The sequence below is a fragment of the Affinirhizobium straminoryzae genome (assembly GCF_007004135.1).
Lineage (GTDB): Bacteria > Pseudomonadota > Alphaproteobacteria > Rhizobiales > Rhizobiaceae > Neorhizobium > Neorhizobium straminoryzae.
The window spans coordinates 1-46430 of record NZ_VJMG01000019.1; the positions used below are offsets into that span (position 1 = coordinate 1).

Genomic DNA, 46430 nt, shown 5'->3' on the forward strand with positions numbered 1-46430 from the left:
CCGAGGACATTCCAGGGGAGCAGGTCAGGAGTCGCGTAGCGCTTCAGTTTCCCGGTTGACGGATCCAGTTTCCTGATCACGAACCGGTTGCCGTGAAGCTCATTCGTGACATTCATGTGGCGCTTCAGAAAACGGATCAGACCGTTTTCTTCGATTTTGTGTTCCTTGTCGGCCATGAACAACATTTTGATGCCGGTCAGGATCAGGAACACTGCAAAGATGTAGAGCACCCAATTGTACTGCTCCACGATCGTTGCACCCAGGCCGATCATGATGCCGCGAAGAATGATGACGCCAAGGATGCCCCAGAACAGGACGCGGTGCTGGTACTCGCGCGGAATGGAAAAGAAGGCGAAAATCATGGCGATGAGGAAGATGTTATCCATCGCCAACGTCTTTTCCACCACGAAGGCGGTCAGGTACTGTGCAGTCGCTTCAGTATCCATCTGCCAGTAGATGAAGCCGGCAAACAGAAAACCGAGAGACAGGTACATGACTGAAAGCTTCAGGCTCTCGGCAACACCGATCTCGTGGTCATCCTTATGCAGAACACCGAGATCGAATGCGAGCAGAGCCACAACCAGGCCCATGAAGACGAGCCACATCCAGAGCGGCTTTCCAAGGAAGAGGAAAAACAGAATTTCCAATTACGCGACTCCAGCTGTGTCCAATATATACGACCCCTATCTAGTTGTATCACTGAATACACCTAGCAATGGTTATGCATATGACTGCAACTTATTTAACGCCTTCGCCACACGCCGCAATTATTAAGCTGAATCGAATAAACATATCGCGTAATATTTTAGTTGATACAAGGGGCTGAATTCCGATTGGCGTTCGACTGTATGAAAATTCAGACAAACACTTGACTCGATTGGCTGATTGTTCGCTTTCCTCGCATTGGGGACAAAAGAGCCGCTGAAACGCCATCGTCTGTTTGTCGGGGAGGGAGCCTGCCTTGGCTATCTCTTTATCGATCATGCGCAAGGGCCCCTTTCATCGGAGCATCACCCGACCCAGCCGCCTTTGCCTGTTCGACAGAAAGCAGCCAGAGCAGCAGGCAGGGCAGGAGTGTCAGCGTCAGCACGGTGGCTGCTGCCAGTCCGCCGATGATGGCATAGGCCATCGGGCCCCAGAAGATCTGGACTGCAATCGGGATCATGCCGAGGATGGCGGCCAGTGCCGTCAGCAGGATCGGCCGCGACCTATGGACAGCGGCATGCACAATTGCCTCACGGATCGGCTCACCTTTGGCAACATTCTGATCCACTTCCTGAATGAGGATGACGGCGTTGCGGATGATCATGCCAGAGAGCGCGATCACGCCGAGCTGCGCGACAAAGCCCATTGGCGTGCCGGTCGGCAGCATGGCGGCCACCACGCCGATTAGGCCGAAGGGTGCCATGGCGATCGCAAGTCCCATGCGCGAGAAGCTCTGCAGCTGGACCATCAGCAGCGCGACGATGACGATCAGCATGATCGGAAGTACTGCGAAGACCGAGGCATTGCCCTTGGCCGCTTCTTCGGTGATGCCTCCCGACTGGATCGCATAGCCGATCGGCAGGGTTTCCCTGAGCGCGTCGAGCGAGGCATTGACCTCGGCCGCAACGGTTGCCGGCTGCAGGCCCTTGGCGACGTCGGCCTGGACGACAATCATCGGACGGCCCTGACGGTGCCAGATGACCGGTTCTTCCAGGCCGTATTCGATCGTCGCGACCTGACGCAGCGGCACCGAACGGCCATTGCTGCCACGCAGGTTGATGTTGCCGATCGTCGCGATCGACGTGCGATCGGTCTCGATACCCTTGACCACGACATTGACCAGCCGGTCGCCGTCCCGGACGCTGGTGATGGTCGAGCCGGCGAAGATGGCAGAGATTTCGCTCGCCACCGACTCCGAGCTCATGCCCAGCGCCCGCGCCTCGATCTGGTTGACGACGACGGTCACGCGCCGCTGCGGTTCGCCAGCCGTCAGGTTGACGTCGCGGGTATTGGCATTTTCGCCGACAATGTTGGCCACCTTCAGCGCCAGTTCGCGCACCGTCTTGTAGTCTTCGCCGGTGACACGGTATTTCAGCGGCCAGCCGACCGGGGGACCCAGTTCGAGCGGCGAGACACGGGTGGTGACGTCGGTGAAGTCTTTCCGCATTGCCTCCTCGAGGCGGGCGCGCACGGCGTCGCGTTCGTCAATGCCCTTGGTGACGACGACGGTCTCGCTGACATTGTCGTTTTCCAGCAGCAGATCCATCGGCAGGTAGAAGCGGACCGAACCCGAGCCGACATAGGTGGTGAAGTTGGCGACGTCGCCGTCCGCCTTCAGCAGGTCCTCGAGCTTGCGGGCCCGCTCCTCGGTCGCCTCGCGGGAGGCGTTCTGTGGCAGGGTCAGGCTGACGAGCAGTTCGGGGCGGTCGGAGGCCGGGAAGAACTGTTCCTCAAGCTTGGTCGCGCCAAAGCCGGAAAGGACGAGCAGCGCGACCGCCGTTCCCAAGGTCAGCCAGCGATGGCTGAGTGACCAGTTCAACACCCGCTTGTAGGCGGCCATCACGCGTCCGTCCTGTTCGGTATGGCGCGGCATGGTCGTGGGCAGGATCCAGGTGCCGAGCAGCGGCGAGAAGAGCACCGCGACGATCCAGGACGCGAGAAGCGAGATCAAGACAACCATGAACAGCGAGAAGGTGTATTCACCTGCGCTCGACGCTGCGAAACCGACCGGGATGAAGCCAGCGATCATGACCAGCGTGCCCGTCAGCATCGGGAAGGCAGTGGTCTCGTAGGCATGGCTTGCCGCGACCGCCCGGTCCACGCCATTCTCGAGGCTGGAAACCATGCTTTCCACAGTGATCATGGCATCGTCGACGAGAAGGCCAAGCGCGATGATCAGGGCGCCCAGCGAAATACGCTGCAGACCGATGCCGGCGAGGTCCATGCCGAAGAAGGTCATGGCCAGTACGAGCGGGATCGAGGCGGTGATGACGAGGCCGGCCCGGGTTCCGAGCGAGACGAAGGAGACGGCGAGCACGATGACAATCGCCTCGATTAGCACCTTGACGAAGCCGCCGACGGCCTCCTTGACGACAGTGGTCTGGTCGGCCACCTGGATCATCTCGATGCCATGCGGCAGTTCGGCGGCGATCTCGGCCATGCGGGTCTTGAGGGTATCGCCGAAGGCAAGCAGGTTGCCGCCTTCGGACATGGAAATGGCGAGACCGATGGCCGGCTCACCGTTGACCCGGAAGGCCGGCGCCGGCGGATCGACGAGGCGGCGGTCGATGCTGGCGACGTCTTCGAGCCGAATGAAGCGGTCGCCGACGCGGAAGGTCAGATCGTGCAGGCTCTTTTCGGAGGCAAAGGCACCACTGACGCGCAGCGAGATTTTTTCGCTTTCGGTGCGCACCGAACCCGTGGGCGTGATCGAGTTCTGTGCCCGGATCGCTTCCATGGCAGCGGCAGGATCGACGCCAAGGCTCGCGAGTTTGGCCGAGGAGAATTCGATGACGATCTCTTCTTCCTGGACGCCGAGCACATTCACCTTGCCGATATCCTTGATCGACAAGAGCTCCGCCCGCACGGTTTCGACGCGGTCACGCAGTTCGCGCTTGGAGAAGCCCTCCGCCTGGAAGGCGTAGATGCTGCCGAAGGTGTCGCCGAATTCGTCGTCGAAGAAGGGACCCTGCACGCCCTGGGGCAGGGTGGGTGCGAGATCGGAGATCTTCTTGCGGACCTGGTACCAGACGTCGGAGACCTCGGCGGGCGGGGCATCGTCCCGCAGGTTGACGAAAATCACCGACTGTCCCGCACGGGAATAGCTTTGGGTATGGTCGAGATAGGGTGTTTCCGAGAGCTTCTTTTCCAGCTTCTCGGTCAAAAGATTGACCGTATCTGAGGTGCTGGCACCCGGCCAGAGTGCCGAGACCACCATGGTCTTGATGGTAAACGGCGGGTCCTCGTTGCGGGACAGGCGCTGATAGCTCCAGACGCCGGCAATCATGGTCATGATCATCAGGAAGATGACCAGTGACTGGTGCTGCAGGGCCCAGGTCGACAAATTGAACTTTTTGCCATGCGGCTGCGATGTCTTGCCCATCACTGACCCTCCCGTGCCTCGAGCTTGACCACTTCGCCGTCACGCAGCTTGCTGACACCGGCTGTGGCGACGATGTCGCCCGTGTTGAGGCCGGAGGCGACATAGATGTTCTGGTCGTCGTATCGGTCGATTTGAACAGTCCGATAAGAGAGCTTGCTCGATGTCTTGTCGAAAACGAAGACGGCCGTGGCGCCGTTTTTGTTGGTGAGTGCCGAGGCGGGGAGCTCAACCAGCTCCTTCGGCGACAGTACGATGGTGCCGAGCACGGCGGCGCCGAACGGCATGCGCTGGCCCTTGTCGTCGAGCGACACCTTCACCCGGAAGGTCCGTGTGACGGGATCGGCGGAGGGCGTCACCTCGCGGATGGTGCCAGTTGCCGTGGCGGCCGGGTTGGAAATCAGACTGACCTTTACCTCGGTCGTCCCTGCGCCGTCGTTGAGGAGTCGCTCGGGTACATCGAAAACGGCGTCGCGATCCTGATTGGAAATGATGGTAACCACCTGCTGCCCGGCTTGCACGATCTGGCCGACATTGGCGCCGACGGCCGAGACTATGCCGTCGCGCGGCGCCTTGATCTCGGTATAGGTCAGCGTCTCCTCTGCCGTCGATAAAGCCGTCGTAGCGCCTGCGAAACGCGCTTGCGCTGTCTGAAGGTTGGCTTCCGCCTCCTGCAGCTGTGCTCTCGAAATGACGTTCTTGGAGAAGAGTTCACGGTTACGCTCGGCGGTCAGCCGGGCAAACTCCAGCGCCGACTGAGCGGTGGCCAGTTCGGCGCGTGCGGTCAGCACGTTATTCTGCGAGGGCACCTTGTCGATGCTGGCGAGCAATTCTCCGGCCTTGACCTCGACGCCGTTCTCGACGCGGAAGGTCAACTGACCATTGAGACGAAAACTCAGCGGCGTCTCGTAGCGTGGACGGGTCTCGCCGGTCTGGCTGACGGTCTCGCCAATCGAACGGATCTCGGCGACGACCGACTTGATCGGCCGTGGTGCCTTGGCTTCCGGCGCGGCCTCGCTGCACCCGACAAGCAGTCCGAGGGCGCCGAAGAGAGCAACGTATTTCGAGATGCTGGTCTTCATTGTGCGGCTCCTTGCGAGCGCAGCCCACGGATAAGCAGTTCGATCGTCTCGTCGACGAGCTGATCGACATTGCCGAAATCGAAATCATTGAAGGTGGAAGCGAGGGTCACAATGCCATGGACGCTGGCCCAGATAGTCTGCGTCGATCGTTCGCTGTCAGCCGTAACAATAAGGCCCGCGGCAGCAGCCTTGGCGACCTGCTCGACAAGCTGGCGATACGGCAGCATCGTTTCCTCGTCTTCCATCAAAGGCGAGGTCAGGCCCTGGTCATTTTCCAGGAAAAGCATCCGAAAACGATCACGGTCCTCAAGGCCAAAACGGGCATAGGCCGTCATCATCGAACGAATGGCAGACAGCGGATCTTCCGTGGTCCGATGAATTTCGCCGAAGCGATTTCTGAGGTCGGTGATCGCGTCGCGGCAGAAGTCGATGATCAGGTCCTGCTTGCTCGGATAGTAGCGATAGAGCGCAGCTGCCGTCATGCCGAGGCTATCTGCCAGCCCGCGCATCGACAATCGGGCGAGACCTTCCCGGCCCACGATCTTTGCTGCCGCCGCCAGGATTGTCCTGCGAAAGCTGCGGATTTCCTCTTCCGTCAACGCGGGTCTGGGCATGAGTCTTTCCTTGATTCATAAATCTTACGCGTTAAATAAACGCGTTAAATAAACAAGTCAAGCGAGAGGACGATCTCTTTCTATGCGGATTGAGGGGCGCTCATTGTTTCACGATGATCATGCGGGTCGGCGAGCGCCCCAAAGCAACGTTATGTCAGGTAGTCGACGCCAACCTGACAACCGTGTTTCAAGAAATCGCAGGCAGAGAAGAAACGAGGCGTGCTGATTGGTTCAGCGGATTGAGTATGGCTCTTTTGTTCCATAATTTGGATTACGCGGCTGGCGCATGTACCGGGGGCAGATTCCATTTTCAAATGCAACGAAGACAATAATGGCCATGGTTTCAGGAGGATGGAATGGCCCGCTCTTTTGTGCAGTTGAGTTTGGATGAACGTCGTATCATCGCACGGATGCATGAGAAGAAGATCAGTCAGGCTGAGATCGCGCGCGCCCTTCGCCGCCACCGCTCAACGATCTGCCGAGAGCTGCGACGGAATTTCTGGCATGATCGTGACGTTCCGATTGCGGAAGGATACTGGCACATCACAGCGCATGAGATGGCGTGCGACCGGCGTCGCAAATATCGTAAGCTGTTGCACAACCCCAGTCTGTGCGCCGCCGTTGTCGATCGGCTCAAAGACGGTTGGTCACCGGAACAGATTTCTGGCCGGCTGCGGCTTGCCAGTGGCGCAACCACCCGTCTGAGCCATGAGACAATCTACCAGTATGTTTATTCTCAGGAAGGCCAGGATCAGCAACTGGCGCGTCACCTGCCTGAACGACGTCGTAGGCGGCGACCGCGATATGCACGCAAACCCAAAAGCCTTGTCTTTCCAATGGAATGCGCCATTCGCAACAGGGCTGAAGTCATCAACTCCCGTAGTGAATTCGGTCACTGGGAAGCGGATTTGATGATCTTCAGAAAGGAGCATGGCGCTGCAAACATCGCCACCGTCGTGGAGCGCAAGAGCCGGTATACCCTGCTGTTTCGCAACAATGACCGGCGCTCGAAGCCGATCATGAACCAGTTGATCCAGCATCTGGCACCCCTGCCCGTCCAAGCCAGGCAAAGTCTGACATTCGATCGGGGACTGGAGTTCGTCTCATGGCGCGCGTTAGAGCACGGTATGGGAACGACCGCCTGGTTCTGCGACCCCCAAGCTCCATGGCAGAAAGGCACGGTCGAGAACACAAACAAGCGTGTTCGACGATACCTGCCGCCGGAAACGATTGTGCTGGATGTCAGCAATCAGGAGATCCGCTCCCTATGTGACAGGCTGAATGACACGCCGCGCAAGTGCTTGGGGTTTCAGACGCCCAAGGAGATGTTCAGCCGACATCTGTTGTCTCTCGAACGGCAATGCCTATAGGTTTAAGGGCCGTGTTGCATTCAATCTGGAACCAGCATTGATTTTGCTTAACACTCTCGCGCGCGCGGCCGGAAGTCCGGCATTGCTTTCAACGTTCGCAGATGAAGAAATGCCGTGGACAGGCTCGGGTCGGAGTGCGCGGCGATGCCGGGCTTGATCGAAAGCGGCTCATCGCCGAACAATATCGGCTGTTCAGGGATCATTCTGATCAATATCACTGGCAAATGTACATTTGTGGCGCTGCGCGCAACAGGTCATCGGGAGGGGCTTAGATCGAATGGCTGCTGTGGTTTTGGAACTCGATGAGGACGGCGCGCGGTTTCGGCATGGTGCCGAGGAGCGAGAGGCTGACGGTCAGCTCGACACTCTTCTCGATCAGCGCGCTAGCGGAAGCCTGTCGGAGAAGAAGTTCCATCTGGCATTGGCTGACCTGGTCGAGCACTATCCGAATTATATTGATGGTCATGCGCATCTCGGCTTCGTGATGCTTGAGCAAGGCAAAGCCAAACAGGCTCTCGACGCCTGCGAACGAGGGCTAGGAATTGGCCTAGCGGCTATCCCGCGGACTTACCGGGGCCTCATCGAATGGTCCTGGTTGGAAAACCGGCCTTTCTTGCGCGCAGCTCATGGTGTCGCTCTGTGCTACCAGAAACTTGGTCGACGGGATCAGGCAATCGAAATATTGGAGCATATGCTGCGCTGGAATCCCAGCGATAACCAGGGCATCCGCTACCTGATCGGCTCGGAGTGTTTGCGCTCGGGCAACGAGAAGAAGGCCCAGAAGATCTTCAAGCAAGAGGCGGACAGCTACCCTCCTTATCGCTACGAGGCTGCCTTGGTTGAAATCATGTCTGGCAAAATGGTCGAGGCCGCAACGATCCTGCGCCGGGCCTTTATCGAGAATCCATACATTGCCGAGATCTTGACCGGCACGCGGAGCCCCTTGCCAATGGCCATCTGGCACGGATCGAACCTGTCGGAGCCCGAAACCGCAGAGGCCTATGCCGAACACTACGACGCTCTGTGGCGCTCGACTCCGGAAGCGGTTGCGTTTCTGCGCTGGCTCCATACCCATCCGAAGGTGATGCGTGAGCGCGCGGACATTTTTGCAATCAAGGAAGCGCTGCTCTGGGAACAAGGGTCCGAAAAGCGCAGTGCATTGGGCGCCCAGGAGGAAGTGTTGATGGCCGCAATCGACGACAAGCTCTCGAAAGCGATCGTTATCGGAAGGCGTGATCGCCGGGGCCAATTCGTCAAACCCTGGCTCTATCCTCAACTGCAGCCGTGTTACGGGGTGTGAGACTGACGGCCGGCGCTAGACCTCGCTGCTTTGGTTCCACTAAATGTTTGGCCTCGCCATCGAACCCAAACCGTCGGAGCTTCTACTACTCCCTCACCCGGCGGGACTCGATCCGCCACCGCAGCGCGCTCCATCGGCATGGGAGCGGCCGGCTCGAAGCGCTCTAGAACCTTATCGATCGCCGGAAGAAGGGTCCGTGCGCCTGGGAGCGTCCATGTCTACTCCCCGGTGTCGCTCCCATCTTTTCGGGCTACATTGCTCCTAACGAAGCCTGCAGGCGGTCACTTGATGCATTCAGGGTGCGATAATGATTTATGCTGGAATTGAGCGAGCTTCGGACGCCCACCCTCACAGGCCACCCTCCCCCCGTCTTGAAATACACCCCGGGGGGTGATATATATATAAGCAGCTACGGACAGCGGGGCTTCTACTTCGGTAGTCGCCGTCAGCATGTGCGCCCTCGAGGCCGGTACACCACGGTAAGGCACACCCGCATCCCTTTCAAAAGGCTGCCGCTTCGTGGGAGCCTTTTTCATTCAGGGAATTCGCTTCGCTTCATACAAGCATTTGCGCAGAAGAGTGTGGATGTTGAAACGCCGCTTGATACGGCTGAACGCCACCTCGCGCGAATGGCAGCCGGTGATGACTAGATTGACGTCGGCAGTGATACCAGACGCCGGATAGAGGTAGAAAAACACAAACTGATGTGTTCCGTCTTCGAGCCGGTGGATGCGGCCTGGTGCGACATCGATCACTGCAAAGTTCATAGCCCGATTACGATCCGCCGACTCCCAAGAAAAGTAGTTCTGCTCGATCATACGATGGGCAAGCTCAGGCAACCCCAGCGAGAATGCATATCTGTCTTCGTTGAACAGGCGCGGCTTGCCATTTTCATCGAACATGTCGTGCTGCCCGTGGTCGCAGCCGGTCGATATGGTATGCAAACCGAACGAGATTGCGACACGCAGATCGGCGCCGTCTTTCCCTTTGCCCAGGACGGTAACAATCACCTCGCGCAGATCACGTTTGATACCGGCAATCTCAATTTCGTTCATGGCTACCTACCACTTCACGCTGTGGCGTAGGCAGATATGTCCTTTTTGACAACCGGCATACCTGGCCTTCACGTTTCCTGTGTCTGCGCTGCTCTCAGCGAGACCTAAGGGTGCTCTACAAGCACCGTCGAGCTGCAGCTTCGCATACTCCGACGTCTTGCCCGATCCGTTACGACCGCCGAGAATAATGCAGCTGGGCTAGGGCAAAGAGTTCAGACCTCAGGCGGCAGATACGCGCTTGCTCTGCGCGTGTTTCGCCTGATCCTCGGCTTGATTTTTAAGGTCACGAGCGGAGAGCGGCAGGCCCAAACGACGGCTCTCGGCAATCGCTTCGCGGCCGATCTGCTTCAGGCCTTCCTTGTTCTCGTCAAACTTCTTCAAGAGCATTTGCGGTCTCCTAGAGAAAGGATATAGCGCAGAGCAACCTCATCCGCAAATCAGGGATTTGCGATTTAGCGAGACTCTCCCAAAAAGGACAAATCAGGCGCCAGATGAAGGCGCCAAGCGACGCGATCAAGTTGCGGATATGCTCTTTTCGCGTGTGGAAAGAGGATGGTACCCTTTTGAATCCGTTGCACCGAAAAGGATGATCACGCCATGACAGACGAAGTAGTCGACCTTTCAAAATCGCTGGTTTGGACTGTCGGAATGATCACGCAAGCCGGTCCTGATGAACGTGAGAGAGTAGCCAATGCTTATCGCGAAGCGCGGGACCTGGTTGCGCAGATCCCCAAAACCGACGAAGGCGCACGGCCCCGTATTGTCGCTTGCTTTCAGCGCTCGGATGAATACCGCGCTGTCGAAGATATAGCCTGCGTTGGCTGGATCCTGACGGCGATCGAGGAACGCGTCAATGAAGGCGACCTTCCCGATTGGCGAAAGCTTCGTAAGGTCGTGAAGAATGCGGTGAAGCTCCTATCGGACCCTGCCCCGACGCTTCACTGACTGCAGTCAGGGCCGGCACACATCTGATAGTTAGACATCGCTTTTGGCCTGATGATGCGGAACTGTTTTGGCGGGGGAAGTCGATCCCGGCTTCCGCTTCGCGGCGCTATGCTAAGCCTCCTGCGGCTTCCCTTTATCCGTCAAAACCGTGTCGAGAATTCCCGCTTTCCCGCCCCTTAAGGAGGGTCGGCGCTATGCTGAAAGCTCCGATGTTCTTCATTGTCCTTCTCGGATCTCGGACTGGCGCCGATCGATCCGAGCGGATGTCTTCGCCAGTAGGGCGCGAGAAAGGACGCCGCATGAGCGCCGGCTGTTCGCCAAAGGCGGCCGGCGCGCGGCGGAAACCAAAGCCAACCCGCTGAGTGCTATGGCGCGGCTTTCGCCGCGACATTCGGTTACTGCCTTCCGTTTGTCCGGGGCTCCATGGCCCTCACCAGGTCATGCACCATCTTCAAGGTCGTATCGTCGAGCTTTTTCAGGTGGTCGACCGTTTCCTCCATCAGCTGGTCTCTCAGGGCTTCGCGTGACTCGGCTTTGGAGTGAGAGGGCTGTTCGTTGACGAGAGGATCGAAAAACTCTTCCGGGGTGATATTCAGGACCTCGAAAACGTGGAGCAGGCGTCCGACTGTCATCAAGGAGGAGGCGTTTTCGTAGCGGGCGTAGGTAGCCTCCTTCACCCCTAGCAGCATAGCGACTTTGGCTTGCGCAAGTTGTCGATCGGTTCGCAGGTCACGTAGCCTTTGCGCGACAAGCAGATCCAGTTGCCTGAGGTCGATGATCTTTCCGTCGAGCCGTTTGCGATAAACCGGATGATCTTTGTCTGGGTCTACAACGCGTTCAAGTCCGAGATAGCTTACCCACTGCTCGAGTCCGAAACCTGCCATTGCCGCCAACCACACTGGAATTTCATCGTTGTTCCTCCGGGACATTTAAAGATGGTGCCTCGAAAGTCTACCCTGGATAGCTGCTTTGGCGCATCGCTTGGCGACCCCGCTCTATGCCTTCGGCACGGAGCCAGCAGGCGCTGTCTCCGCCCATTGGGGTAACGATCGGTTGCGCTGCGGCTTCGCCTTCAATCACATGCATCTTGGGCAAATATCGGTTCGGAACATTTACAGCTTTCCGCAATCGACCCATATTGCCCGCTTATCAGGTCAGGTCGTGGCAGATCTCTAGCCCTTTTCTGTCATGTGCCTACGGAGGCCGCCCTGCCTCGTATCGGGGCGGCCTTTCCCCTCCCCTACTGCTCTTCACAGGAATCAGCATCAGCGGTTTGCCGGCCTAGGCCAGGATAAAGCAGTGACGCCGGAGGCGTCCTGTCTGTTTCTTTGATGAGGGAAAGAGGAGCACTGCCCCCTCTCCCTCACAAGGGGAAAAAACGGTCTCCCCGTCCTTCCTTCGCGCAGCCTTGGGGCAGCGCTTTGTGCAGGAGCGCCGCTGACACGACGCCCTTTCGGCTTTGCCTCGGGCGGGCGAACCCCCTCCGTTTTTATCCCCTTGCCACCCTCTCCCCCGCTGCTCCGCGCGAACTCGGGAACAGGAGCGGGGCTCCTGCCCACGAGGGGCACGAGAAGACCGCTTCGCGGAATTGGGGAAAGGGTGAGAACTATGACCACAACCGCAACCGTTTACCTGCTGGACCCGGAAGCTGGAACCATTCAAGCTGCACAGGTCGCAGCACCTAGCGCATTCTCTCAGACCTACGGGCTGATTGGATGCCAGCTTGTCGAGGTGGTGCCATTCGACACGAACCACGTTCTTATCGTCGATGAGGAGGGTTTGCGGGACGGCTTGACCGCCTTCACCGTCTTTGACGGCTACCCGCAGCCATTGGCTGGAAAGATCGTTCTTGCCAGCCTGGACGGCGCACATGTCCTACCGCCGCAGATCAGCATTGAGGAAGCAGCGGCCCGCCTGAACGTCTGCAAGCCGGTTCTTGATCCGGTCTTTGCCAAGGCAGACGAGCATTCCCCCAATGGGGTCATTCTGGGCGGCGCCTTGATCGGGTTCCAGACCCGTATCACCCGCACTCACCCAACCGTCATGGCGGGGGTAGTCCGATGATCATCGCTGTTGTCGAGGACCGCACCCTGTCCATTCTCGCCGGAACCTTTGCCGCGACCATCGCGGCGAAGGACATCGAACATAGCTTCCATGCCCTTACTCATTTTCCGGAGCGGCGCACCCTTTCCGAACTGGAAGGGCTGGCAGAGCGCCTGAACGGCTTTGCCACCTACATGGTGGAGCTGTGGGAGCAAGCAAAACTGCCCCTGCCGGATGCTGAACTAGAGGCCTTTGCTCGCCGTCATGTCGAGATCACCGCCAAGTATTGGGCAGCGGAAGGCCGTTGCATGAACTGGTTCATCACCGGACCTGCGCGTTTTCCCGTCGCCCGCAATGAAAAGCGGATGCGAGTTTCAGACGCCCGCCGTGCTGACATCTCAGCCCATATCGCGACTGCGAAAAAAGCAGTGAAGCGCAAGGCGTTTCCCCACGGGACCGGTGACGAGCCGATCCGAGCCAGTGACCCGGCAGCCATGCAGCGCATCGCCTCGCGGATTGAAGATCTGGCACTGTCCATCAACCGGATGAAACGGGCGAATGTCATCATTCGCCGGATGGAGAAGGATCAGGCGAGCGAAGCCGACATTCTGGCCCGTGTGGTGGCCGAAACCGGCATGGACGAGGAGAGGGCATCGCGTGGCGTTACCCTTGCCCCGTGGCAGAACCGACGCGGCTTTTCCACCACCAACACTCGCGCCGAACTGCGCCGCATGCAAACCCGCCTTGCATCGCTTGCTGCGATGAAGAAGCGCGGCGACCGCGCCGAGGACGTCGAGACGGAGGCAGGAGCCGTCACGGTCAAGGAAAATACCGACATGGCCCGCATTCAGTTGCTGTTCCCCGGCAAGCCGGACGAACAGACGCGGCGCACCCTGAAATCTCACGGGTTCCGCTGGTCCCCTTCGCAGGGGGCTTGGCAGCGCAACTTGAACGAGGCCGGACGCTATGCGGCCAAGTGCGTCTTGAAATCGATCAGCGGCAACAGCGCCGCTTGATCAGCCCCGGAAAACAGAGGATCCCCACATGAATAAGCAGATTTTTACAGTCATGGAGTTTTCCGGCCGAGGCGACGCCATGTTCGGCGGCAGTGCCGCCGACTGGAGCCTATATACCCAAGAAGACGGCTCAAACGCTTTCATGAGTACAGCCGACGCGCAGCGCCGCCAGTTGGTGAAAGCCTATTTCCCGACCAAGAAGGAGGCAAGTGAGGCCGGAGAGGCAGCCAGTCAGCGCAAGGGCCTGATTTCGGCCTTGCCTGTTCGGCGCGTTGACGAGATCCCCTATGCGCAATTGCGCTGGATTGTCGGAAACATGCACGTTGGGACCAGCGATGACGACTTGAAAGCCGATATCAAGGGACGCGCGAAGTCGGGCATGGTGGAGAATGCCGACCTTCTGGCGCAGGCGTGCGCCTATGCACTGGCAAGCCACCGAGCCAATCAGGGCTTGGTTGCTCATTTCCGGCTTTAGGAGGCGAAGCATGAAAAGCAACGGCCAGCGCCGAAGCGTTGAGGTCTTCGACACGCCCTCCGGTTTAGGCGGGAGCCACACGGTTGAGGTTGTCGAGGACCTTGGAAACAATAAGGTCACGGTGCGCGTCTGGTATGGGCGCGCCACCGCGGCAGGTTGGGAAGCGTGGAAGGATTGGGACGGCTACCGCTTTGCGACCGACCGCGCCAGCCTGACCAACAAGCGGTCAATGCCGCTGTTCAAATAGGACCTGGGCCGCATTTCGATGCGGCCCGACATCAGGAGGGACACCATTGAGCCGCTACACCGTGACCGTGAAAACCGACGAAGAGACCGACGAGAACGCCGTAATCGGCTATGATGCGCCGTTGTGTACCTTCTTTCTGCAGGCATTTCCCGATGAGGAAACCGACGAATATGCCCTGTGGTTCGGGACGCTTCTTGAGCAGCACCCAAGCCTTGAATCAATCATCGCGAGCGCGCGCCGTTTTGGCTATGAGATCGAAGGGCTGTCACAGAACGCCATCGTCGCCATGACAAAGGAAGCAGAAACGCCGACGCCGCCAAGCCTTGGTGAGCGGTTAGGATTGGTACGCTGACAATTGTTGGATGCTTTGTTGCGGGGTTGGTTCGGAAGAACCGGCCCCGTAGCCATTTTGGCAGTTGCGAACCTGGCCGCATCGAGCGGGCTGCGGTCCGCCCGAAGGGAGCCCATGCCCCTCCCCTCGGCTCCCCTCCCGCCCGGCATGCCGCCGCCGTTGGCGGCGCTTTGATCATCTCGCTCAGGAGGTTGATCGAATCGGGCGATCCGCCAGCAGTGAACTCATTTCCTTGGCGGAAAGCGTGCCTTTGGTTGCGATCAGATAGGCCGCGAGATAGGTCAGCTTCAGGTTAGCCTCTCCGTCGCCCTTCGGCTTATAGTTGATGATGGCCTGGCGGCGTGCCGCCGCCCTTTTCCCCCCTTGAACTGCCGATGAATGCTGATCGATCAGCTCACGAAGGGAGGGTTCTTCTCCCGTCGCACTGGCTGCGATCTCCGTTCCCACTTTCCTAGACGTGGGCAATGCCGGAGCCGTTTTGGTGCATTGAGCGGCAATTGCTTCACGGGACGAACGCGAACTGGATGACGACAGTAGCATGGTGGATGCCTCACCGATCTAGTTGCATTGGGGATCGTCTCAGACCATCAAATCGTCCACAACGCACGATAGGATACGAAACAAGACGAAATCTTGGGCTGTAAGTCATTGGAAAAAAACGGTAAGATTTTTGTTCCTCCGCCGGCGGATGGAAGCGATTTCAAGGAACTGTTCAAGAAAATGGCTGCTGCGGGTGCCGGACGCCCCTTGGGTGAAGACGGTTTTCCCCAAGGCCCGTGGACGCCGGAGCTACTGGCGGATGCCATCTCAAAGATCGACGCCAACCGTGTCGGAGTGGATCTTCGCACCGTCCAGCTCTGGTTTCAGGAGAATGACAAAGGCATCAGCCCGGCCAACATTCGCTGGCTGGCACGCATCTTCGGTTGCGACGATCGCGAGGCGACGAATGAGTGGCTGAATGAGCTCAGCTCGGCCCAAGCGCGCCTGACCGCCAGGCGGCGAGATCAAAAGAAGACCGGCGGCTCGACTGCGACTGCCCTGCGTGTGCCTGACACGTCAGCGCCAGAAAAAAACCAGGTTCCTCTAACGCCCGTCGTCTCGGTAGACCTTCAAACCAAGCCAGCGGAGCGGCCAAGGGGTTTGGCAATCAAGACCGAGGCAATTTTCTCGCATGGATCACATCTGAACTTGCCGGCCTGGATCTTCGCCGGTTCGTCCGCCCTCGGCTTCCTCTCTTACATTTTGGGGATCCACAGCATCACCTATGTGCGCTCGGATGGTATCGAGAAGCAGGTTGGCTTCCTCTGGGCACCGAACTGGACCTTCCTGTTCATGGTGCTGTTGCCATTGTTTTTCGCCGTCGTCATCGAGCTTCTGGGTTTCTGGAAGCATGATGGCCGCCTCAGGCTACTGGCGGAGGCTGATCGTGTAAGAAGCAGCGACGCCTGGACGCTACATTTGCAGGCCAACTCACAGGCCTATTGGGCAGTTTTCCTGATCTGCATACTATTCGCGGGCGTGGTGCAATGGATCGGCGTGCAGCTTATCCCTCTGCTTGAGCAAGCGCAGGATTTTGCCCCAAGCTGGGGGACGATCGGTATCATCAGGCCGGATATCCTATCCACGCCGGCGGCAATCGTGTTTACCGCCCTTGCCTATCTCTACATGTCCACAAGCTTCTACCTGCTGTTCGCCGGCCTGATCCTGCTGCATACGATCATCCATGATCTATGGAAGCTTAAACGCGGAACTGAACTCGTTGGCGAGCAGAGAGCCTGGCCGGACACCAGTGAAATCGGTCTGCGGATCATGCGCGGGGTCTTCAGATGTTCCGTGCTCGTCGTCCTTGCCGCCATCTGCATGAAGGCACAAAGTGCCTATCTTGCATCGCAGGGCCCGGATTTCGTGACATGGCTGGTCCGCGATGTCTGGGCTGCGCTGGCAGATTACGACGATGGAGATAGGACCTTCGATTACATCATGCCCACACACTACAGCAGCTTGCTCGTCGTGCTTTCGACCTGCAGCGTCTTTGTGTATGGAGCAATCCGCTTGGGGGATGATAGGCGGCTTCGTTCCCCCCTGTGGAAGATGTCTGCGGTGATCGGTTTGCTTTTCGTCTCATACATGTTGATCGACGCGTTCGATGGTTTCTCTGTTTTGCTAATCGTTACCGCACTCATTGCGACCTATGGTCTATTTGATCCGGCGTTTGAGCCAGCTTGGCGTGCCCGTGAGATAAGAGGCGACAGCCGTGTTTCATAATTGGCTGGATCGTTGGGACGAGGGTCGCGCACAGCGCGGCGAAGAGGCCAAGAAGATCACGGACTTCATTCTGGACGCCGATCGTGCATTTCCCGGCATGGGGGCGGCTGAAACGGTAGAGGAGTTTTGCGTTCTCGCGGAAACGGCCGCCGCTGAGCCGGACTTTTTTGAGCCGCCTGATGCGAGCGATCATAGCTTCGAGCTGCGGAATGGCTGGCTGACATTCCCTTCGGACGTTTCAACCGATGTTGCTGAAAACAACATCGTGTGGGCCAGGATCACCGAGAGCGGAAAACGCGATCAGGCAGTCGTGATCTTCCATCACTGGAACGCGACCAGTCGGAACCGGCAGATCGCCGGGTTCCTTTCCTGGCAGGGGATCACGGTTATTGAGATCGCCATGCCCTACCACTTGGAACGCAAGCGGCCCGGATCGCTCTATGCCGATTACATGCTCAGCGCCAATCTCGGCCGCACGATGCAAGCCGTCAAACAGGCGGTATGGGACGGGCGTAAGCTTATCGGCTGGCTAAAGCGCCAAGGCTATCGGGATGTTTCCGTTCTCGGGATGAGCCTTGGATCTTGGGTTGCAGGATTGGTCGCGGCGTATGAACCCGCCGTCTCGCGGGCGTCTATGTTCCTCACGGCAGGGAGCCTTGCTGAAATGGTATGGACCGGGCGCGCAACCCGCTCGATCCGGACAAGCCTCGAGCCGCATCTTACGCTTGCCCAACTGCAAAGAGCGTGGGCACCGCTCAATCTCGAAAACCAGCCAGACAGGCTGGCGCGGCCAGGCCTCGAACTTCTGGTGATTCTGGCGTCGAGGGATTCGGTTGTTCTGCCGGACCTGTCCGAACGGCTGCTCGGAAGGCTGGAGAACGCCGGAGCCGGAGTGAGCGTGCTGCGGCTGAATTGCGGGCACTACTCTCTTGGGCGGCCACCCTACATCTTGCGAGCCGGATGGAGCTTGAAGCGGTTTCTGTTACGTAAGCGCGGCGCCACTCAGGCTTAGGAGCGATTGAGCGCCGCATCGAGCGGCACCCAACCGCAATGAGGGGAGCCCCCTTCGGCCCCTCCCCTCAAACTTCCCTTCCCCCTCACGACGGAAGCGCCCCGCAAGCTGGGCGGCTCCCTGAGACTTGTTGTCGTTTCCAGCCAGAGCGTCGATGTCAGCTCCCCACCGCTGCAGCATCACGGCGATGGAGATCCGACCTGGCGGCCGGATGGCGATTTGCCGGTTGAAGGCGAAGGCGACGGCCGGGGCTACGAAGGCCGCGTTTTCAGGCCGCTCCTTAGTGGCCGTACGCAATCTAATCCTGCGCACGATACGGCAGGCCCCGCCTTAGCGTGCAACCCTAAAGGGTTCTCCCCTCCGCTTCGCTCTGTTGCGATCGCTACGCGATGCACTCGGCGGTTCCAGCCGTATTCGAGCTTCGCGATTACGCACAACCACTAAGGAGGAACCTCTGATGAAAACGCTCGTAACCTTCTGCTAGAAAACCGGCCGTCGCCTTCGCCAGTTTATCAACCGGCAAATCGCGAAGTTGTCCCATAAGGGCCAACTTCGGTTCTCCATCGCCGTGATGCTTCCGCTCCTCGCCAAGGTCGAGTTCAACGGCAAGGCCGGAAACGACAACAAGCCTCAGTGAGGTACGGCCGCACCCTGCCCCGCAGGGTACGGCCTATCATGGAATAGAACGCCCGGCGCAGACGCATGGAAGTGCAGCGCTCAAGCAGGACGAGTGGCAGGAGTTCCGATATTGCGCTATGAGGCCTTTATGTCCGGTGTCGAGGATCTGCCTCTGGGCAGGCGTAATGGTCCGAAAGCCGGGTCTGCGGTCTGATCCCCAAAAAAGACCCGCCGTAAGTGGCGGGTCAAAAGCCGCTCCTGGGAGTCCCAAGCGGCGGGGGCTGCATCAGTTTCGGTCCAAGCTCGGCTCGCCTCTGCCTCCCAAAGCTTGGCATGGCCAGACACACCATAGCGAGCAGGCTGCTTGATGCAATGCTCAAATACAATGGATCGTCCAAGAGCAAGGTACTGGCAGGGGTGGCGATATTCCGCAGCAGTTGTTGGATGCTCGCGGCTATTAAGGCTAGTACGCTTGCTGAGGAAGAACCAGATGGCCAGCAAGTCCACTGTTGCCGTGATCCCGGGGTAAGGCGCTGCGAGCCTTACCTCGTGCTAGTTGTGTCCGGCGGTGATGTGAGAGGTGTCCTCGACAATCTTTACGTCTGCATCGGGCTCATCAAACACAACCAAACCGAGTTTGAGCAGCTGAATACAGCAAACTACCGACAATCCCCACAAAAAGACGGTTCGCCACTTCATGCTCAGCCCCACCAGAGATGGAATCCCCTCAGAAACCGACGGCCGCTACAGGCTCTGTAGGCCTGCTGGCCTCGGCAATTAGGTCAATAAACGGCACTGGGATTCCCAAATAGTATCCCTGCAACGTATCGCAGCCGAGCAGCCGCAAGATCTCTAGCTGCGTTGCGGTCTCGACGCCTTCGGCAACAACGGTGTGCCCAAGGCCGTGAGCCATCGAAACTATCGCCGACACAATGATCCGGCTATCGTGATTCGTCACAATGTCAGAGATGAGCGAACGATCGATCTTGAGGCTGTCATAGGGGAGCTTGGACAGCTGGGCCAGGTTGGAAAATCCCATCCCGAAGTCATCGATGGACAGTTTGAAACCGGCGCGTTTCAGAGCGAGCAGATGTTTTCTCGCCTTCTCAACATCTAACATCGCGACAGCTTCCGTGACCTCCAGCTCGAAATTACTAGGCGCGACACCGAGCGACTTCACATAGTCGGTGAGCCGATCGGCAAACTCATCATCCGCGAATTGAGTTGGACACACGTTGACTGCAACGCGGCACGAAATTCCCGATGCACGAAGTTTTGGGATATCGGTCGCGACAATCGACATCACCTTGCGTCCAATCCGCTCCAGCCCATCACCCGTCCCTACGACATCAAGGAAGCTTCCGGGATACAACAGGCCCCGCGTTGGATGCGCCCACCTCACCAGCGCTTCATAACCTTCGACACTATTTGAGGCGAGATTGATCTTGGGTTGATAGTGGACAATGATTTCGTCGTTGGCGATCGCATGGAGGAAGTCACGTTCAAGCTCGCAGCGATCAGTCGCCCTATCTCGCATTTGATCATCAAAAAACGCGTAGGTTCCTCGACCGCGGCTCTTCGCCTCGTACATAGCCATGTCGGCGTACTTGAGGGTGTCAGCAGCATCAACGGCTTCGTCGCCAAGCACGGCAATACCAACACTCGCGCCAATCTGAACTTGTCGTTCGCCGATCACAAACGGCTCAGCGAGTGATCGAATGATCTGCTGAGCTATGTCCGTAACGTCTTTGTCCCCTGCGCTACCTGTCACCAGCACAACGAATTCGTCACCGGCAAATCGAAACAGAAGTCGACATCCGGCCGATTCCAAATTGACACTCTCTGGAGTGAGACATCGGTTCATCCCATCCAGAGTGATTTCAAGGCCGTCCACCATCATTCTGGTCGCAGCCATCTGAAGCAAAGTGTCACCGACCTGATGACCATAGAGGTCATTGACTTGTTTGAACCGGTCGAGGTCGATGAACAGCACATGACCCTTGAGATCAGGATTCCGGTCGATGATCTCGCTCAGTACTGCGCGGTTGGGAAGACCGGTAACACCGTCTTCATAGGCCAATGTGTTGATCTTGGACACATTATCATTGAGGCGCGCCACCATCTTGCGAAAGCTCTCGGCCAAGCCGCCGACTTCACAGTTGCAGTCCACAGTGACAACAGCGCTATAGTCGCCTGAGGCAATAGCCTCCGTACTGGCTTTCAGGTTCTGAATTGGCCGAGTGAGCCGACCAGTCATATAATATGTAAACCCCGAAGCGGCAGCGATCGAAGCTACCAGCTTAATGTAGCCCAAAGTCGTCAACGTGTGGGTGAAATCGCTTCCGGCTTCCAGCAAGTAGAACACGAGTGCTGCAACAATCGAGCAAAAAGTCCCAATCATCAGGGTGAACCGTACGCGTAGGCTGTTCAAGCCACGACCAAGAATGCGTCCTGTGATCAGCTCGGTATCAACTTCCATGACTGCAACCTTCATTGCCGGAATGCGGACGCGGACCAGATCGAGCTGGCCCGCGACTATTATGAACGGAGGACTTTAAAAATCCTCCCACGCCTCGGATTTCACTGCAGCATTCCCTCTGACGGCGGTGGCAACACGATTCATTAGTCGGCGTGCAGGTGATGTGTTTGCCGGGGGCATCGAGGAACGTTCCGCTGGCATGGACTTGTTTTGCGAGTTTCCGATTTCGAAAAGTCCGATGAGCTGGAATAAAGCTTCTGCTTCCTTGGCCAACGAATGGCTGGCTGCAGTCGATTCCTCGACCATCGCAGCATTCTGCTGCGTGCCTTGGTCCATTGTATTGACGGCTGTATTGATTTCCTTCAGCCCCGTCGCTTGCTCCTTGGCGCCCTCGACGATTGCGGTAACATTGACGCTGACCGCCTGAACCTGAGACACGATATGCTCAAGCGCCCTGCCCGTTTCTGTGACGAGATGTACGCCGTTCTCCACCTGCTCGCCAGACTTCGAGATCAAAGTCTTGATTTCTTTCGCCGCGGAGGCGGATCGCTGAGCAAGTTCTCGCACCTCTTGGGCGACGACAGCAAAGCCCTTGCCAGCCTCACCAGCGCGCGCCGCCTCGACCCCAGCGTTGAGCGCCAGCAGATTCGTCTGGAAGGCGATCTCGTCGATTACACCGATAATGCTTGAGATTTCGCGCGACGAGGATTCAATCTCCTGCATTGCATGAACAGCACGATTGACGATCTCTCCGGAGCGCTCGGCAGACTGCCGTGTTTCTTGGACCTGCTTTCCAGCTTCTTCGGCGCGGCGACTGGAATCGGAGACCGTTGTGGTGATCTGCTCAAGCGCTGCTGCAGTTTCCTCTACAGATGCCGCTTGCTGTTCCGTTCGCTTTGAAAGGTCGTCGGCCGCCGCGCGGATCTGATTGGAGCCGGCCGCGATGGCTTGCGCATTTTGGCCGACCCGGCGCATCGCATCCTCGAGCTTAGCAACGGCTTCGTTGAAGTCTAAGCGAACCTGATCCAGTCGCTCTGAAAAGACGGCATCTATCCGGTAATTCAGTTTGCCATTTGAGAGCTCGTTGAGGGCGCGGCCGATGCTCTCAACGGCGAACCGCACTTCTGCGGCTTCGCGAGCCTGCTGCTGCTCACGCTCGAGACGCTCCTGCTCGCTGAGTGAACGATTTGCCTCAGCTTCCTGTTCAAGGCGCACACGTTCTTGGGCATTGTCTCGGAATATGGCAACGGTGGAGGCCATCTTGCCGATTTCGTCCCGACGGCCCTGGCCGTAGATTTGGACTTGAAGGTTTCCATTCGCGAGATCGGACATCGCCGCGGTGATGGAGTTCACGGGGCGAATTACGCCTCTCAATACGGTCCAAGTGGAGAATGCGGCAACAGCGGCCCCGAAGACCGTGAGTATCGTCATGCCGGCTGTCAAAAGCGATGCCAGCTCATTGCCTTTAGCGAGGTCCTGCTTTGAGACCTCGATCTGCAGATCGATCAGTTTCGAGATATCGGTGCCGAGGGGATCAATAGTCGGGTAGAGCCTCTGCTCAACGAATTCTGAGAGCGCAGCACTGTCGCGGGAAACCAGAATCTGTCTCAGCAACTGCACTCCTTCGTTTGCCTCTCCCTTGACCTGCACGAAGTGATCGGCAATTTGCTTCTCTTCTGCGGTCAGCACCGTCGATGTGTACTCCTTCCAGTGCGCATCGATGGAGGCCAGCGCCGCGTCTATATTACTCAAGCCATCTTGAGGAGAGAGCGCGCCAGATCTCACCTTGTGAGCGCTATCAACAATATTGACGGCATAGCCATCGCCGATCCGCTTCAGTTGCTCCATTGGCAACACCCTGTCGGCAACGATCGAGTTGGCGATTTCCGCTTCCTTTTTAAGGGCGTAAAAGCTGAAACCCGTGATGGTTATCAATGCTGCGGTGAGCAACGAAATGCATGCAAGAAGCTTGACCCTGATGGTCATAATGATCCCTTCCCAACGAATGTCCCCGTCGACATTTCAAATGCGGCAAGCCGCATTTGAGGTGAGGCCCATCGAAGAAGCGTTTTTAACGACTTCGGACGGAGCACAGTCACCGAATGCGATATTTAAGGGCCACTTGTTTACGCTTCGCTAATTTCGTGGTTTCTTTTGCACGAAGCGTGGGCAAACGCCCAAAAAAAAGCCAAGCGCGTCTATGCCGTACACCGTACTGCTGCGTCCGCACTGGGATGCCTTGTCCAGCCTTCGGAGTTCTAGCGAAACGCCAGCCGGTCAGATATCCCTGCAAAAGCTCGTAGCCAGCATCGCGCCCAAGACTTGCCTGTCGCTCTGTCTCTCTATCTTCGTCAGGGACTGGGATAGCGACCGCTATCGACATGTTGAATCAAGTTGAAACGGAGAGCTGCTCGAGGAGCGGAGCGCTCATCACTCGGAGCGCAGCGGGCAGATCCGTCGTGTTATAACCTGTATCAGAAGACGGAGAACCGGCGTCGCCGGTTCGCATCCGAAAGGAGCGGCCAGGGTCGGCCGCCCATCTACCCTGCCCTGTACCGCTCTTACGATAGGTCGCCGATCGCGCCAATGGGCAAGCGCGCAAGCGCTGTCGCTCGTCAGGAAAAACGGCTTTCGCCGTCAGGCCGGCAAACCTTCCGTGTTTCCTTCCTCCCGCCCCATGACCCGATCCGCGTCCTAACGGGAGCGGGCTGAAGCCCTCCCCCTTCGTTCCGCCGGATGTGGGGGCACATCCTTCGAAAACGAAGGCAGAGGCTTCGCCCACTAGCGGGGCTTGCTCCCAAGGGAAACGGGAAAAACTGGAGCAAGGAACCATGAGCGACATCATCGCGGTAGCACTGAACAAGCTGAACGCAGACCCCAAAAACGTCCGCAAGACCTACACCAAGGAGAGCATCGAGAGCCTGTCGGCGTCCATTCTCGCCAATGGCATTATTCAAAACCTTGTGGTGCGCAAAGCTCCCAAAGGCCGATACCTCGTGACGGCCGGCGGTCGCCGCCTCGCAGCCCTCAATCTTCTGGCCGAACGGGGCGAGATCGGGGCCGACTACGCCGTGAACGTCATTGTCCGGGAGGCGGGTGACGCAACGGAGTTAAGCCTGACCGAGAACGTCATGCGGGAGGCCATGCACCCGGCGGACCAGTTCGAGGCATTCAAAGCGTTGTTCGATGAGGGCAAGTCCATCAAGGACATCGCCGCCCGTTTCGGGACAACCGAAATCATCGTCAACCGCCGTCTTGCGCTGGCGAAGGTTTCCCCTGTCCTGTTCTCGGCGTTCCGCGCCGAGGATATGACCTTTGAGCAGCTTGCCGCCTTCACCATCACCGACGATCACGCTCGACAGGAAGAGGTTTGGAATGCCCTCCCCTCATGGGATCGCAGCGCCAACACAATCAAGCGCCGGCTCGCCGTGGATGAAGTCCCCGCAAGCGACAAGCGGCTCGCGCTGATCGGCGGGTTAGAGGTTTATGAGGCGGCGGGCGGTCCAGTGCGCCGCGACCTGTTTGTCGAGCAGGGAGGAGGCTTTGCATGCGATAGCGGCTTGCTTGAAAAGCTGGTTGCCGAGAAGTTGGAGATCGAGGCGGAAGCCGTGAAGGCCGAAGGCTGGAAATGGGTCGAGTGGTGCGCTCAGCAGCCGGATAACATCTATCAGATGGCCCGGGTTTACCCGCAGCGCTTGGACCTAAGCGACGAGGATCAAGCCAAGCTTGACGCACTGACTGAGCGCTATGACGAACTGGCGGCGCAGATCGATGCGGATCAGGAGGATGAAGGTGCAGAGGCCGCCTTGTCCGCCGTCGAGCAGGAAATTGCCGTCCTGCAGAAGCGCGAAGAAGCCTGTCGCAGCGAAGACCTCGCAATGGCAGGGGCAATCGTCACAATCGACCATTGGGGCAAGTTGTCGGTGCTGAGAGGCTTTGTCCGCCACGAGGACAAGAAGAAGGCCGAGGCCACGGAAGGAAAGCAAGGCGGGGCGACCGAGGAGGCTGACGGCGCTTCGAAATCTAAGGGGCTGACCCATTCAGCCGCATTGATTGAAGACCTGACCGCTCAGAAGACGGCGGCACTTCGTGTCGAGCTGGCGAACAATCCCGACATTGCGCTTGTCGCGGTCGTCCACGCGATGTTGCTCAAAGTGCAGTATCGCACGGAATGGGGCATTCCCGGCCACCAGAGCGCGCTTGAAATCTCTGTCACTCATGAAGTGCTGGACGGTTCGATGAAGCGTCCCGCCGAGAACAAGGCCCTCGAGGCGTGGGGAAGCCTTAAGGAAAACTATGGGCACCGGCTTCCCGGCGATCCTGCTGACCTTTGGGAATGGCTGATGGATCAATCGCAAAGCGAATTGTTGCAGCTTCTGGCCTATGCCGCCGCCCATTCCGTCAATGCGGTTGAGAAGAAGTTCAGCAGTCGCAGCCAAGCGCTGGCACATGCCGACCAGATGGGCTGCGCATTGAATGTGGACATGCGTGACTGGTTTGAAACTACGGCGGAAAGCTATTTCAGCCACGTCAACAGGCCGACCATTCAAGCCGTTGTTGCCGAGGTGCGCGGCGAGGATTTCGCCGCCGGTATCGGCAGCATGAAGAAGGGCGAGGCTGCGGAGTATGCCGCCAATTCCATTAAGGACTGCGGTTGGCTTCCGCCTCACGTTCGGATCGCGTCAGACCCCAACGCAGGGGGTGAGACTGAAACCTCAGAGGAAAAGAGCGAACATTCGTTCCCGATAGCAGCGGAATAATCCCGCCGCTGCTTTCCGCCGGTCACGTCTTCCAGCGTGACCGGCTCCCCTATTCCAGAGGATGAGCCATCCTTGATTCCGAACCTGATCCGACCCTTGCCGCCCAAAGCTGCTGTCAGCTGATTAACGCCTACCTGAGCGACCCGGAGCATGTTGATTAGGATGATGTGCAGAAAGCACTCGATACAGCGCTGAAAGCGTTCGATCTACCGCCGACCTACCTTGAGGATGCTTTTCAGCGCGGCTGAGCTTGCTTCAAGATCGCACCTTAGTGCCCGCCTTGGCATCGAGCCAATGCGGGCGCTTTCGCAGGTGCCTGGGAGGCAGAAACGTATCGGGGGACGGCAGATCAGGCCGCTTGTTGAGAGGAGGCCCTCGCCCCCTCCTCTCAAACTCTCCTCCCCACCCTGTTGAATTTCCCCAACAATAAAGGGGGGTAAATCCCACTTTGGAAACGTTCCAGATTTCAGCGTGGAGAGAGGGAAGGCGCAGAAGAGCAGGCTAAAAAATTGAAATGTAGGCGCTATTTCAGGTGTCAGCTGAACCGGCGCAGCAGCGCGGAAATGTGTCAACTTGCATCAATTCGGTATCTCAGGCTACAAATCGTAACGGGCGGAACCATAACCGATTCCGACTCACGCATTCTAACAGCCTTTTGGAGATCACACCCGGCCCAGAAAAGAAAAACCGCTCCCGAAAGATCCGGAAGCGGTCTGCAGTTCGAAAATATAAGCAAGATCGTTCTCGCAGACCTCCCCTCCGATGTCAATAATCAAAACACCTTTTCGGTGAACGGCGGAGCTTTGTCTGGCCTCTGACAGGAGACGGACGATGGGGGAACCCACACAACAAAAGCGGCCGACAGGTCGTAGAATGACGAAGGAGCGAGCCCAATTCCGGCGACTGGCGCAGTCAACGGAAGTCGGAACGGTGACGCGTGGGCAGCTGGCGGTGCTTGCAAAGAACCTGATGACAGTCGGGATGATCAAAACTGCAGAATACGCATTGCTGGAAGCCATCATAACGACCGCGAAGGCCGACGCCTTCGATAAAGGAGGTCGCCCGATCGTCTACAAGTCGAACAGGCAGCTTGGCTATGACATTAACAAGTCACCGGGACGCATAAGCCGTATTCTCTCGCGCTTGTACGACCTCGGCCTCGTCACCATGCAGGACAGCGCGAATTTCAAGCGCTACCCGATCCGGGACGGCGAAGGAGATATTGCCGACGCCTGCGGCATTGATCTGCGCGTCCTGATCGCTCGGCACCATGAACTTGATCAGCTGGTGCGCCAGAAGCGGGAAGAGATTCGAGTTCGGGACAACGCAGCGCGTCGCTTCCGGGACGCTCTGCGTGCCGCGAGGTATGCTCTCGTGTCCTCAACCGAACGAGGCGAAGTCATTCTCGGGCGGATCAGCTCCCGTGTTGAGAAGATCGCGGCCTTCATCGGATCAGCCATGCACGCACCGGCCCAAGTCCTCCGGAAGGCAACAATGCTTTTGGAGTGGCTTGCCGACCGACTGCGCAACGTGAATCGGACTCCTCAAGCGTCCGACATAGATGCAAATATGACATGCACGGATGTCGAAAACGACATGCACATACAGATTACAACCCCCAATCCTTTTGGACCTCGTAATGATGAACGGCGTTCGGCTGACGCCGAACAAGTCAGTTCGTTAGAGGCTGGCTCCGCCAGCAAGAGGGCTTTTGAAGAAAGCCTGAGGCGCCGTTCGAGCCAAAGCAACAGGCAAAAGCACCCGCAGCTGTCACTTGTGGCGCTGGAAGATGTGTGGAGGGCTACGCCAAGCCTTGCCGAATATGGCTACAACCCGCCGCGCAGCTGGGCGGACCTGGACCGGATTGCCCCCAAGCTTTGCCGCATCGCCGGTGTGTCTGAGGACGCGCGCCAGCGCGCCGTGGACCGAATGGGGCAGCAGGCGGCAGCTGTTGCGATTGCTCTGACGTTTGAGAAATACACGCGGGCCGAGATCAGCTCGCCGGGCGGGTATTTGCGGGCTATGACCGACCGCGCCGCGAGCGGAGACCTTCATCTGAACCGCTCCGTTTTTGGGCTGGCAGCCCGCAACTCGATGGAGGCACACTCGTGATAGAAAATCGCTTGGTCGGAGCCGCGCTGGCCGCGCTTCTGTTCACCGCGTCTTCTGCAGCGGCCGACTATTCAGGCCGGGCGCGAGTGATCGACGGTGACACCTTCAGCATTCGCCAACAGAGGATCCGTATCGCGGCCATTGACGCCTGTGAGCGGGATCAGACTGGCTCCAAAAACGGTGTGATATGGAATTGCGGGATTGAGGCACGTCGCTTCCTCGCCCGCATGATCGATGGCAAGCATGTCCGCTGCGTTGAAGTCGATCGAGACCAGTACAAACGCCTTGTCGGCCAGTGCTTCATCGACAACTCGGATATTGGCCTTGAAATGGTGAAGGCGGGCCAAGCCAGCCTCTTGTTGCGGTATCTGCCAAGATCCCATCCGATCGACCTGGACCAGTATCGCCGCGCCGAGGCAAGAGCCCGGCAGCTAGGCCAAGGCTTATGGGGCGCTCAGGTTGAATCACCCTCCTCCTATCGCCGCGGCCATTCCGGCAACTGAACGACTGGCGGCGCTGATATGGGCAACAGATGGCGAGATCTCATGTTTTGGTGGAACTCTTGGTTAACCCCAGCCTCTTGTTTCAGGCTGCTGGTTCGGCTGCATTCAGCACAATCCCGCCCTTGACCTGTGCCGATGTCCCATTTGTCGAGGTGACGTATTGCTGCAAGCGCTCAGGCCCCACTTCTCCAAAGTGGTTGCTCTTGATGCCCGTTCGCACGGCGACGCGGTTGGCGCAAAGCCGTTCGTCTCCAAATTTTCCCCGCCTTCAGCTTCCTCGCGAAACAAAATTTGTCCCCGTCCAGCCTCCTTCGCTGCGCTCCGGCCTACGGTGCGCACCGCTTTTCGCCGTGCCTAATGAACGATCATCGCAACCACCATAGAGGAGTGATTAACATGAGCATGACCAACTTCATTCAGTTCGACAAAGACGACATCGACAACGCCAAGGGAACCGGCCTTATCTCCACCATCGACCGGGACCTGGATATCAAGGTCACACCTTTCGACTCCACCAACGAAAAGGCTCCGACGCATCGCGTCTATGCCAAATCACCTCGCGGCCACGACATCGAAGTTGGCGGCATCTGGAAGAAGACCAGCGGAGAAGGGAAGCCGTACTACACCCTCTCCATCAAGCGCCTCGGCTTCAACGCCAACTTGGGCCGCTACCCCGGCCAAGATGACGTGGCACTGCAGGCCATCATCGAATGGGAACCCCGCGATTGATCGCTCTGCGAGGCCCGATCTCTGATCGGGCTCCCACCATAAAAGAGCCGCTTACCCCGCATTCGCTGGATATTTGGCTCTTTTTGTGCTAAGTTGAATAATAACTGGAGGCTCCGCCAATGAACGTTCATGCCCCTCGCCCCGATCGCTCTCCGGAAGCTGTTGCAGCCCGACAGAAAGCCGTCGATCAGGCTCGTGCCGCCAATATGCGGCAGGGTTACACTGGCGATCCGGTTTTGGAAGAAGCAAACGGCCGTTACGTTGCGGGAGACATCACTTCCGAGGAAATGCGCCAAGAGTTGCTGGCCCGCTTCAAGCGGGCTTGATCATCACTTAGATATTTCTCGCGGCCGCCTGTGATCTCAGGCGGCTTTTTTGCATGAGGTTTCGCTTGGCCCGCGATGATGAAGCCAAAGGCTCCTACACCTATCCAAACACTTCAGAGGATAAGGATTTCAGGGATGTTCTGAAGAACAAGCTGGATATCAGGAGCCATTCGGCGCTACGTGAGGCCGAATACGCTTTTACGGCTTTGAGGCAAACGGAGCTGGCTGAGGGAAAAGGTCCGACCGGGAATCACGACGCAGCGCATCTGAAGGCTCTGCACGGCTACATCTTTCAAGATGTCTATGAATGGGCAGGACATACGCGAAATGAAAGTCCTGTCGTCGATGGGCAGCGGGTAGAGCCGGTAGGTGGGCTTTCGAAGGGCGACACGACCTTCCTCCCCGGCTCGCGCATCGAAATGGGTCTCAACGAGGCGCTGAGGCCTGCTAGAGACGTTCAGGGCTTGCGAGCCGCCACACCTGAGCAGTTCGCCGAGAAGGCCGCTCACGTCCTATCTGAGTTGAACTATGTTCATGCCTTTCGCGAAGGCAATGGAAGGGCAAACGAAGCTCTGGTGGTCTCATTGGGCCGCACCTATGGGCATGACATCGATCTGACCGTCATCACCAAACCTCGCATGATTGAGGCATCCATTGAGACCACGAATGATCCGTCCAGTCCTGCGATGAAGCACCTCATCCAGGATGCAATGGATCCTAACCGCCGCGAGGCGATCCGCAGCGCCATGTCAGATCTTGAGCAGGCTGGCGAGAAACCCTTCGAGCACAATATCCGCACGGCCCGCCCGGGCGAAGTGATCGAAGGGCAGGTTCTCGGGCATGACAATCGCGTGGCGTGTCTCGTGACCGATGGGGGGATTGTGGCCGTTGACCGCGCTGACCTTCCCGAGCGGATGCCTCCCGACGACGGGGAGGTGAAGTTCACCGCTCGATCTGATTTCAAGACTCTGTGGCGGCCGGAACAGGTCCAAGATGCCCAATCGCAGCCAGGGCAGCAAAAGGCTCAAGAGCCTCAGTCGCAGCACATCAACGCCGAGCTTAAGGCTATCGAAGCGCAGCAGCTTGTCGATCGCCAGCGGAACCGCAACCAAGACCGAGAGCGGTGACCTGCGGCCCTATCGCTGCAGTGAGGACCTTTGTCGTTGGCCGGGGTGCCGGAGCTCTGCGCCCTCCCCTGTCCGTTGGATGATTTGACGGACAAACTACGATAGCCCCTTCCCCATTCAACCGCTTGCGCGGTCCTACACTCCGTTGCGGCCCTACGGGTGCATGGGGTCGTTTCGCTATCTTCGGATCTTTGCCGTCAACCAACGAACAGGAGACGGCGATGCAGAGCGTAAAGGACACCTACCAGCGGATCACCGACACCATCATCCAGCAGCTCGAAGCCGGCACCAAGCCTTGGATCCGGCCATGGCGCGGAAACAGCCGCAGGTCGGCTACGCCGCTCCGCGCCTCCGGCGAAGCCTATCGCGGCATCAACGTGGTCATGCTGTGGCTCTCCGGGCAACACGCCGGCTACGACGAAAACACATGGATGACTTACCGGCAGGCTCAGGAGCTTGGCGCCCAGGTCCGCAAGGGCGAACAAGGAACCCTCGTCGTCAAGTACGGCACCTTCATGCCGAAGGATCAGGAGGCGGACGATCGCGCAGTCCCCTATCTCAAGGGCTACACCGTCTTCAACGTCGAGCAGATCGATAACCTACCTGACCGCTTCAAGAGCCCGGCCGCTGATGTGCTAATGGATGCCGTTCCAGTTCTCGACAACGTCGAATCCTTCATAGATCGCACTGGCGCGAAGATCACCTACGGCGGCAAGCAGGCTTGTTATCGCCCTGGTCTCGATGACATCCTGATTCCGGATCGGGGGCGGTTCCTCAGCGAGGGTCACCTTTACAGCACTGTTCTTCATGAAATTTCTCATTGGAGTGGTGCAAAGGCACGTTTGGGACGTGACCTGAGTGGGCGGTTCGGCAGTGAGGCCTACGCCATGGAGGAGCTTGTTGCCGAGATATCAGCCGCGTTCGTCTGCGCCGATCTTGGCATCGAGCATGATCCGCGAGACAACACCGCGACCTACGTTGAAAACTGGCTCAAGGTTCTCAAGCAGGATTCCCGTGCAGTCATCACTGCCGCCGCAAAGGCTCAGGCAGTCGCTGACTATCTGCGACAGTTCAGCTCTTCTACAGGGTAGGGCGCCTGGCATGACTGTCGGGCCTCATGCGCATCGACCCAAAACTTTACAACTGTAAAGTCGGGCATCCTTGATGCGTTAACTTCTCGTTAACGAAAAACGCCTTGAAGAATCGGAGTCAGTCTGGCATCCCTGACGGAAATGATCTCGTAAAGTGGTCAGAACCGTCAAGAGGATTGAATGTTGCAGCCAGCTTCTCAGAGCGTCAGAGACACTGCGTCGAAGATCGGGGTCTATACCTCGAAACTCTCTGCGGAGCTGAACGATATGCGTGAAGCTGTCTACCCACCGTCTGCGCAGAAAACATTTGGCCGGACATTCTCAACCCTTGACCTAGTGAGGCTACTCAAGGTTCCGGAAAGTACTCTTCGCCAGTTGACGCTGGAAGGGAAGGGGCCTTTGCCCGAGCGTGCAGAAAACAATAGGCGAACCTACACGATAGAACAGGTCAAGGAACTAAGGCGATTCTTGGCCGAACTACGTCCGGACGAAGCTGGCGAGCTGCTTCCCCATCGTCGCAAAGGGGAAAAGCTTCAGGTAATTGCTACGGCGAATTTTAAAGGTGGTAGCTCCAAGACAACCACTTCTATCCATCTCGCACATTTTCTAGGGCTTCAGGGTTATCGGGTCCTGTGTCTGGATCTTGATCCGCAAGCATCGATGACTGCGCTATTTGGTATTCAGCCCGAGTTCGATCTTGGCGAGAATCAAACAGCCTATGCAGCCATTCGATATGACAATGAGAGGCGGCCGCTCGCTGAAGTGATCCGGCCGACCTATTTCCCCGGCGTCGATCTAGTCCCAGGCAATCTGGAGCTCATGGACTTTGAGTTTGATACCCCTTCCTATTTGACGTCGAAAACCAGAGATGACTTGGGTTTGTTTTTCGAGCGGCTAAGCAGTGCCCTGGCCCGCGTCGATGATCGATACGATATCGTGATCATCGACACCCCACCGTCCCTTGGATACTCGACGCTCGCAGCGCTTTACGCAGCCACGTCCTTAATCATTACCGTTCATCCGGCGATGCTCGACGTTGCATCGTGCAATCAGTTCCTGATCATGATCTCCGATCTATCGGAAGTGCTGGGACAGTTTGGTGCTAAGTTTGAACATGACTTTTTCCGTTTCCTGCTCACTCGCGTGAACCCGAATGACGGGCCGCAGAAGTACATGTCTGGGGTCATGCGCCGATTGTTTGGTGATGATGTACTCGTAGCGGAGGCCCTCGAATCGACGGCCATCGCCGGTGCAGCGGTAGCGAAGAAGACCCTATACGAGCTTGAGTCGGGTGAGGTCGGTCGTGAAGCGTTGAAGCGCGCAATTGAGAGCGCTGACCGAGTTAACTCCGAGATCCTCGACCTCGTTCACAAAGTTTGGGGACGTAGCACATGAAGAAAAGCATCCTTCAGCGAATGGCGGCCGCCGAAAGCCGGACAGAATCTACTGTGGTGTCGGACGCGTCTGACAAGCCCTCGCTGGCGCGGCGGCACTCTTCACCGGTCATTTCCAATGTGGGTCGAGCACTGACACAGCTCACCGAAGATAGTGTCATTTCACTCGATCCTGACCGTATCGACCGCTCCCCCTATAGAGATCGCTTTGGCAACGACGAAGATGCGGCCAAAGAGCTCGAGGCGCTTAAGGTTTCCATCGCAAGCGAAGGCCAAAAAATTCCGGTTCTCGTTCGGCCGCATCCGACGAAACCGGATCATTACCAGCTTGCCTACGGTTACCGTCGATGGGCAGCGATCAAGGCCATAATGGCAGAAGCGGATCGCCCGGAGACCATAAAGATTCGAGCGTATGTTCGAGAGCTTTCCGATCGGCAATTGATTGAAGAGCAATCGCTTGAGAATGGTGTTCGGGAAAACTTGACCTGGATCGAGCAGGCAATGTGGGCAGTACAGCTCAAAAGTGCTGGCCTTTCCCATCGCGCCATGTGCCCAATCTTGGGAGCTTCAGAAGCGGCAATATCGCACCTGTTTCGAGTGACGGAGGCGGTTCCCGAAGACATCATTCTTGCGATCGGCAGAGCAAAAGGAGTTGGTCGCCCGAAATGGACCGCATTTGCCGAGTTGCTGAAAGATCCGAGCAGCGCAGCACGTGTTCGCAAGATAATCGACACGGTCGAGTTTCGAGGCGCTGACAGCTCCAGCCGTATTGCCCAAGCGATACGAGCTGCAAGTGCTGCAGCCGACAAAGTGACTGCGGAACCAGCTGAGGAGATTGTTGACTTCGCCGTGGGTGACCGAGTTTTTGGCCGCATGAAGAGTAATTCGGCTGGAACTACGGTCTCAATCCCGAAGCAGGAACGCGCTTTCGCGCGCTGGCTGGCGGACCGAATGCCTGACCTTCTAAGCGAATACAACAATCAGTCCGATCCAACTCACCAAGAGGTGTGATCGAGACACTCGTTAATTGGTCAAGAGGAGAGACCGCGACAAAAGAAAAAGGCCCCCAAAACGTTTCCGTCATGGAAGCCTCTCTCAATTCCTAGCAAGATCGAGAATCGCATTTCCATGAATCCCAGTCAAGAGTCTTTGGCATCGTTTTGGTGAGCGGATTTCTTTTGCCTGAAGAAAGGTGAAGGAATATGCAGACGGGAAATGTGACGACGCCCTTTGGGCGGCGGCCGGCTGTTCTTGCTCTTGTAAAGAGGCAGCTTCAGACGTCCGAGACGAAACCAAACCGCCCGGTCGAAAAATGGAAGGTGTTTCGCGACGCCTGTGAGGCCCGTGAACGCCTTGGCCTCCAGGACAGGGCGCTGACTGTGCTGGACGCATTGCTGACGTTTTATCCAGAGAGCGAGCTCAACTGCGATAGTGGATTGGTGGTCTTTCCATCCAATGCTCAGCTGTCTGTCAGAGCGCACGGCATAACCGGAACGACCTTGCGGCGGCATTTGGCTGCCTTGGTCGAAGCCGGACTCATCCAGCGCAAGGATAGTCCGAACGGCAAGCGCTACGCTCACCGGGACAAGGGTGGCGATATCGAGCAGGCTTTTGGATTCGATCTTTCTCCACTTTTGGCTCGCGCTGCGGAACTTGCAGCACTGGCACAGGAAGTCGCTGCTGAGCGCCTGCAGTTCAGACGAACTAAAGAGGCGCTGACTATCTGCCGGCGTGATGTACGCAAGCTAATTTCCGCCGCGATGGAGGAGGGGGCTGACGGCGACTGGGAAGCCATCGAAGACATGTATGTCGGCATTGTCAGCCGACTTCCCCGCAATCCTGACCGTCGCCAGGTGGAGGCAATCCTCGACGAGATGCAGCTTTTGCGCACCGAAATCCTCAACCTTCTGGAAAATCAGTTAGATTCTCAAAATATGAACGGCAATGCTGTTCAAAATGGCTGCCACATACAGAATTCAAAACCCGAATCCATCTATGAACTTGAACCTAGCTCTAGAAAAGAGCAGGACGGAGCCGTCGAGCTGGAAGTAGCAGCCAAAGCGGTTGCTCAGCCATTGGCAAAGCCGGAACAGATGAAGGCATTCCCGCTGTCGATGGTCCTGAAAGCCTGCCCGCAGATTTCGGACTACGGGCCCGGGGGCACGATCTCCCATTGGCGCGAGCTGATGGGCGCCGCGGTGGTGGTACGATCAATGCTTGGTGTTAGCCCGTCGGCTTACCAGGAGGCTTGCGAGGTGATGGGGCCGGAGAACGCGGCGGTTGCCATGGCTGCAATCTTGGAGAGGGCAGGGCAGATCAATTCGGCAGGTGGATATCTCCGCGATCTCACGCGCCGGGCGAGGGGAGGGGAGTTCGGACTGGGACCGATGCTGATGTCGCTGATGCGTGCAAATGCGAACAGCGATCGGAAAACGGGGTGAGGGGTAGTGCCGACGTACCGGGTCGTGGGCTCGATCGAATAGACCACAGGGACGAGGGACGACGCGTTCCTAAATGGCCATCACTTGACGGCCCTTTCCGTTCTTCAATCGTCTGTCGGTGTATCGACCTTGGATGTTTTTCGACCTGGTGGCCGGCCAGGGGGACGGCCTTTCCTGCTGACTCTCGCCGCTTTTCTAGTCAGTCGTTGGCGTTCGGCCTCAGCTTTTGCTTCGGCCTCCGCTTCCGCTTTTTGCCGAGCTTCAAGAACATCCTTAGGCGTCAGTTGGCCAACTATACCGATCAAACTGCGTATGGTGTCATGCGGGAGGTCATGAATGAGTCTGAAGAGTTCAACACGATCATCGGCCTCTTCAGGATTTTTACCGTAGAGATGAGGTGCAGCGGCATGAATCATCTGCATCGGCAGGAACCCAAGGAGCTCGGAAAGGTGAATCATTCGAGAGACGGTCAGTCGCGAAATGTTCAGTTCGTAGCGGCTGTAGACCACTCGAGCGAGACCAGCCAGGGTCGCGAAATCACTCTGGGTCAGACCAGTTTTCGCGCGTTCATCGAGTAGGAATGCGGAAAGGTTTGCGTCGATCTCGCCGAAGCTGACTATGCCGTCGAATCCCTCCTTGCGGTACAAGGGTCTCTGGAAATCTGGATCTGTAGTCTCAACCAGTTCCCTTGATTTGATATAGTCGGATAGATTCCGCACAGTCGGTATTCCCTCAGTCCCCAAATCCGCCTGTGGCAGATATCACGCACCATAACGTGCCATTAAGGCACTGTCATCCTGCGCGCCAGTTACAAAGCCCTAACAAAGTGGGGGGAATGAATGCCAGGATGCTGATCTCCTCGATATAAAATTCGCAACTCAGGGCGCGTTGTCCATCACCTCAAGATCCAGTGGGAGCATTCCTGCTCAGGGCTTTCGCAGCGATCAGGTTCCAGCTGTGGGCGCTGGATTGAAAAACGCCCTCGACCGTTCTTTCTTCGGAGATCCAGCTCAGCTTCACGCGCATTTCGCATGCCAATGAAAGCTGGTCGATGCTGAAGCACCTTGTGATCAAAATCTCAGACTTCGGCCCAAATGTCTCAAAGTCCCACATCGCAAACCGGAACAGCTCTCGTTTCGCGTGTTCGTTGGTTGGCCAATCAGCTTGTTTGACCGGCTCGGCTGGAGAAGAACCAATAACAGGCATAGTCCTCTTTATGGACTGAATGTCGATCCCTGCCTTCTCCGCTGCTTCAGGGTTGATCAAGAAGCCAAGGGTGGTGCCCACGGCCACCCCGGCCAGAAATCGAAGGTCGAGGATCAATAACCATTATCCTTCAGGAACTGGTCGATTGCGGCCTTGACGATCACCGTCATTTTTAAGTCGTTTTCAGAGGCTGCGCGCTCCAAGCGTTTCTTGGTGTCGTAATCAAGAGGACAATTGACGAAGTGCTTGCTCTCGCGCGCCTTGTTCTGCTTGAGCTCCTGCAGTCGTAATCTGGACGACTCACGCTCCAACGACTTGTTCGTCGCTCTCTCCCGGCGAGCCTGCGGTGAGGGCAAAATCAAACTTGATCTTGGGGGCACCTGAACGGCTGGTACCTGAGCGGGAGCTTCTGCGAGAGCGACCTCGTCCGGTTGATGGCTGGCGACCGCGTTTTCTGCTTCGTTGTCTATAGCCGGCTGCGACATTGGATTGGGCGGATTTCCCCGGGACCGTCGCGGTGCAACGGGAAAATCAGATATGCTGGAAGTCCCTTTAGCCATCTTACGACCTCTTCTGCTCGTTCGGCAGGAAACGTTCAATTTCTTGCATCAAGGTCATGACCTCGCTCCGGGCCTTTTTGACTGAGTCGCTCAGCTCCAGCATTTGCAGCGTCCCATATCCAAGTCTGATGTCGCGGTATGGGTTTCGCTCATAAAGCTCGGTGTCGAGGAGGTATGAATCATATCCCTGTTCCTGCAAGTTTGCGATGAAGGGGCGTATCAGGCGGTAGGCTTCCAGTGAACGTCCCGGGAGAGTAATCCGGGTTCTGAAGTTGAGATGTGGAATGTTTCGCCCGGTACGATCGCAGGTGTCAGCCACGTCCATTGCTGCCTGGCCGGCAGCAAGGATCTCGTCTTGGTTTGGCTGGATCGGGGTCATAACGATGTCCGAGCCGGCGATGATCGTGTCTCGCAGCACGGTGTCTTGACCGGGCGAGTCGATCAGCACGACGTCAAACCCATGCGTTTCGTTCTCCAGAATATGCTGAAGTGATGCGTTGGTTACTGCCGTGCGAAGCTCAATGCCGTCTGGCCTGTTGTCTTTCGCCTCGGAACGGGACCACCACTCATTCAGGTTTTGTCGGCCATCGGCATCGACCAAGAGCACTTGCTTACCATGAAGCGCATATTCTCCAGCGACTAGGATTACGGCGGTTGTCTTGCCCGCTCCACCCTTGCCGCTTACCAGCGATATGCAGATTGCCATTGCACGATCCTCTCAAGACTAATGGTTCCCCCGCCCCCTAGCGATCCGACGTGGGTTCAATCGGCACATCAGTATCGTCGTTAAGATCTTCACATCGAAGCAAACCTAGCATGTGAACACACGCAGGTTAAGATCAAAACATGCGTGTGAACGCACGCTTTAGGACATCTATCAAGTCACACGAGTTGGTCGTGTGGTTTTTACAAGTGTCTGGGTCGAGTGGTGAACCCCGGAGCCGCGTGAGGCCTCACTTGGCGCTCGCACGGAAGGCGCAAGGGCGAAGAGCGAAGCGTCCCTTTCGCCTGAGTACGAGGGACAGATAAAGGCCTTCAGAAGCGGTTTCGGCGGTGAGCCCTGGTGAGCGTTCCAACGGAAAGAGTGCGAGCGAAGCGAAGCCAGTCGAGAGGTGAAATTAGGTTGAAATTATGAGATAGGTCTTTAGGTTTAGAGTGGCAGGATACGCAAAAATGTTTTACATTTTGCATTGCGTTCATGGGACAAGCCCACGATGAGGGTCGCAAAGCTCCGGGAAGGCCTAGTTGATTGATGAGTGAGGACACAATCGAAGCGCCGACAGCCAAGCAACGCAAGGGGCGTCTCATCAACGTGCGCGTCAGCGATGCAGAGTATTCGGCCATCGAAGAAGCGGCCAAGTCGGCCGGTATGAGTGTGTCTGCTTTTTTCCGTTCTCTGCTCCTCGAGGGGGCTGGCGTTCGACCCATTCTGACTGCGGAAGACAGGTTGATCATGGCCGCATTGCTCGAAGACATGCGGATGATCGGCATCAATTTGAATCAGGTCGCCCGCTCCCTGAATGCAGGAAAGGGTGTCCATCCCTCAGAGCTGGACATCAACCTTGGCAACGTCCAGCGGATTCAGGCGGCCGTAATGAGTGAGCTGCGGACACTTTCGCGCCGTGCCGGGCATGAGCGCCGAGGCGAGGTGTAGGCCGTGGAGTTCTTTTTCGGCACTTTCACAAGCGAATGGGAGCAAAGGCGCGCGGCGCTATTGCACGAAATGACGCTCGGCGGCCGTGGGAGCGCTGTCGAGGAAGAGCTTGAGAAGAGACTGAAGAATCTGCAGCACCAGGTTGGGATGTCTAAAGGCGGGTCGGGATCTAGGGGAGGGGTGAGGACTTCGGCATTCAACGTGTCATCGCCTTCGAGGACGATGGCTGCCGGTTCGGGTGCTATGCGATCAATGGACGTTCGTCTTGCGAGCGTTGCCAAAGGGAGCCAGCCCGCCGTGGTCAAACTGGCTTCCTACGGTGGTGGCGCCCGCGTCGGCTCGATGCTCAACTATGTTTCCAGAGGGGGGGAGCTGAAGGTTGAGAACGAGAACGGCGAGACGTTGCGTGGCCGTGAGGAGCTGGCGCGTCTCCGTGGCGATTGGGATCACCTTTTCCAAAACAGGACCGAGAGCCGCGATATCGGCGCGTTTAGCGTCGAGGTGAGCGTTTCCGGCGGCTCGAACCCACATGAGAAGGTGCGGGACATTCTCAGCAGTGGCTTTGGTGATCGACGCTACGCTTACTCTGTCGAAACCCGAAACAATGGATCGCTGAAGGTCGAGGGCTATGTCGTGCTGCGCAGCGGGCAGGGCGAGCGGCTGACGGCTGACGCGAAGGCGGCCGCCATCGTTCAGGAGCGTTTCAACGCCAGCGCCGTTGCGAAAGAGGCCCCTGCGGCTTTCTCGTTCACAGGCTATGGCAACGGCGTGGAATATGGCGCTGCCAAGTTGCGAGACCTGATCGCGCAGCGGAACGACGTTCGAGACGATCAGGGACGTTCGATTGCCGATGACAAGGCTGCGGGCGGCCTGGTGCAAAAGGAATGGCGGGATGAGCTGCACAGCCGCAAGAGCCGTGACGTGATGCACGTGATCATGTCGGCGCGTGCCGGCACGGATGCGGCCGCGTTCGAAGGAGCTGTTCGCGACTTCCTGGCTGAGCAGTTTGCGGGCCATCGGTACGTTTTCGCTATGCACGATCCGGAGAACGATCCGAAAGAAGCAGGGGAGGGGGGCAAGCGGCCGCATGTTCATGCCCATGCCATCGTTACCATGCGTTCGGAATCGGGCGACCGGATCGAGACGACTCCGGCCACCTTCCGGCAATGGCGTGAGGTCATGGCCGAGAAGGCGCGTGACCACGGCATTAATATGGAAATGACCGATCGGCGCGAGTTCGCTACGCCGCCAGCCTTCACGCGAAATCAGGTTCGCGCCGTCAGGCATGACGGTCGAACCGAGCATGTAGGCACCAGCGATCCGGCACAGGCGCGATATGACGCAAAGCGAGCTGGTCGACGCGTGGTGGCGACGAGCCAGAGGAGCCGCCAGTACATCCTAAAAGCGCAGGAGACTTGGCAAAAGATTGCAGTCAACGCCGGCGACACAGTGGTTGCGGCCTACGCCGCTCAGCATCGCTCCTATCTGGAAAACGGCCTTGTCCAAGTGGATCAATCGCCTGCTGGTTCGGTCATTCATGCGGATTTTGGCGGTGATTACCGCTCCAATATGTTAGCAATCAGAGACATGTTGTCGGAGGCAAAGGACATGCGCGAACAGACACGCCCCGAGTTCGAAGCGTACGAAAAGTCGGTTGAAACGGCTCTATTCAACCTTCAGCGCAGCGCTGGTCCAGAGGACCGGTCAGGCTTCGAAGAGGTTTCCTCCCTCGCTCGCGAGATTGTCGACCTGCGAAGGCAGATGCTCGAAATGAAGGAGCGTGGGCTTGATGAGCAGGATGGACGAAACGTTTCTGGCGACGTCTCCAGAGAAAGTGGTGCCGCGCCGGAAAGAACGGCATCTGAGGTGCAAGAGCAGACGAATGCTAACCTCCAGTGGGAGGCAGCTGTTTCCAAGCATGGAGAGGCTGTCGTTGAGGCTGGTAACGATGCGATGGCAAATGTGGAACACTATCGCTCCGGCCTCGCCCATATCGAAGCCGGCGAGCTCGGAGACGAAAACCGGGAGCAGTATGAGAAGGGCCTTGAGGCTTCGCTTCATCATGTAGCTCAACTCGCCGCTACCGGAAACGGCTATCTCCGGGATGTTGCCAACGAGGATCCGGAACTTCGCGCGGAGATCGAGACGATTGAACGCAATGAAGAGCGTGGGGACGAAAACAAGTCAAACAAGCAGCCGATAACAGCGGATACTGCCGACGATCGCCAACGCGATCTCAGGGTGGATCTGGAAGAGGAACGTCCGATCGGGCAAGCGGAGCGTGAGGCTCACCAGCTCGCTGAGACGGTGGACGCTACTCAGAGGCAGCAAGATCGTGTAAACAGAGACAGGGAAGCGGCCAAGCAGGGCGGCGAGACCACTCGGACTGATCCCGCGCAACAGCACATTCCTCGTCTCGAGGAGTTGGAGCGTGAACAGGTTGAACAGAGGGAGCGTAGTCGGGACGACCGTGATCGCTAAAGTGTCATGCAGGACGGTAATCAGAACACCTACCTGGTGGAAGTAAACGACCCCAAGTCTGCCGACATCGTCGGCAAGATGATGGTGTGGGGTATGGTCTCCGTGGGGATCCTCGCGATCCTGATCAAGGTCTACGGGACCGTGATCGGCTGGTATCACGCTTCTGTGGCTTGGCTAACAGAGGCGGGTCAGTACGCAGCCAGCTTCTGGCCCTTCTGAACCGAAATTAGCGGCCGGCCTGTTCCATGATTGGATCAGGAACGGTCGCTGCGAATAGCTCTTCCAAGCTCTTCCTCTTGCGCGGTGATTTGCCTTTGGCTTCCCGTTCGACGACCTCCCTAAGGCGACTAATCCGTTCATTGTGCGCTTTTTCGATGTCGTTCTCTGAGACAGGTGTCGTGCGCTTTTCGGGAGCGGGCACAGCTGCCTTTGAAGGTTCCAGAGTGCCCCTGGCGCTGACTTTCTTGTTGGCCAAGGCGGATGGATTCACGACGCGAGCGGGCGAGGTGGAGGGCGCTGGCTCTTTCGGAGCCTCCTCCTGGACAGGCGCCCGCGGCTCCTTCGCTTGCGCCTCAGTCGCAGGCATTATCGCTTCCGCTTCATCAGCCTGTTCCTGGCCTGCATTGGCATAGGCTGGCGTGGTCGCTGGAACAGGTTTAGGTGGCAGGTAATCGACAGTTGGAACGGTCGGTATATGCGTCTGAGAATAGGCTTCCGCCTCCTTGAAGGGCTGCGTCTTAAAGAAGCGCAGCTTGTCTCCAAAGATTGGCCGCTGACCCTCCACCAGCAAGATCATCTTGTTCTCGGGCATCTGGCGCACTTCCTGCGGCATCATCAGGTCCCGATCGCGAATTTGCTCGACCTTTGTTCGTCGCGGGAGGCCCATAAGCTCGATAGTGCGCGATTCAGACTGATATCGGATGGTTCTCTTGCCAAGCGCCCGGGAAGCATACTCTGCCGTGGCCTGGTCATTGGCACCAAGGATGAGCTGATAGCCGCAGTTGCCAAGGAGCGAATGTCGGGACGTCTCACCATAGATCTCATCCAGGTTCTTCAGGTCCTGGATGATGAAGGCGAGCTTGATCTTATAGCCGGCCACATAGGGCAGCTTCGTCATGATCTCGTCCATGCGCTTCAGCTGGCGAAACTCATCCAGCAGGAAATAGACCGGCACGGAGTTGGGATCATGCTCAAGGGTAAGTATGTCCATCACCTGTTGAACGAATAGCGTCAGCAGCGGTCTAAGAAGCGTGATGTCGGTAATGTTCGGAGCAAGGTAAATCGTGATGGGGCGACGCTTCATGGATCGAAGGTCCATGTCGGTCATGTTCGTTGCGGCCACAACGCGTTCGTTCTTGAACGGCCTCATCGCCTTCTGGATATCAAGCAGTGCCGAGGCCGCGGCCCGATCCGAGAGAGACAGGTAGGAATTGAAGCTCTCCATCGTGAACTTCGACAGGTATGGCTCCTTCTCCTTGATGTACTTCATCAAGGCTTGCAGATCGGTCCCGCTGTTGAAGAAGGAGTTGATCTCGCCGAGGTTCCTGCGCCCTTTATAGAAGGGGCTTTCGAGAACATAGCTGATGGCACCGGCGAGAACCTGTTGAGCTGTGGCCTGCCAAACTGAATTCTCGGATTCGGTGTTTTCCGGTACAAGAATGCTGGCAATATTTTGAATGTCAGTCGTGCGATTGCCTCGCTCCGGACGAACAAAATCCAAGGGATTATAGCTGTTGGTCGTCTCGGAACCCGGCGCGAACAGGAAGACCTGGCTGCCGTTGCGCTTCCGATAGCCCGCGGTTGCCTTGTAGACCTCGCCCTTCAGATCCGTGACGATCATGGAGCCTTCGTGCATGAGAGCGTTGGGGATGACGTAGCCCGCGCCCTTACCGGATCGCGTCGGGCCAATAATGAGGTGGTGGCGATCGTCATACGCGCGGAGGACGTTGCTCCCGATGCGACCGAATATGTGACCTCGTCTGCCAAACCACTTCCCGCGCCGAAGGGTTGCAAGATCCTGAAAGGCCGCATCCCCCAATGGATTGCTGGTGGGTTTGAGCCCAAGGTAAGCAATCAGGCCTGATACGAGCAGCGCGGGCACTACGGAGCCGAGCGCGACCTTTTGAAGGGAAGGGGAGGAGCTATAGGCCCAGAACTGCTGAATTGGCGCGAATGGGTTTGAGGTGATTGTCGCCTCGAGGATCCTTCCGTCACCGTAGAAGAGCTGAAGCCCCGCCCCGTATGCCAGCATCCAGACTGCAAATGCGATCAACAGGCAGAAGAACAGATAGAAGGCCTGTAGCCCCTTACTCATGATGCATCCCGTGCGAAGTAGATTTCGGAAACCCCGCGCTTGCCGCCTTCGCGCCTGAGTTGGATCACGATCGGAATGACCATTTGGATGTAGGACATCAGATCCTGCTTGGAGTAGCCGGCGGACATGCCGGACTGCTGCATCATCATGGCAAGCTGTTCATAGGCGCCGAGCGGCGTATCGGCGTGTACTGTCGACATGCTGCCCGGATGCCCTGTGTTGATGGCGCGAAGGAATGAAAAGGCCTCAGCTCCACGAATCTCGCCAAAAAAGAGGCGATCCGGCCGCATTCGAAGCGCCGATTCAAGAAGATTTTGAATCGTCACGTTTGCGGTGCCTTGCCCACCCTTGGAGGCGATCAGGTGGACCGCGTTCTTCTGTGGTGGGAATAGCTCACGAGTGTCTTCAAGCGTCAGGATTCGCTCATTCAGGTCTACAGAGCTGAGGCAAGCGTTCAGAAACGTGGTTTTTCCCGACGACGTGCCGCCACTGATCAGGATCGAAACCCGCTTCGTGATGGCCGTATGGATGAAGTCGTAGATCTTCTCTGCGCGTAGATAGGCGATCAGCTCTCGATCCACGTCGCTTAGGCCCCCGACAGCAACCGAGACTTTGTCGAGAGAGCCGTTGTCACGGTAGTCCTGCAGAGAGAAATTCTGCACAACCTGCTTACGGATCGTGATCGACCCACCGTCGGGTGCCGCGGGCGGCAAGACGACCTGGATACGTTCGCCGGTCGGCAGTGCTGCGCTAAGGATCGGATTAGCGGCGTTGAGGAACTGCTTTGTCGCTGCGGCAGCCCGCTCGCCAATGTTCTCGATCTCGCGTGCAGTCAGAGCATGGATTTCATGATGCTCCATGTGATCAGCACCGAAGCGCTCAACATAGACTTGGCCTGGCCGGTTCACCGCAATCTCAACCACCTTCGGGTCATCGAGAAATTGCCTGATGGGCTCCAGAGACCGGTTCAGGAAATAATGAGGATCATGAGCGGTCGTGTTACCTACCATAACGTTCACGTTTGATCTCCTTCATCGCTTCCGTGACAGGATCGTCGTACATGGCGCTGAAATCGAGGTCCTGGCGAACATAGACAAAGATCCGCTCGCCTTGCGGTACGCTGATCGTTGACGGGATCCTCAGGTTTTCGGCAAGGACCGTGTTCGCCATGTCGCTGAAGGTCTGCGCGATCGTTTCTCGCGCCAATTCAGCACCTCGCTCAGTGTCATCGTTTCCGGAGCTGGAGTCGCTACCGTATCCGGTTAGATAGCTTGCACCGCTTCCGACGATCGACAGCAAGATTGATGCGCCAAAGCGCTCACGGAACTTATTATCGACATGACCCGTCAGGCCCGATCGCCCGAGGCTGTCCGTGCCGATGGAGTTCAAACGCACCGACACGCCGTCATCCCGGATCAGTCTCGTCCACACGACAAAGACCCGCTTCTGCCCCCGCGTAACTTCAGACTGATATTCCCCGATCAGGCGTGTTCCTGTTGGGATCAGGACACGCCGCCCATCGAAGGAGTAGACATCCTTGGATGTGATGGCCCGCACCTGGCCCGGAAGGTCGCTGACGATCGCCGTTTCCAAGATGCCGGGGATCAGCGTGCCCTCTGGGATCATGGCGTCGATGCGCTCAATCTGCCGGGCCTTGGCGGAACGGTCACCGATCGCACTCGCTGAGGACAGGTACTGGCTGTTGCGATCCTCGCCAGCGACGGTCAAAGGCGTGCCGCTGTTCGAGCCATCGAGCGAACCATTCGCGGATCCTCCCAGGTTCTGGTCAAGCGTGATTAGCTTTGACCGAAATCGCTCCGGAAACACCTCTTCGGCGGGCGGGGGAGCGCTCGCCGGTTGAGCTACTTCGGGCGGGGGAGGCACGTTGAATTCAGTGACGTCCACCGGCGGAGCTGGCGGCGGAGGAGGCGGAGGTGGAAGTTCCAAGACAGGCTGTTCGGGCGGTGGGGGAGTGGGTTCTCCATCGCGCACGAAACCGGGCGGCCGGAAGGTCGTGGTACGGAATTCCTCCTCACTTTGCGGGCTTTCAGGCGGGCTTTCTCCGGACGTGGCGAGCACCAGGTACGCGGCGAAGACGCCAGCCAGCAAAAGGGCGGCCATGCCGACCGTTTGATTGCGCTTCACGTTTCGATTGCTGATTTCGGCCTCGTCGGCCGCCGCCATTGCGTCGAGTTCAGGGCTGCGCTTCATTAGTTGCCGCTCCTCCTGCGTTTGCTGGCATCAGGATCCGGTTTCGGAGCCATGATGTCAGGATCAGGTGCTGCAAAGTCCGGCTTGCGGAGGTTGAAAATGCACGTCCACTGGTTTCCGTCCCGGAGCGTGTATTGCGTGGCTACGCCGTCAACGACGATGTATTCGCCTTCCTTGCGGAAGTTTCGCAGAGTCTCGGAGAAATCGGATTGAACGGCAAAAATGGCCGGCACGGTCCCTCGGCCGAACTTGAAAAAGGTCTTCTTTCCGTCATCGAAGACCATTGTCGGCTTCAGCGCCGCGTCGCCCGAGAAAGAGTAGTCAATATTGACGTTCGCTTTGTCGATGCTCGAAATGTTCGGGTTATACCAACCGTCATTGATCAGAACCCTTGCGCCCATTTGCGTCTTCCAATCGACATGATCTTCCACGGTCGGTCCTGCAGGGTTGTCCAAGCGTAGCAGCAGTGATCGACGATATCCTCGTAGGACTTGAAGACGCGGTTTGAGAGCCAGTTCTCGCGCATGAACTGCCAGATGTTTTCCACCGGGTTCAACTCCGGTG

41 protein-coding genes are annotated in these 46430 nt (G+C 57.6%); 23 read left to right on the forward strand and 18 right to left on the reverse strand.

Annotation, left to right across the window (positions count from 1 at the left end; all coding sequences use genetic code 11):
- From FNA46_RS08465 to FNA46_RS08480, 4 genes are all read right to left on the reverse strand, one after another.
- The coding region (locus FNA46_RS08465) for a TerC family protein (protein WP_425468689.1) at window positions 1–605 on the reverse strand (605 nt) is incomplete at its 3' end.
- A gap of 368 nt (window positions 606–973) precedes the next feature.
- On the reverse strand, window positions 974–4087 hold the full coding sequence (locus FNA46_RS08470; protein WP_143124765.1) for an efflux RND transporter permease subunit: 3114 nt from the start codon (window positions 4085–4087) through the stop codon (window positions 974–976).
- Window positions 4087–5166 carry an efflux RND transporter periplasmic adaptor subunit gene (locus tag FNA46_RS08475; protein ID WP_143124766.1) on the reverse strand — a complete coding sequence of 360 codons (1080 nt, stop codon included), beginning with the start codon at window positions 5164–5166 and terminating at the stop codon, window positions 4087–4089. The genes FNA46_RS08470 and FNA46_RS08475 overlap by 1 nt, the downstream gene beginning before the upstream one ends.
- Complete coding sequence (locus FNA46_RS08480) at window positions 5163–5780, reverse strand: TetR/AcrR family transcriptional regulator (RefSeq protein WP_143124767.1); 618 nt, start codon at window positions 5778–5780, stop codon at window positions 5163–5165. The genes FNA46_RS08475 and FNA46_RS08480 overlap by 4 nt, the downstream gene beginning before the upstream one ends.
- A 356-nt stretch (window positions 5781–6136) precedes the next feature.
- Between FNA46_RS08480 and FNA46_RS08485 the strand changes: the two genes are divergently transcribed.
- On the forward strand, window positions 6137–7150 hold the full coding sequence (locus FNA46_RS08485; protein ID WP_143124768.1) for an IS30 family transposase: 1014 nt from the start codon (window positions 6137–6139) through the stop codon (window positions 7148–7150).
- Between the two features lie 277 nt (window positions 7151–7427).
- Entirely contained in the window at window positions 7428–8450 is a 1023-nt protein-coding gene (locus tag FNA46_RS08490) for a tetratricopeptide repeat protein (protein WP_143124769.1), read from the forward strand.
- Window positions 8451–8986: 536 nt separating this feature from the next.
- On the opposite strand, the gene FNA46_RS08495 is transcribed toward FNA46_RS08490, so the two are convergent.
- The gene (locus FNA46_RS08495; protein WP_143124770.1) at window positions 8987–9505 is read right to left on the reverse strand and encodes a hypothetical protein; all 519 of its coding nucleotides are present in this window, start codon (window positions 9503–9505) and stop codon (window positions 8987–8989) included.
- A 219-nt stretch (window positions 9506–9724) separates the two neighbouring features.
- Window positions 9725–9886: a hypothetical protein gene (locus FNA46_RS25975; RefSeq protein WP_185969777.1), complete on the reverse strand. Its 162-nt coding sequence runs from the start codon at window positions 9884–9886 to the stop codon at window positions 9725–9727.
- Window positions 9887–10102: 216 nt separating this feature from the next.
- Here FNA46_RS25975 and FNA46_RS08500 point away from each other — a divergent pair, with 216 nt between their 5' ends.
- Window positions 10103–10450: a hypothetical protein gene (locus FNA46_RS08500; RefSeq protein WP_143124771.1), complete on the forward strand. Its 348-nt coding sequence runs from the start codon at window positions 10103–10105 to the stop codon at window positions 10448–10450.
- Window positions 10451–10845: 395 nt separating this feature from the next.
- On the opposite strand, the gene FNA46_RS08505 is transcribed toward FNA46_RS08500, so the two are convergent.
- Window positions 10846–11334 carry a helix-turn-helix domain-containing protein gene (locus FNA46_RS08505; RefSeq protein WP_185969774.1) on the reverse strand — a complete coding sequence of 163 codons (489 nt, stop codon included), beginning with the start codon at window positions 11332–11334 and terminating at the stop codon, window positions 10846–10848.
- A gap of 724 nt (window positions 11335–12058) precedes the next feature.
- Between FNA46_RS08505 and FNA46_RS08515 the strand changes: the two genes are divergently transcribed.
- From FNA46_RS08515 to FNA46_RS08535, 5 genes are read left to right on the forward strand one after another with little or no spacing between them, the layout of a single operon-like run.
- Entirely contained in the window at window positions 12059–12514 is a 456-nt protein-coding gene (locus FNA46_RS08515) for a DUF3846 domain-containing protein (protein WP_143124774.1), read from the forward strand.
- On the forward strand, window positions 12511–13509 hold the full coding sequence (locus FNA46_RS08520; RefSeq protein WP_246102955.1) for a hypothetical protein: 999 nt from the start codon (window positions 12511–12513) through the stop codon (window positions 13507–13509). Before FNA46_RS08515 ends, FNA46_RS08520 begins: the two co-directional genes overlap by 4 nt.
- Before the next feature lie 28 nt (window positions 13510–13537).
- On the forward strand, window positions 13538–13984 hold the full coding sequence (locus FNA46_RS08525) for a hypothetical protein (RefSeq protein WP_143124775.1): 447 nt from the start codon (window positions 13538–13540) through the stop codon (window positions 13982–13984).
- 10 nt (window positions 13985–13994) lie between these two features.
- The gene (locus FNA46_RS08530; RefSeq protein WP_143124776.1) at window positions 13995–14231 is read left to right on the forward strand and encodes a hypothetical protein; all 237 of its coding nucleotides are present in this window, start codon (window positions 13995–13997) and stop codon (window positions 14229–14231) included.
- Window positions 14232–14277: 46 nt separating this feature from the next.
- Window positions 14278–14583 carry a hypothetical protein gene (locus FNA46_RS08535; protein ID WP_143124777.1) on the forward strand — a complete coding sequence of 102 codons (306 nt, stop codon included), beginning with the start codon at window positions 14278–14280 and terminating at the stop codon, window positions 14581–14583.
- A gap of 183 nt (window positions 14584–14766) precedes the next feature.
- On the opposite strand, the gene FNA46_RS08540 is transcribed toward FNA46_RS08535, so the two are convergent.
- Window positions 14767–15123, reverse strand: coding sequence for a hypothetical protein (locus FNA46_RS08540; protein WP_185969775.1), 357 nt, complete (start codon window positions 15121–15123; stop codon window positions 14767–14769).
- A gap of 108 nt (window positions 15124–15231) precedes the next feature.
- Between FNA46_RS08540 and FNA46_RS08545 the strand changes: the two genes are divergently transcribed.
- The gene (locus FNA46_RS08545) at window positions 15232–16848 is read left to right on the forward strand and encodes an RcgA family putative transporter (protein ID WP_143124798.1); all 1617 of its coding nucleotides are present in this window, start codon (window positions 15232–15234) and stop codon (window positions 16846–16848) included.
- Window positions 16838–17860 (forward strand): alpha/beta fold hydrolase, encoded by a 1023-nt coding sequence (locus tag FNA46_RS08550; protein ID WP_143124779.1) that lies wholly within the window; start codon window positions 16838–16840, stop codon window positions 17858–17860. Before FNA46_RS08545 ends, FNA46_RS08550 begins: the two co-directional genes overlap by 11 nt.
- A gap of 1345 nt (window positions 17861–19205) precedes the next feature.
- Here FNA46_RS08550 and FNA46_RS08560 read toward each other — a convergent pair.
- Together FNA46_RS08560 and FNA46_RS08565 are read right to left on the reverse strand one after the other, a co-directional pair.
- Window positions 19206–20957, reverse strand: a complete 1752-nt coding sequence (locus tag FNA46_RS08560; protein ID WP_185969776.1) for a bifunctional diguanylate cyclase/phosphodiesterase — start codon at window positions 20955–20957, stop codon at window positions 19206–19208.
- A 75-nt stretch (window positions 20958–21032) separates the two neighbouring features.
- Window positions 21033–22943, reverse strand: a complete 1911-nt coding sequence (locus FNA46_RS08565) for a HAMP domain-containing methyl-accepting chemotaxis protein (protein WP_143124781.1) — start codon at window positions 22941–22943, stop codon at window positions 21033–21035.
- Window positions 22944–23788: 845 nt separating this feature from the next.
- On the opposite strand from FNA46_RS08565, the gene FNA46_RS08580 reads away from it, so the two are divergent.
- The 10 genes from FNA46_RS08580 to repC (FNA46_RS08625) all read left to right on the forward strand — a co-directional run bounded on the left by FNA46_RS08580 (window position 23789) and on the right by repC (FNA46_RS08625) (window position 35440).
- The gene (locus tag FNA46_RS08580) at window positions 23789–25717 is read left to right on the forward strand and encodes a ParB/RepB/Spo0J family partition protein (protein WP_143124784.1); all 1929 of its coding nucleotides are present in this window, start codon (window positions 23789–23791) and stop codon (window positions 25715–25717) included.
- Between the two features lie 831 nt (window positions 25718–26548).
- Window positions 26549–27829, forward strand: a complete 1281-nt coding sequence (repC, locus tag FNA46_RS08585) for a plasmid replication protein RepC (RefSeq protein WP_143124785.1) — start codon at window positions 26549–26551, stop codon at window positions 27827–27829.
- Window positions 27829–28332, forward strand: coding sequence for a thermonuclease family protein (locus FNA46_RS08590; RefSeq protein ID WP_425468692.1), 504 nt, complete (start codon window positions 27829–27831; stop codon window positions 28330–28332). The genes repC (FNA46_RS08585) and FNA46_RS08590 overlap by 1 nt, the downstream gene beginning before the upstream one ends.
- Before the next feature lie 396 nt (window positions 28333–28728).
- Window positions 28729–29061, forward strand: a complete 333-nt coding sequence (locus FNA46_RS08595) for a DUF736 family protein (RefSeq protein ID WP_102022171.1) — start codon at window positions 28729–28731, stop codon at window positions 29059–29061.
- A gap of 119 nt (window positions 29062–29180) precedes the next feature.
- Window positions 29181–29387: an antitoxin VbhA family protein gene (locus FNA46_RS08600; RefSeq protein WP_037093580.1), complete on the forward strand. Its 207-nt coding sequence runs from the start codon at window positions 29181–29183 to the stop codon at window positions 29385–29387.
- A 65-nt stretch (window positions 29388–29452) separates the two neighbouring features.
- Window positions 29453–30514, forward strand: a complete 1062-nt coding sequence (locus FNA46_RS08605) for a Fic/DOC family protein (protein ID WP_246102957.1) — start codon at window positions 29453–29455, stop codon at window positions 30512–30514.
- A gap of 221 nt (window positions 30515–30735) precedes the next feature.
- Complete coding sequence (locus FNA46_RS08610) at window positions 30736–31605, forward strand: ArdC family protein (protein ID WP_143124787.1); 870 nt, start codon at window positions 30736–30738, stop codon at window positions 31603–31605.
- Between the two features lie 180 nt (window positions 31606–31785).
- Window positions 31786–33000, forward strand: a complete 1215-nt coding sequence (gene repA, locus FNA46_RS08615; RefSeq protein ID WP_143124788.1) for a plasmid partitioning protein RepA — start codon at window positions 31786–31788, stop codon at window positions 32998–33000.
- Complete coding sequence (gene repB, locus FNA46_RS08620; protein ID WP_143124789.1) at window positions 32997–34010, forward strand: plasmid partitioning protein RepB; 1014 nt, start codon at window positions 32997–32999, stop codon at window positions 34008–34010. Before repA ends, repB begins: the two co-directional genes overlap by 4 nt.
- Window positions 34011–34201: 191 nt before the next feature.
- Entirely contained in the window at window positions 34202–35440 is a 1239-nt protein-coding gene (gene repC / locus FNA46_RS08625) for a plasmid replication protein RepC (RefSeq protein ID WP_143124790.1), read from the forward strand.
- Window positions 35441–35544: 104 nt separating this feature from the next.
- Here the strand turns inward: repC (FNA46_RS08625) and FNA46_RS08630 are convergent, their stop codons facing one another.
- The 4 genes from FNA46_RS08630 to FNA46_RS08645 all read right to left on the reverse strand — a co-directional run bounded on the left by FNA46_RS08630 (window position 35545) and on the right by FNA46_RS08645 (window position 37912).
- On the reverse strand, window positions 35545–36087 hold the full coding sequence (locus FNA46_RS08630) for a helix-turn-helix domain-containing protein (RefSeq protein ID WP_246102959.1): 543 nt from the start codon (window positions 36085–36087) through the stop codon (window positions 35545–35547).
- A gap of 253 nt (window positions 36088–36340) precedes the next feature.
- Complete coding sequence (locus FNA46_RS08635; RefSeq protein WP_143124791.1) at window positions 36341–36763, reverse strand: hypothetical protein; 423 nt, start codon at window positions 36761–36763, stop codon at window positions 36341–36343.
- The gene (locus tag FNA46_RS26355; protein WP_246102961.1) at window positions 36760–37206 is read right to left on the reverse strand and encodes a hypothetical protein; all 447 of its coding nucleotides are present in this window, start codon (window positions 37204–37206) and stop codon (window positions 36760–36762) included. Before FNA46_RS26355 ends, FNA46_RS08635 begins: the two co-directional genes overlap by 4 nt.
- 1 nt (window position 37207) lies before the next feature.
- Window positions 37208–37912, reverse strand: coding sequence for a ParA family protein (locus FNA46_RS08645; RefSeq protein ID WP_137040027.1), 705 nt, complete (start codon window positions 37910–37912; stop codon window positions 37208–37210).
- A 546-nt stretch (window positions 37913–38458) separates the two neighbouring features.
- Between FNA46_RS08645 and FNA46_RS08650 the strand changes: the two genes are divergently transcribed.
- From FNA46_RS08650 to FNA46_RS08660, 3 genes are read left to right on the forward strand one after another with little or no spacing between them, the layout of a single operon-like run.
- On the forward strand, window positions 38459–38860 hold the full coding sequence (locus tag FNA46_RS08650; protein WP_143124792.1) for a DUF6290 family protein: 402 nt from the start codon (window positions 38459–38461) through the stop codon (window positions 38858–38860).
- Between the two features lie 3 nt (window positions 38861–38863).
- Window positions 38864–41341, forward strand: coding sequence for a relaxase/mobilization nuclease domain-containing protein (locus FNA46_RS08655; RefSeq protein ID WP_143124793.1), 2478 nt, complete (start codon window positions 38864–38866; stop codon window positions 41339–41341).
- Window positions 41342–41347: 6 nt separating this feature from the next.
- Window positions 41348–41560 carry a hypothetical protein gene (locus FNA46_RS08660; protein WP_052642558.1) on the forward strand — a complete coding sequence of 71 codons (213 nt, stop codon included), beginning with the start codon at window positions 41348–41350 and terminating at the stop codon, window positions 41558–41560.
- A gap of 7 nt (window positions 41561–41567) precedes the next feature.
- On the opposite strand, the gene FNA46_RS08665 is transcribed toward FNA46_RS08660, so the two are convergent.
- Genes FNA46_RS08665 through FNA46_RS08680 form a run of 4 tightly spaced genes read right to left on the reverse strand, consistent with a single transcriptional unit; the run spans window position 41568 to window position 46402 of the window.
- Entirely contained in the window at window positions 41568–43655 is a 2088-nt protein-coding gene (locus FNA46_RS08665; protein WP_143124794.1) for a type IV secretory system conjugative DNA transfer family protein, read from the reverse strand.
- A complete protein-coding gene (virB11, locus tag FNA46_RS08670; RefSeq protein ID WP_143124795.1) occupies window positions 43652–44674 on the reverse strand; it encodes a P-type DNA transfer ATPase VirB11 in 1023 nt (340 codons plus the stop codon). Before virB11 ends, FNA46_RS08665 begins: the two co-directional genes overlap by 4 nt.
- Complete coding sequence (virB10, locus tag FNA46_RS08675; protein ID WP_143124796.1) at window positions 44655–45866, reverse strand: type IV secretion system protein VirB10; 1212 nt, start codon at window positions 45864–45866, stop codon at window positions 44655–44657. Before virB10 ends, virB11 begins: the two co-directional genes overlap by 20 nt.
- On the reverse strand, window positions 45866–46402 hold the full coding sequence (locus tag FNA46_RS08680) for a TrbG/VirB9 family P-type conjugative transfer protein (RefSeq protein WP_425468693.1): 537 nt from the start codon (window positions 46400–46402) through the stop codon (window positions 45866–45868). The genes virB10 and FNA46_RS08680 overlap by 1 nt, the downstream gene beginning before the upstream one ends.
- Window positions 46403–46430 lie beyond the last annotated feature (28 nt).

Excerpts from the sequence above, each read along its gene's own strand:
- FNA46_RS08470 (WP_143124765.1), bottom strand. The coding sequence starts at position 4,087 with ATGGGCAAGACATCGCAGCCGCATGGCAAAAAGTTCAATTTGTCGACC.
- FNA46_RS08475 (WP_143124766.1), bottom strand. The coding sequence starts at position 5,166 with ATGAAGACCAGCATCTCGAAATACGTTGCTCTCTTCGGCGCCCTCGGA.
- FNA46_RS08480 (WP_143124767.1), bottom strand. The coding sequence starts at position 5,780 with ATGCCCAGACCCGCGTTGACGGAAGAGGAAATCCGCAGCTTTCGCAGG.
- FNA46_RS08485 (WP_143124768.1), top strand. The coding sequence starts at position 6,137 with ATGGCCCGCTCTTTTGTGCAGTTGAGTTTGGATGAACGTCGTATCATC.
- FNA46_RS08490 (WP_143124769.1), top strand. The coding sequence starts at position 7,428 with ATGGCTGCTGTGGTTTTGGAACTCGATGAGGACGGCGCGCGGTTTCGG.
- FNA46_RS08495 (WP_143124770.1), bottom strand. The coding sequence starts at position 9,505 with ATGAACGAAATTGAGATTGCCGGTATCAAACGTGATCTGCGCGAGGTG.
- FNA46_RS08500 (WP_143124771.1), top strand. The coding sequence starts at position 10,103 with ATGACAGACGAAGTAGTCGACCTTTCAAAATCGCTGGTTTGGACTGTC.
- FNA46_RS08505 (WP_185969774.1), bottom strand. The coding sequence starts at position 11,334 with ATGGCAGGTTTCGGACTCGAGCAGTGGGTAAGCTATCTCGGACTTGAA.
- FNA46_RS08515 (WP_143124774.1), top strand. The coding sequence starts at position 12,059 with ATGACCACAACCGCAACCGTTTACCTGCTGGACCCGGAAGCTGGAACC.
- FNA46_RS08520 (WP_246102955.1), top strand. The coding sequence starts at position 12,511 with ATGATCATCGCTGTTGTCGAGGACCGCACCCTGTCCATTCTCGCCGGA.
- FNA46_RS08525 (WP_143124775.1), top strand. The coding sequence starts at position 13,538 with ATGAATAAGCAGATTTTTACAGTCATGGAGTTTTCCGGCCGAGGCGAC.
- FNA46_RS08530 (WP_143124776.1), top strand. The coding sequence starts at position 13,995 with ATGAAAAGCAACGGCCAGCGCCGAAGCGTTGAGGTCTTCGACACGCCC.
- FNA46_RS08540 (WP_185969775.1), bottom strand. The coding sequence starts at position 15,123 with ATGCTACTGTCGTCATCCAGTTCGCGTTCGTCCCGTGAAGCAATTGCC.
- FNA46_RS08560 (WP_185969776.1), bottom strand. The coding sequence starts at position 20,957 with ATGGAAGTTGATACCGAGCTGATCACAGGACGCATTCTTGGTCGTGGC.
- FNA46_RS08565 (WP_143124781.1), bottom strand. The coding sequence starts at position 22,943 with ATGACCATCAGGGTCAAGCTTCTTGCATGCATTTCGTTGCTCACCGCA.
- FNA46_RS08580 (WP_143124784.1), top strand. The coding sequence starts at position 23,789 with ATGAGCGACATCATCGCGGTAGCACTGAACAAGCTGAACGCAGACCCC.
- repC (WP_143124785.1), top strand. The coding sequence starts at position 26,549 with ATGGGGGAACCCACACAACAAAAGCGGCCGACAGGTCGTAGAATGACG.
- FNA46_RS08595 (WP_102022171.1), top strand. The coding sequence starts at position 28,729 with ATGAGCATGACCAACTTCATTCAGTTCGACAAAGACGACATCGACAAC.
- FNA46_RS08600 (WP_037093580.1), top strand. The coding sequence starts at position 29,181 with ATGAACGTTCATGCCCCTCGCCCCGATCGCTCTCCGGAAGCTGTTGCA.
- FNA46_RS08610 (WP_143124787.1), top strand. The coding sequence starts at position 30,736 with ATGCAGAGCGTAAAGGACACCTACCAGCGGATCACCGACACCATCATC.
- repA (WP_143124788.1), top strand. The coding sequence starts at position 31,786 with ATGTTGCAGCCAGCTTCTCAGAGCGTCAGAGACACTGCGTCGAAGATC.
- repB (WP_143124789.1), top strand. The coding sequence starts at position 32,997 with ATGAAGAAAAGCATCCTTCAGCGAATGGCGGCCGCCGAAAGCCGGACA.
- repC (WP_143124790.1), top strand. The coding sequence starts at position 34,202 with ATGCAGACGGGAAATGTGACGACGCCCTTTGGGCGGCGGCCGGCTGTT.
- FNA46_RS26355 (WP_246102961.1), bottom strand. The coding sequence starts at position 37,206 with ATGGCTAAAGGGACTTCCAGCATATCTGATTTTCCCGTTGCACCGCGA.
- FNA46_RS08645 (WP_137040027.1), bottom strand. The coding sequence starts at position 37,912 with ATGGCAATCTGCATATCGCTGGTAAGCGGCAAGGGTGGAGCGGGCAAG.
- FNA46_RS08650 (WP_143124792.1), top strand. The coding sequence starts at position 38,459 with ATGAGTGAGGACACAATCGAAGCGCCGACAGCCAAGCAACGCAAGGGG.
- FNA46_RS08660 (WP_052642558.1), top strand. The coding sequence starts at position 41,348 with ATGCAGGACGGTAATCAGAACACCTACCTGGTGGAAGTAAACGACCCC.
- FNA46_RS08665 (WP_143124794.1), bottom strand. The coding sequence starts at position 43,655 with ATGAGTAAGGGGCTACAGGCCTTCTATCTGTTCTTCTGCCTGTTGATC.
- virB10 (WP_143124796.1), bottom strand. The coding sequence starts at position 45,866 with ATGAAGCGCAGCCCTGAACTCGACGCAATGGCGGCGGCCGACGAGGCC.